The sequence below is a fragment of the Bacillus ectoiniformans genome (assembly GCF_016908875.1).
Classification (GTDB): domain Bacteria; phylum Bacillota; class Bacilli; order Bacillales; family Domibacillaceae; genus Bacillus_BX; species Bacillus_BX ectoiniformans.
On the sequence record NZ_JAFBES010000007.1, the window covers coordinates 1 to 57671 of the forward strand.

Annotated in this window: 46 protein-coding genes, 3 pseudogenes and 1 riboswitch (1 of these 50 running past the window's edge); of the genes and pseudogenes, 43 read left to right on the forward strand and 6 right to left on the reverse strand. The window is 41.9% G+C overall.

Annotation, left to right across the window (positions count from 1 at the left end):
* Positions 1–139: 139 nt before the first annotated feature.
* On the reverse strand, positions 140–349 hold the full coding sequence (locus JOC78_RS10790; protein ID WP_204555499.1) for a hypothetical protein: 210 nt from the start codon (positions 347–349) through the stop codon (positions 140–142).
* Positions 350–644: 295 nt separating this feature from the next.
* On the opposite strand from JOC78_RS10790, the gene JOC78_RS10795 reads away from it, so the two are divergent.
* The 5 genes and pseudogenes from JOC78_RS10795 to JOC78_RS10815 all read left to right on the forward strand — a co-directional run bounded on the left by JOC78_RS10795 (position 645) and on the right by JOC78_RS10815 (position 10568).
* On the forward strand, positions 645–3794 hold the full coding sequence (locus tag JOC78_RS10795; RefSeq protein WP_204555512.1) for an S-layer homology domain-containing protein: 3150 nt from the start codon (positions 645–647) through the stop codon (positions 3792–3794).
* A 795-nt stretch (positions 3795–4589) separates the two neighbouring features.
* A pseudogene (locus JOC78_RS10800) lies at positions 4590–5831 on the forward strand (Ig-like domain-containing protein); the annotation flags it as partial.
* A 192-nt stretch (positions 5832–6023) separates the two neighbouring features.
* Entirely contained in the window at positions 6024–7028 is a 1005-nt protein-coding gene (locus tag JOC78_RS10805) for a hypothetical protein (RefSeq protein ID WP_204555516.1), read from the forward strand.
* A gap of 217 nt (positions 7029–7245) precedes the next feature.
* Positions 7246–9159, forward strand: a complete 1914-nt coding sequence (locus tag JOC78_RS10810) for an S-layer homology domain-containing protein (RefSeq protein ID WP_204555523.1) — start codon at positions 7246–7248, stop codon at positions 9157–9159.
* Positions 9160–9239: 80 nt separating this feature from the next.
* Positions 9240–10568 (forward strand): PD-(D/E)XK nuclease family protein, encoded by a 1329-nt coding sequence (locus JOC78_RS10815; protein WP_204555525.1) that lies wholly within the window; start codon positions 9240–9242, stop codon positions 10566–10568.
* A gap of 168 nt (positions 10569–10736) precedes the next feature.
* On the opposite strand, the gene JOC78_RS10820 is transcribed toward JOC78_RS10815, so the two are convergent.
* The gene (locus JOC78_RS10820) at positions 10737–12269 is read right to left on the reverse strand and encodes a S8 family peptidase (RefSeq protein WP_204555528.1); all 1533 of its coding nucleotides are present in this window, start codon (positions 12267–12269) and stop codon (positions 10737–10739) included.
* Between the two features lie 413 nt (positions 12270–12682).
* On the opposite strand from JOC78_RS10820, the gene JOC78_RS10825 reads away from it, so the two are divergent.
* The 7 genes from JOC78_RS10825 to JOC78_RS10855 all read left to right on the forward strand — a co-directional run bounded on the left by JOC78_RS10825 (position 12683) and on the right by JOC78_RS10855 (position 20525).
* Positions 12683–13231, forward strand: a complete 549-nt coding sequence (locus JOC78_RS10825; RefSeq protein WP_204555531.1) for a glutathione peroxidase — start codon at positions 12683–12685, stop codon at positions 13229–13231.
* Positions 13232–13337: 106 nt separating this feature from the next.
* On the forward strand, positions 13338–13706 hold the full coding sequence (locus JOC78_RS10830; RefSeq protein WP_204555921.1) for a cytochrome-c oxidase: 369 nt from the start codon (positions 13338–13340) through the stop codon (positions 13704–13706).
* Positions 13707–13953: 247 nt separating this feature from the next.
* Positions 13954–15105, forward strand: coding sequence for a glycerate kinase (locus JOC78_RS10835; protein WP_204555533.1), 1152 nt, complete (start codon positions 13954–13956; stop codon positions 15103–15105).
* Between the two features lie 135 nt (positions 15106–15240).
* Entirely contained in the window at positions 15241–15729 is a 489-nt protein-coding gene (locus tag JOC78_RS10840) for a DUF4358 domain-containing protein (protein ID WP_204555536.1), read from the forward strand.
* Between the two features lie 66 nt (positions 15730–15795).
* Positions 15796–17202, forward strand: a complete 1407-nt coding sequence (locus JOC78_RS10845; RefSeq protein WP_204555538.1) for an MBOAT family O-acyltransferase — start codon at positions 15796–15798, stop codon at positions 17200–17202.
* 18 nt (positions 17203–17220) lie between these two features.
* Complete coding sequence (locus JOC78_RS10850; RefSeq protein WP_204555540.1) at positions 17221–19011, forward strand: DHHW family protein; 1791 nt, start codon at positions 17221–17223, stop codon at positions 19009–19011.
* Between the two features lie 242 nt (positions 19012–19253).
* Positions 19254–20525: a DUF2254 domain-containing protein gene (locus JOC78_RS10855; protein ID WP_204555542.1), complete on the forward strand. Its 1272-nt coding sequence runs from the start codon at positions 19254–19256 to the stop codon at positions 20523–20525.
* Positions 20526–20595: 70 nt separating this feature from the next.
* Here JOC78_RS10855 and JOC78_RS10860 read toward each other — a convergent pair whose 3' ends face one another.
* Positions 20596–20811, reverse strand: coding sequence for a hypothetical protein (locus JOC78_RS10860; protein ID WP_204555544.1), 216 nt, complete (start codon positions 20809–20811; stop codon positions 20596–20598).
* Positions 20812–20940: 129 nt separating this feature from the next.
* Here JOC78_RS10860 and JOC78_RS10865 point away from each other — a divergent pair, with 129 nt between their 5' ends.
* The 8 genes from JOC78_RS10865 to thiT all read left to right on the forward strand — a co-directional run bounded on the left by JOC78_RS10865 (position 20941) and on the right by thiT (position 30395).
* Entirely contained in the window at positions 20941–21378 is a 438-nt protein-coding gene (locus JOC78_RS10865; RefSeq protein ID WP_239587120.1) for a nucleotidyltransferase substrate binding protein, read from the forward strand.
* A gap of 2 nt (positions 21379–21380) precedes the next feature.
* A complete protein-coding gene (locus JOC78_RS10870) occupies positions 21381–21686 on the forward strand; it encodes a nucleotidyltransferase domain-containing protein (RefSeq protein ID WP_204555546.1) in 306 nt (101 codons plus the stop codon).
* Positions 21687–21818: 132 nt separating this feature from the next.
* Positions 21819–23957: an SEC-C metal-binding domain-containing protein gene (locus JOC78_RS10875; protein ID WP_204555548.1), complete on the forward strand. Its 2139-nt coding sequence runs from the start codon at positions 21819–21821 to the stop codon at positions 23955–23957.
* Between the two features lie 333 nt (positions 23958–24290).
* A complete protein-coding gene (locus tag JOC78_RS10880; RefSeq protein ID WP_204555563.1) occupies positions 24291–26702 on the forward strand; it encodes a diguanylate cyclase domain-containing protein in 2412 nt (803 codons plus the stop codon).
* A 155-nt stretch (positions 26703–26857) separates the two neighbouring features.
* A complete protein-coding gene (locus JOC78_RS10885; RefSeq protein ID WP_204555565.1) occupies positions 26858–27358 on the forward strand; it encodes a VanZ family protein in 501 nt (166 codons plus the stop codon).
* A 438-nt stretch (positions 27359–27796) separates the two neighbouring features.
* A complete protein-coding gene (locus tag JOC78_RS10890) occupies positions 27797–28657 on the forward strand; it encodes an S-layer homology domain-containing protein (protein ID WP_204555567.1) in 861 nt (286 codons plus the stop codon).
* 128 nt (positions 28658–28785) lie between these two features.
* Positions 28786–29604 (forward strand): YihY/virulence factor BrkB family protein, encoded by an 819-nt coding sequence (locus tag JOC78_RS10895; RefSeq protein ID WP_204555569.1) that lies wholly within the window; start codon positions 28786–28788, stop codon positions 29602–29604.
* 59 nt (positions 29605–29663) lie between these two features.
* Positions 29664–29766: riboswitch (TPP riboswitch) on the forward strand.
* Between the two features lie 77 nt (positions 29767–29843).
* Positions 29844–30395, forward strand: coding sequence for an energy-coupled thiamine transporter ThiT (gene thiT, locus JOC78_RS10900; RefSeq protein WP_204555572.1), 552 nt, complete (start codon positions 29844–29846; stop codon positions 30393–30395).
* Positions 30396–30642: 247 nt separating this feature from the next.
* Here thiT and JOC78_RS10905 read toward each other — a convergent pair whose 3' ends face one another.
* Positions 30643–31920: an AAA family ATPase gene (locus JOC78_RS10905; RefSeq protein ID WP_239587121.1), complete on the reverse strand. Its 1278-nt coding sequence runs from the start codon at positions 31918–31920 to the stop codon at positions 30643–30645.
* Positions 31921–32305: 385 nt separating this feature from the next.
* Here JOC78_RS10905 and JOC78_RS10910 point away from each other — a divergent pair, with 385 nt between their 5' ends.
* The 21 genes and pseudogenes from JOC78_RS10910 to JOC78_RS11010 all read left to right on the forward strand — a co-directional run bounded on the left by JOC78_RS10910 (position 32306) and on the right by JOC78_RS11010 (position 55190).
* A complete protein-coding gene (locus JOC78_RS10910; protein ID WP_204555576.1) occupies positions 32306–33736 on the forward strand; it encodes a sensor histidine kinase in 1431 nt (476 codons plus the stop codon).
* 4 nt (positions 33737–33740) lie between these two features.
* Positions 33741–34316 carry an ANTAR domain-containing response regulator gene (locus tag JOC78_RS10915; protein ID WP_204555579.1) on the forward strand — a complete coding sequence of 192 codons (576 nt, stop codon included), beginning with the start codon at positions 33741–33743 and terminating at the stop codon, positions 34314–34316.
* A 110-nt stretch (positions 34317–34426) separates the two neighbouring features.
* Positions 34427–35710: an ethanolamine utilization protein EutH gene (eutH, locus tag JOC78_RS10920; RefSeq protein WP_204555582.1), complete on the forward strand. Its 1284-nt coding sequence runs from the start codon at positions 34427–34429 to the stop codon at positions 35708–35710.
* 12 nt (positions 35711–35722) lie between these two features.
* Entirely contained in the window at positions 35723–36064 is a 342-nt protein-coding gene (gene eutS / locus JOC78_RS10925; RefSeq protein ID WP_204555585.1) for an ethanolamine utilization microcompartment protein EutS, read from the forward strand.
* 17 nt (positions 36065–36081) lie between these two features.
* Entirely contained in the window at positions 36082–36573 is a 492-nt protein-coding gene (locus JOC78_RS10930) for a EutP/PduV family microcompartment system protein (RefSeq protein WP_204555601.1), read from the forward strand.
* 148 nt (positions 36574–36721) lie between these two features.
* Positions 36722–38167 (forward strand): ethanolamine ammonia-lyase reactivating factor EutA, encoded by a 1446-nt coding sequence (locus JOC78_RS10935; RefSeq protein WP_420829933.1) that lies wholly within the window; start codon positions 36722–36724, stop codon positions 38165–38167.
* 18 nt (positions 38168–38185) lie between these two features.
* Entirely contained in the window at positions 38186–39550 is a 1365-nt protein-coding gene (locus JOC78_RS10940; RefSeq protein ID WP_204555604.1) for an ethanolamine ammonia-lyase subunit EutB, read from the forward strand.
* A gap of 12 nt (positions 39551–39562) precedes the next feature.
* The gene (gene eutC, locus JOC78_RS10945; protein WP_204555927.1) at positions 39563–40528 is read left to right on the forward strand and encodes an ethanolamine ammonia-lyase subunit EutC; all 966 of its coding nucleotides are present in this window, start codon (positions 39563–39565) and stop codon (positions 40526–40528) included.
* Positions 40529–40544: 16 nt separating this feature from the next.
* Positions 40545–41198: an ethanolamine utilization microcompartment protein EutL gene (eutL, locus tag JOC78_RS10950; protein WP_204555618.1), complete on the forward strand. Its 654-nt coding sequence runs from the start codon at positions 40545–40547 to the stop codon at positions 41196–41198.
* A gap of 36 nt (positions 41199–41234) precedes the next feature.
* Entirely contained in the window at positions 41235–42776 is a 1542-nt protein-coding gene (locus JOC78_RS10955) for an aldehyde dehydrogenase family protein (protein WP_204555621.1), read from the forward strand.
* A gap of 29 nt (positions 42777–42805) precedes the next feature.
* Positions 42806–43102, forward strand: coding sequence for an ethanolamine utilization microcompartment protein EutM (eutM, locus tag JOC78_RS10960; protein ID WP_204555624.1), 297 nt, complete (start codon positions 42806–42808; stop codon positions 43100–43102).
* A 33-nt stretch (positions 43103–43135) separates the two neighbouring features.
* A pseudogene (gene pduL / locus JOC78_RS10965) lies at positions 43136–43771 on the forward strand (phosphate propanoyltransferase); the annotation flags it as partial.
* A 261-nt stretch (positions 43772–44032) separates the two neighbouring features.
* Complete coding sequence (locus tag JOC78_RS10970; RefSeq protein ID WP_204555643.1) at positions 44033–44308, forward strand: EutN/CcmL family microcompartment protein; 276 nt, start codon at positions 44033–44035, stop codon at positions 44306–44308.
* A gap of 25 nt (positions 44309–44333) precedes the next feature.
* Positions 44334–44717, forward strand: a complete 384-nt coding sequence (locus tag JOC78_RS10975) for a BMC domain-containing protein (protein WP_204555929.1) — start codon at positions 44334–44336, stop codon at positions 44715–44717.
* Positions 44718–44748: 31 nt separating this feature from the next.
* Positions 44749–45690 (forward strand): malate dehydrogenase, encoded by a 942-nt coding sequence (gene mdh / locus JOC78_RS10980; protein ID WP_204555646.1) that lies wholly within the window; start codon positions 44749–44751, stop codon positions 45688–45690.
* Positions 45691–45807: 117 nt separating this feature from the next.
* Positions 45808–47169 (forward strand): ethanolamine ammonia-lyase subunit EutB, encoded by a 1362-nt coding sequence (locus JOC78_RS10985; protein ID WP_204555650.1) that lies wholly within the window; start codon positions 45808–45810, stop codon positions 47167–47169.
* Positions 47170–47187: 18 nt separating this feature from the next.
* On the forward strand, positions 47188–48042 hold the full coding sequence (gene eutC, locus JOC78_RS10990; protein WP_239587122.1) for an ethanolamine ammonia-lyase subunit EutC: 855 nt from the start codon (positions 47188–47190) through the stop codon (positions 48040–48042).
* A 360-nt stretch (positions 48043–48402) separates the two neighbouring features.
* Complete coding sequence (locus JOC78_RS10995; RefSeq protein WP_204555653.1) at positions 48403–50595, forward strand: 5'-nucleotidase C-terminal domain-containing protein; 2193 nt, start codon at positions 48403–48405, stop codon at positions 50593–50595.
* Positions 50596–50860: 265 nt separating this feature from the next.
* Positions 50861–51166 carry a hypothetical protein gene (locus JOC78_RS11000; RefSeq protein ID WP_204555655.1) on the forward strand — a complete coding sequence of 102 codons (306 nt, stop codon included), beginning with the start codon at positions 50861–50863 and terminating at the stop codon, positions 51164–51166.
* Positions 51167–51953: 787 nt separating this feature from the next.
* Positions 51954–54482: an S-layer homology domain-containing protein gene (locus JOC78_RS11005; protein ID WP_204555658.1), complete on the forward strand. Its 2529-nt coding sequence runs from the start codon at positions 51954–51956 to the stop codon at positions 54480–54482.
* 237 nt (positions 54483–54719) lie between these two features.
* Positions 54720–55190: a hypothetical protein gene (locus JOC78_RS11010; protein WP_204555660.1), complete on the forward strand. Its 471-nt coding sequence runs from the start codon at positions 54720–54722 to the stop codon at positions 55188–55190.
* Positions 55191–55220: 30 nt separating this feature from the next.
* On the opposite strand, the gene JOC78_RS17630 is transcribed toward JOC78_RS11010, so the two are convergent.
* Positions 55221–55352 (reverse strand): hypothetical protein, encoded by a 132-nt coding sequence (locus tag JOC78_RS17630; RefSeq protein ID WP_275582027.1) that lies wholly within the window; start codon positions 55350–55352, stop codon positions 55221–55223.
* Between the two features lie 413 nt (positions 55353–55765).
* On the opposite strand from JOC78_RS17630, the pseudogene JOC78_RS17855 reads away from it, so the two are divergent.
* Both JOC78_RS17855 and JOC78_RS17860 read left to right on the forward strand, forming a co-directional pair.
* Positions 55766–56551 (forward strand): annotated as a pseudogene (locus JOC78_RS17855) (cache domain-containing protein); the annotation flags it as partial.
* 156 nt (positions 56552–56707) lie between these two features.
* Complete coding sequence (locus JOC78_RS17860) at positions 56708–57493, forward strand: methyl-accepting chemotaxis protein (RefSeq protein ID WP_420829935.1); 786 nt, start codon at positions 56708–56710, stop codon at positions 57491–57493.
* A gap of 66 nt (positions 57494–57559) precedes the next feature.
* Here JOC78_RS17860 and JOC78_RS11020 read toward each other — a convergent pair whose 3' ends face one another.
* Positions 57560–57671: the final stretch of a competence protein ComK gene (locus JOC78_RS11020; protein ID WP_204555664.1), read on the reverse strand. 350 nt of this gene lie beyond the right edge of the window; only the last 112 of its 462 coding nucleotides appear in the window; its start codon lies beyond the right edge, outside the window; the stop codon is at positions 57560–57562.

Here is a 57671-nt window from a genome sequence, read left to right on the forward strand (position 1 = left end):
GGCGAAAGCAAAAGCTGAAAAGCTTATTAGATCGATACAATGATTTACGTCATACTTAAATGAACCGCCGTATACCGATCGGTACGTACGGTGGTATGAGAGGTCGGGGGTTAGTCACCCCCTCCTACTCGATTTCAAATTACTTATTTTTTAGCGGCGGGTCTATTGTATCTTCTGGATCGTCGTTTCCTAAAAGGAAGTAGGAAATGACTCCCGAAACAATCGCTGCACCAGCTGAAATGAGCATTCTCGTTTGGCTGTCAATGACAGAGTAGTCTTTCTCGAGCTTATTCGTCGCGAGAATAAACACTAGAATCATGATGGGAATCACATATTTTAAACGTTTCATGCTAAACATCCTTTCATACCTGTACCTTACTTTCATCATATCAAATAATAGAGCCTGTCATGTGAACTTTTGATGAACATGACAGGCTACTTTTCATGAAAGTATGAATAGGCTTTTTAATAGCACCTGCATAAAAAATAATTGACTTTTTAAAAAAGGGAAATAATAATATTATAATACTAATAAATAGTATAATTGGATAAAGGTGTATGGAGGTGACCCAATAACAAGCAAATACGAGATCATCAATGTGAAAGAGTTGATGAAGGGTGAAAATTGAATAGGAGGGGCAGTAGTGAAAAAGAAAAGCCCAAAAAATCATCTTTTGTATTCTGCTGTTTCAGCTTCGATGGCGGCGAGTGCGATTTTCCCGATGGTTCCTCATGGAGTGAAGGCAGAGGCATCCAATGAATTCTTAGATATAAAGCCGACTGATCATTATTACGAAGCGGTAAAAAGTTTACACGCAAGGAAGATTATTAAAGGCTATGAAGACGGTACCTTTCGCCCACATGAAAAACTGACACGTGCTCAAGCCGCGAAAATCATCGCCTTAGCACTCAAGCTAGAGACAAATGTTAAGGATCCAGGGTTTAAGGATGTAACTAATAAGAGCTGGGAATATCCTTTCATCGCAGCTGTTAAACATGCTGGAATCATGGAGGGATACGGTGATCATTTTAAGCCGAACGCCCAGTTAAGCCGGGCACAGATGGCGAAAGTAATCTCACTTGCTTTTGGTTTTAAAGAAAAAACCCCAAGTGAGCTGCCGTTTACGGATGTAAAGAAAGAAGATTGGTATGCAAAATACGTCACCGCACTTATTGAAAAACAGGTAACTACGGGGACATCACCAACGACTTATTCTCCCAATCAGACGGTCAATCGCGGGCAGATGGCTTCCTTTATTTTTAGAAGTGAAGCAGCTCTAAACCCTGTGCAGGTGAAAGCAAAAATTATACAAATAAAAGAAAATGAAGTGGTCACTGATAAAGGGTCTTATGTAATTTCAGATGAATTAAAGGCCTGGCTGAATCCAAGGAATCAAGAGGCATTAAAAGGTGCAAGTATACATTTTTTAGTAAAAGATGAGATGGTCGAGAAAGTTCAATCCATTGAGTTAATAACTAATGGCGAGGCAGGAGCAGAAGTCGTATTTGATGGAAAGGGAGCAACCATTGACACAGATATAATCATAAATGGCGATTATCTTTCAATCAAAAATGCGATCATTCAAGGAGATTTGAAACTCGGGGAGGGAATCAAAAACTCTTTCTACACGGATGGGTTAAAAGTCGAAGGAAAAACAACTGTAGCCGATGAAGTGAAGACAGCAGAAAAACAAACGACACTTTATCAGCCTTTATCATATAAGCGGTTCGTTGAACAGTATCAAACGCTGAATACATCTCCAAGGCGGCTCAAGCTCGTATTTCATAATTCCTCTTTTCATTCTGTAAATATAAATAAACCAGATATGAGTATTGAACTGACAGGGGCTACAGTTATTCGCAGCGTTGATCTTTCCGATAAGGTGACTTTGAAAGCAGAAAGTGCAGCAAGGATTCTCCAAGCTATCATTGGGTCTGGTGTGGATCAGGTAGTTTTCGAATGTCATGTAAAAGAACTGATCATCCATAACAATCAAAATATTACGATGCTAGGAACAGGAAACATTGATACAGTCAAAGCCTCTGGTGGTTCAGTCGTTACATGGCAGATAAGTGGAAAAGTAGGATTATTAGAAGTGGTTGATTTAGTATCTAAGTTTACTCTAGGAAATCAATCAATAATCGTAAACTTAATTTTCCCCCCAGGTATGAAGCCATCGGATGTCATCAGCAATTATGACAAGGTAAAAGGAAATATTGATCAGGTGGGCGGTGTCAAAAATCCTGATGTGCCTCCACCACCTGCAAGCGGCGGCGGAGGGGGAGGAGGTGGTGGAGGCTCTCCTAGAGATACTCAAGCGCCAGTTCTCACATATACAGGTGAAAATAATTTTACGGTGGATTATGGGGAGACCTTTAGCATTCCGCAAATTTCTGCGACTGACAATAAAGATCCTGCCGTCGAAGTGAAAAAAGCCATTAAGAATGCAGCCGGAGAGAAATTGAATGAAATCAACACTTCAGTTTCTGGCACATACACAATCACCTACACCGCAAAAGACGCTGCTGGGAATGAAGCCACTCCAATTGTGATTACTGTCGTTGTAAAAGAAGCACCAGATACAGAAGCGCCAGTATTTTTTAATGACGGCCTTGCTAACTTTACAGTAAAAAATGGTGGAAATTTTAAGCTGCCGATTGTGGATGTATTAGACAATAAAGATCAAAACCTGAAAGCCACCATCGTTATTACAAATCAAGAAAATAAAGAAATAGATGAAATTGACACTACTGTGGCAGGTACGTACAAGATCACATATTCAGCGGAAGACTTAGCTGGTAATAAGGCGAGTCCATTAGTCATTACGGTGGTGGTTGAAGAAGCACCAGATACAGAGAGTCCAGTCCTCCAATATAATGGCGAAGTAAACCTGACGATAGAATATGACAGTAGTTTTACGGTTCCAGATGTGAGTGCGACTGACAACAAAGATCCATCTGTCACTGTAAAAGAAGTTATTAAGAATGACAAAGATGAAGCCATCGAACAAATAGACACTAAAACACCAGGCACATACACGATCACCTATACCGCAAAAGACGCATCCGGGAATGAAGCAACGCCGATTATCATTACCGTGGTAGTAGAAGAACCAGATACAGAAAAACCAATTCTCCAGTATTCTGGCCAAAAGAATCTGACAGTAGAATATGACGAAAGTTTTACCGTGCCGACCGTGACAGCGACTGATAATAAAGACAAAAATGTAGAAGTAAAATCAGTCATACATGATGCTGCCGGAACAGAGTTGACTGAGATTGACACGACAGTTCCAGGCACGTACACAATCACTTATACCGCAAAAGACGCAGCCGGAAATGCAGCGGATCAGCTAGTCATTACTGTGGTAGTCAATAAGGAAAAAGACCAAATAAATAACGCTTCATTTACAAGTGCAGCCTATGCCGAGAAGACGATTACAATCTCTGATCTAGCCGAAATTGAAGATGGCTCAACTTTTGATATCGCCCAACTCACTTATCATGATAAAGAATCTAGTCCTGCAACGCATCCGCTAACCGGTAATTACAATATAGTAAATACAGCGGCAGAATTAGATCAGCCCGGTGAATATTTTTACGATAAAGATCAAGATAAGTTAATCATTAAGCTAACAGCATCAGATGTTACAAGCATAGAAGGGTTACAAGGTTTTGGCATTAGAGGTACTGTTGCAGATGAAATAACAGCAGCTGAAGGTTGGAATATCGATCCTTCCTTGAATAAGGCGAGGCAGGTAGTCACGGCAATTGACACTCCTAAACAAAAATAAACGAAACGTTACTTTATAAGCTAGATATCTAGTGAAATAAGTGGGAAAGATCTCTCATCTTTTCTAACTGTCACATTCCAATTGATAGGTGAAATTCCTATTCATTGATAACAGCCTATTTATCAATGAGCCTAATCCTCCTGCATCCAATGAGGCGCTAACATGCCAAAGGGGTGAAGTCAGGTGAAGTCGTACTCTTAGTAAGAGGCGGGGTTCTTTAAAAGGTGGCTATGGCTAGGCAGACGAATCCATGCAGGCAGGCTGAGGTAGTGAATGCTGAGAATCGCTAGGAGTTCAGTATTCATCCCTGTATCTGAAATCATACAGTTGGCGATTGGAAGAATTGAGGCTGTTAAACCAATCGTTCTCACGCCTGAATAGTGGAAGCCTAAGGTCATCAAAACAAGGGATGGAAGTGACGGAACGTTTGAAGTCTTACCGGAAGAGGCGGGTTAGCGCCAATGACACCGGTAGGATGGCGGCGGGTTCGTAGTAGTGTGGATCATCTGCCGATTGCACCGTTATGGCAACATAGCGGGAGGAGAAAACAGATGGAAGCGAAGGAACCCAGTCAGTAGTAAACTCTTATTATCACGACTTATTTCCCCAAAATACAGTCGAACGTAAAGCAAAAAATGCAGTAAAAAAGTCAGATATATATGACGATCCAGCAGCCCTTTTACTAATCGTGAATAAAGAGGCTGACAGCTCGCCGTGTGCGATGAAAATCGCCCGCGCGGTGAAGACTCTGCCGAAAGCCAAATGGCATAAGGAGAGAATAGCAATTATGCGCCGGTTGTAGTAAAACCTATTGAGGATCGATCAAATGTTGAAATTAACACGGAAGTTTCCATTAATCTAAAAGAATTCTTTTCCCATCCAGGTGGAGAGGAATTGGTTTTCACATCAACTCAAGGCCAAATTCTGGGGGATGTATGGAGATTTACCCCAACAAATGTTGGAACAAATTCAGTCACCATTACAGCAACGGACACAGATGGTGAAACAGCTTCAGCTACGTTTAACGTGACGAGCAGAGATACATCTCCACCGAATTATGCAACGGGTTACCCGAAAGCGCTGAATGTGGATGCTACGACTTTGAAGATAGCCTTGAAAACGAATGAGACTGGAAAAGGTTATTATGCAGTCATAGCGGATGGCTCAGAAGCACCTACTGCAGATCAATTAAAAGCAGGGCAAGATGGATCTGGCAGGACATTTTCTATAAAAGGAAATCAAGCGGTCACTGCAAATGTAGAATCGGTTGCTTCAATTGCAGGGTTAAATGACAACACGAATTATGATATATACGTTGCCATTGAAGATCAATATGGAAATCTGCAGCAAACCGTATCAAAGCTTGATGTAAAAACGCTGCAGCTTCCATCTATCACCAGCAAATCTATTGGCAACTTTGATTATTCAACGATCTATGCGGGTCAGGCAAGGCTGACTAGTAAAGTGGTTAATTCATCGAATTTTTCAGGCAATGAGAAAAGGTTTACAGTCAGTGACGGAAAAATCACTGTAAATGTTCATCTGTGGTGGAATATTCCATTAAATCAATACGTAACCACACCAGCCCAGGCTGTCGGATCCGCCATCGAAAGTGAAATTCAACAGTATTATAACGATCGTAATATTAGTTTGTATGAACGTACGATGTCAGCCTTCGGTTATGGAGACACCCTAACAATCTCCACATTTAAAACGGGTGCAAGCAATATGGTCACAGTCGGCGGTCAGGATTGGAGCTATTTCTTTAATCAAAACACGGCTTATGGAGCAGATGAAAATCGCAGCGCTAATAAGTCATTTACGGTCAGTGACGGGGTGAATACAGCGGAGATCACCCTAGATTGGAATTACAGTAATATGGATGGTTTAATTGGAAGGATCAATCACCAACTCAGCAGTCAGAATGTAAATGCCACGGCAGTTAAGGTCAGCGAGTCTCAATTTAAAATTGTTGGGAAATCGGCTTCTGTTTCATTAACTATAAACGGAACGAATAAAGGTGATTTTTTTAACTAAAGGGATACCTGTTTTCCCTCGGTGTCTGGCTGGTTAGGTCAGGCACCGCAAACAGGCTGGGGAAATAAGCAAAAGAGTAATAACTGACGGCTCGCCGTGTGCGATGAAAGTCGCCCGCACGGTGAAGGCTCAACCGAAAGCCGGACGGTATAAGGTGAGAATAGCAATAATGAAGCGCCTGTCTTACGAGTCATGATTCCAGAGCAAGTCGTAGCAACCGGAAAATCGGTCGATCAACTACCATTCGACTATGCATTTAGTGATGCGGACGGGGATCCATTAACCTACACAGTTGAATCAAGCGACACTCGTGTTGTTCAAGCAAGCATTCAAAACAATAAGCTGAACATTTCATCAGGCAGTGAAATAGGGCTTGCTACAGTGACAATTACTGCTAGTGATCGAAAAGGCGGAACAGCCGCTATGCAAGTACCTGTTCGAAGCGTTCAATTGGTTCATTCAGAAAAAATCACGACTAAATGGGGTGTGTGGCAGCTGTCTTATGATCTATCTAAATATATGCCTAACCAGCTGTCGTTTACTGTATTTAAACAGTCACCAGGGCAGGAGGGGTCTGTTCGCGCAGATCCGCTCTATGGGAATAAATTTACGATTTATGACCCGGGCAGCAAGAATTATTGGATTGTAGGAGAAGATCATAAAGCGGTCTATTTAGAACTTACTAGAATAGATCAGCAGAGAATGGCACCATTTATTTCTGAGGTTCTGCATGGCAGCGAAGATCGAATGGCGGTTGAAATTTATCATCCAATAGATGGAACAACTGGTTATGCAGAGGGGTATGAATTAGAAATACATCGATGGTTCTCGGCTTCAGGCAGAAAAGAGATAGCTACTCTTTCGATTTTAAATTTAGAAAAAGGCGCCACGTATCACTTGATTAGCTCTACTTTTTATGACTTTTTTAATATAACTGGCGCGTCCTATATCAATAAAGAATTTTATTTAACTGGAGACGGAATCACTACAACAGCACTTGTTCTCAAAAAGAATGGGCAAGTCATTGATGTAGTCGGCAATCCAGATAGCAGCCACCAGCAGGGTATTCTTTTGAATGGAGGAACCATTGTAAGAAAGTACGGCATTCTTTCTGGTTCGGACTCTTTTCAGCTCATTGGAGAGTGGGATCAGTATCCAAGAGACACCTATCAATTTTTTGGCGAGCATCAGCCGTAACATTCTTTCGTCTCATTCTACGGAATGGGGCTTTTTTTGTGTCTTAGAAGAAGCGGAGAAAACTTTGAACTTGCCGATCGAATTAAAAAGTTGCTGAGAAGCTACCAAAAGGCGTTGAGAAAAAATAACACGAGATATGTCCGAAAATAATCTCTCTTTTCTGTTAAATATAGTAAAATGGTAAAATAAAAAGATATGGATCATAGGGGGAGAGGTTATGAATATATTAACTAGGAAAAATTGTATGCATGTATCTGTTATTTTCAGTTTGATTCTCATTTTTTCGCTGGTTACAAATATCCAGCAGGCACAGGCTGCAACGCAGTCAGCCGAAAAGCCGCTTGTCGGCATTGTAGTGTCTAAGTTGAGTGAGGATTATGCAAGCATTACAAGGCCGGCTGGTACGTGGAATGGGAAGACAATTGCCGCGAAGAATGCCTACTCTTCTACCAAAAACAAACGCTTAAAGGCTGAGCTGATGTACAAGCAGCTAGGTTACCAAGTGGAATATGTCAACGATGCACAGCTGCAAAATGCAACGTATTTAAAAAAGTTCGATACGATTGTGTTTCCTTTTACGGTAATGATGAATTGGCAGCAGAGGGAAGCAGTCAAAACCTATATCAAAGACGGTGGGGGAGCGATTTTTGCATTTGGAACGGCTCGAAATGATAGCGCCAGCTACCCTTACAAGTCTACGGATCTGGATTTATCACCTCTCATCTATAAAACAGGCACATGGATTTATGAATGGGATAACTTGAGTGAAGCGATGCAAATGCCGTTTATTAATGACGTGGAGTTAAGGCAGTACACGATTCGGTCATCAGGTACGCATCCGATTGTTCAAAACACGCTGAAACGGACGGGAAAATCAATGATTCAATTGAAAAATGATCGTCCAAATCTAGGGGAGTGGATTGAAGTCAACGGCACGTATCCTTCTAGTAAAGTGACTCCGATCTTAACGTATGGCAACTACGGCTATTCATCGAGCCCGAAAGATGTGACATCCAAAACTGCAGGAGCGTACGCCACTGAATTTGGAAAAGGGAAAGCGATTTGGCTTGGGTTCCAGCCGTTTAACTTTATCAGTGTCCAAAACGATTCATCTGTCAGCTGGGACTATGGCGATGGGCCAAGCGCTTATCAGTATTATTCTGGCGGCGAAGATTTGAAAGTCATGATGGATGAAATGGTCAAGTGGACCTCTCAGCCCACAGCGGTTTCGCATAAGCTTGATCGCAAGACGGATATGACTCTAAGCGGTGTATCTGCTTATCCGCGGGCAAGCGATTACGTTGTCTATGCTACAATGCAGGCGAAGAATAATGGGAACGTGATTTCCCGGGGAATCATGCGCACGAACATTTTGTCCCCTAACGGAACAGTATTAAAAACTTATGAAAAAACGGTACTAGGATTGGTGCCAGGCGGAGTCAGCTATCCAGAAAAAATGCAATTTTCATTACCAAAAAATTTAGCTGCGGGGGATTATCGCCTGCAGACAAAGTTTCTTTTAGGTTCAAAAGAAGATCCTAACTTTGCAGCGGCGGGGCAAGAAGTGATTTTACGAGTGGCGAAAGCAGGACAAAAAGCAACGATCATTACTCCAGCCTTTAAGGATGTGCCGAACAGTCATTGGGCCAAAGCGGATATTATGAACTTATCGGCTGCTGGCATTATTAACGGCTATCAAGGGCAAATATTTAAGCCGGATCAAAACTTAACACGTCTGCAAGCAGCGACACTCCTTGTCAGAGCGTTAAATCTAAACACACAAAACCGGCCAGATCCGAAACTGGCTGATGTGAAAAAAGGGCAATATGGCTATGATATCATTGCTACGGTTGTCGATGAAAAAATATTCTCTGGTTCCAATGGATATTTTAAAGCCAACAATCCTATTACACGGGAGCAAATGGCAAAAGTAATCGTTGGATCATTCCATTTAACTGGAAATGAAACAAAACCATTTAAGGATGTTCAAAATGACAGATGGTCAAAGCTTTACATCTCCACATTAGTGGCGAATGATGTAACAAATGTAGATACTCATTTTAGACCAACCGCCTACACATCACGCGCTCAATTTGCAGCCTTTATCCGCCGAGCAATGTTTGCTTTGTAATAAAAGAGGAAGCTGGCAGAGATTTGTCAGCTTTTTTCATCACGCTGAAACGTTTATAGCAGCAAGGGAGAGTGAAGAAAATGATGAATCAAGTTTGTCCGGAATGCGGTGGAGAACTGATAGAAGATGCTTGGGAGAATATTATTGAACATGAGGATAGCTCCATGACAGTGGATGCTTTTTCTGCATATGTCTGCGAACGGAAATGCGGGTATTATGAGCGCGCTGATCAGGAAGAAGGATGGCCGCGAGTGATAGCAGAGCAAGGGCCTGATCGGTTGCTTTTGCTATATCCAGGTGAGCAGGGGCGTATCTATGAGTTGAAGGATCAGGTGTTGTTTCCGCTCATGAATGTGCATTCGCTGCTTGCTCGGGGTTATTGGGAAGAATACACGGGCAACCATAATATTCAAGCTTTGCTTCAAGAAGCGCGTAATTACGAAGATGCTTTTCGTGAGCCGCCTAATCTATTTCGGTTTGCGACTAGTGAACTGTCACAGGATGCTTTTTTGTGCTGGCTAATGTCTTGGGCTGAACCTGCATTTCGTTCCGTTGATCTGCCACTGCATGATACTGCTCAGGCATTTATTCGTGCTATTTTTACTGCGCATAACCAAACGATGCCCGACATTAAATCAATCACCATTACACGCCAATTCAAATCATTAGATATATTAACGGTTATAAATGAAAAGTTTGCGATTTTAATAGAAGACAAAACATATACCAAAGATCACTCCGATCAGTTAATGCGGTATCGAAAGGCTGTGACGGAGTGGAATTCTAAATTAGTTCAGCTGCCGATATATTATAAGATTGCAGATCAAAGTCATTACCGGTCTTGTGATATTGCAGGGTACTTTCCATTGACACGCAGGGAAATGCTGGCCCTATTAGAAAACGGCGTAAAGTCCGGTGTGAAAAACTCGATTCTTTTAGACTATTATCAGCATCTGCAAAATTTGCAAAACAAAGTGGATGCATATCTAACACAGCGTGTCGAGAAATGGGATGCGTTTGCGTGGCAGGGATTTTACCAAGAGCTTCAGCGTGAAATCAATGGGAATTGGGACTATGTCAATAATCGTTCCGGGGGTTTTTGGGGCTTTTGGTGGGGAGGCAACACCAATCATCCCTATCATTTTCAATTAGAAGAACAGCGGTTATGTGTAAAATTGAATGTGATGCCAGGTCAGGATCGGCGAGCGATGCGCAAGGATTGGCTCAATCGTGTACTAAGTACGGCTAAAGAAAAAGGCTTGCCTTTACAAAGACCAGCTAAGCTAGGCAACGGTGATACTATGACAATTGCTGTGATGACTGATTATTTAGAAATGAATCAACATGGCCTCGTCGATGTTGGACGGACAATAGATAAGTTACAAGCGATAACAGTTGCTTTCGATTAGAGATGTTTAGAGAGGGGCATTTGCCAGTAATAAAAGCAACCGCCGATAGAATCGAAGAATGCGACTGGTGATTATTCAAAAGTGCCGATAGAATACCAGCCACCGCTGATAGACTTAATCAATAACTAAAACAAGAGCCCAAACCGCTTTTCAGGTTTGGGCTCTTGTTTATTTAACAGCTGTAGTTACTTTATTAACGACGTTCACTGGCATTGTCTTCGAAACAACTTGCTTGCCGTCACTCATACGGAAGACGACCGTATATTTGCCAGACGGTGCGTATGTTTTATTATCTAGCAGCAAGCCGTTCCATTGAGCGGTAAATCGGCCAGCGCTTGGCAATTGATCACGGACAAGTGAAGCTGCTACTTTGCCTTTTGAATCAACCACATAAACAGACCCCTTCATTGACCCATTCACTCGGCAAGATGCAATTAGCTTGTTAGTTCCAGTCATATGGAAGTTAGATGCATTCATAGACATAGCCACAATCGGTTCCGATGTCCAATTCAGTGCTCGGTTCGCATCAACACGGCCATACCCGTAAAAATAATCCCAGCCTCTGTCTCCAAGATCTACAGCGGATCCCAGAAGTGAATATTTGATTTGATCTGCAGTTAATAACGGATTCTTCGTCATCATTAAAGCTGCGACGCCGCTGACGACAGGTGCGGCCATTGATGTACCATCCATACTGCCATAGTTACTGCGTGGCAGTGTTGAGTAAATATTTGAGCCTGGTGCAGAGATCGAGATGTAATCACCATAATTTGAAAAATCGGTAATAACATCTCGCTGATCTGTGGCACTTACACCAATAACCCCGTCATAAGCAGCAGGGTAAGTATAGCTGCTTGTATCTTCATTTCCAGCAGCGGCAATTACTAAAACACCACGGCTTTCTGCATATCGAATCGCATCGGCTGCTGAATAACTGTAAGAGTCTCCTCCAAGACTCATATTAATAATATCTGCACCGTTATCCACCGCATAGTAAATTCCGCGTACTACATCATACATATCTGCACCTTCGCCGACAAAAGCATCGATTGGCATGACTTTTACATTCGGGGCAATACCCGCTACTCCAGATTTATTCATCGTAGCAGCAATGATTCCGCCAACATGAGTTCCATGAGGGTCACTAGTAATAGCCGTGCCGCCTGTCACTGCATTATAAGGCTTATAAATCTTCCCTTTTAAATCACTATGATAAATGTCCATGCCTCCATCAATCACGGCCACTGTAATCTGTGTAGATCCGCGTGTTGTGTTCCATGCCTTAGGAGTATTAATTTTTGGTAAATACCATTGTTTTTTATAGAAAGTATCTACCGGAATATATTGAGCAGTTGATTGATAATTTGGTTCAGCATAGCTGATATTTTCATTGCTTAATAGATTTTGAATGAGTTCGACTTTTTGTTTTTCATTAGGATAAGAAACCAATACTAATTGTCCATCCTGTTGAATCGAACGCTCTGTTAATCCGTATTTCAGATACAGTTCTTCTTTCTGTTTGGCAGTAGGAGTGGTTTTGAATTTGATTAAAAGCTCGCCTTTCGAGTAATCCCCTTCAAACATTTTGGTAATTTCTTTCTTTGTAATTACCGGATCATCATTTGCACTTACTTCAGGAAGGTAAAGCTGGGAACCGCTTAATAATACGATTAAGGCCAAAAACCACTTCCAACTTCTCATTTCTTTATCCCCTTTTTCTATGTGATGAACCTATTCTACTATGATTGCAGCTAAATAACATTAGCTTTTATTGTCGGTATGAAAAAAAGAAAACGTCTGTAATAGAGAATCCTCGACATGAAAATGTTTGGGTGAAACATGATTGTGGGCTGACGTAAAAATTATGCTCTATATATTGAAAAGCAGGTTAAAGATCTTGTCGAGGGGTTGATAAATAAGCGAAAATTGTTAATGTTTTTTCCGATTTTTTCAGACTGCTGTTGATTTGACTGTATCGACTTAAAAGATAGGCGAGCAACAAGAAAATAATAATTCTCAAATTAAAGAGTTCTTCCTGTCTTTTATTCTACCTTTATGAGACTATAGAAATAGTTAATTAGAATGATTATTAAAAAGAGAATGGAGAATCAGTTATGTCCATCTATGAATTTGAAGCGGTAAGAGCAAACGGAGAAAAAATCTCGTTATCTCAATATAAAGGCAAGACTCTGCTGATTGTGAACACTGCCAGTAAGTGTGCATACACCCCGCAGTTTGAAGATTTGCAAAAGCTCTATCTTCAATTGAAAGATCAAAATTTTGAAATGATCGGTTTTCCATGCAATCAATTTGGAGCGCAGGAACCAGGAGACAGCCAAGGTGCAGAAGAATTTTGCAAATTGAATTATGGTGTCACGTTTCCCATTTTTGCTAAAGTAGAAGTCAATGGAAAAGACGCTCACCCTTTGTTTCAATATTTAAAAGAAGAAATGCCGTTCCGGGGATTCGATGAAAGCAATGGCAGTGAAAAGTTTTTAAAAATGATGATCAGCCAAAAGAATCCGGAGTGGCTGACTGGAGACGAGATTAAATGGAATTTCACGAAGTTTCTTGTTGATCCAAGCGGAACGGTTTTGCGTCGCTATGAGCCGTCCGAAGAACCCCGTGATTTTGAACAAGAGATTGCTGAATTAATTAAATAGGAAGAAAATCTGCGGATAGCTTTCGCAGATTTTTTTATGAGCATGAATAGACTTTCGGAACATACGCTTTTATAGAAGGATCATTTTTATGAAAGCGAGGGATCTCATGGCGATTAAATTAATTAAAATTTCGAGCGTGTATTTTGCCATTGGCACATTGCTTGGCTATTATATGTCGGTGGTTCATTCCTATGAACTGACCGGCGTGCACGTTCACATCAACTTGCTTGGATGGACCGCCTTAACGCTTGCTGGTATCTTATATCATTTGTTTCCGTCTCTTACTTTTGGAAAATTGGCTGGCGTTCACTTCTGGCTTCATAATATCGGACTGCCGGTTATGATGGTCTGCTTAACGATGTTACTCACCACAAAAAATGAAGCGTGGACGGCGGAGGTAGCAGCCGGTGCTACGTTAACTGTTATTGGCATTCTCGTATTTACAGTGAATGTGTTGAAAAATTTGCGAGCGTGAGTGACGCTGCCTGGTCTCTATTTGAGGTCGGGCAGTTTTTTGTTGGTGCCGGATGCTAGGTTTATGGAAAAAAAGGCAAAGCGCTGATAGAATGGCCGAAGCCGCCGTTAGAATAGCCAAAGCCGCCGATAGCACAAAAAACACAAAACAACCAAGCTGATCGTTGGCTCACTTTCTCTAAGAATAGTTGATTTTCAGCAGTTTTCAGTAGAAAATGAACCTATCTTAATTGAAATGGGGAACTAGCATGCGAGTCATAGCAGCATTTGATTCATTTAAAGGATCGATGTCGAGCCAAAGGGCGAACGAGGCGGCAGAACGGGCGTTGCGCGAGGCGGGAATCAATAAAATTGAGTGCATTCCGATCGCGGATGGCGGCGAAGGGCTGACGGATGCGCTTTTAGCTAGTGTGGGCGGAGAAAAAATCACCGTTCGAGCTCAAGATCCTCTCGGCCGCAGGATCGATGCTTTTTACGGGTGGGTCGAAGAGGAGAAACTCGCGATCATTGAAATGGCTGCGGCATCCGGACTGCCGCACTTAAGAGCGGATGAACTAAATCCATATGAAGCCTCCACATTCGGTACCGGTCAGCTGGTACAAGCTGCTTTAGATCGCGGCGCTCGTAAAATCATTATTGGCCTCGGCGGCAGCGCAACGGTGGATGGCGGCACCGGCTGCTTGGAAGCTCTCGGCATTCGTTTTCTGGACGAGCAGAATAAGGAACTCCGCGGCACTGGAGGCAGCTTACACAAAATTAAAGCGATTGATCGCACTGTCTTAGACCCGCGCCTCGCCGAAACAGAAGTCGTGATCGCTTCTGATGTGACGAATCCTTTGACAGGTCGTGAGGGAGCAGTTCATATATTTGGTCCGCAAAAAGGGATCAAACCGGACGAACTACATACATTTGACGAAGCGATGCAGCAATATCAACGTGTGGCAGAAGCTGCTATGGGCATGAGTACAGGTAATGAGCCAGGCACAGGAGCCGCTGGAGGACTAGGCTTTGCGCTGCGTACATTTCTTAACGGTACATTCATTTCTGGAGCAGAATTGATTATCCAATTAGCTAATATCGAAGAAAAAGTCCAGCAGGCTGATCTCATTTTGACGGGAGAAGGCAAGTTTGACACTCAATCTTTATTTGGGAAAGCTCCGATAGGCATCTGTCAGCTAGCAAAGAAGCACTGCGTCCCAGCCATTGTGTTTGCTGGGAAAGTAGAATTCGAAGAGATGAGCATTCCGTCGCATGGCGTGTCCTTGCTTGTTCCGATGGTTGATTCGGTAATTTCATTAGACGAAGCGATGGAGAATGGAGCTGAGCTTTTAAGTCGGGCAGTGAAGCGGACGGTTACAGCTATACAAATAGGAGAAGGCTTGAAAAAATCTAAATGTTAATTCTAGAACGCGAAGATAGAAAAAGGGAAAGGTGATCTATGAATCTTATCCTTTTATTTGAAAAACATAAAGAAATTTGCAACTTTTTGTAGTATAATGGACTAGGTTTTATTACATAAAAAGGCGGATTTTTTTATGAAAATATCAATAAAAAATCTATTGAAAGTAGTTTTAGTTGTTTATTTAATGGGTATATTATCAGGTTGCGGATTAATTGTCAGCACTGCCTCGTTAGATGTACCAATGGAGCAGATTGATAAACATATTACGCAGTCTGCGGATCTATCAGACTTAAAAACAGGAAATTTCCTTAAATTAAAACAATTTTACGGGGTCACGAGAGAAGAGGTTGACGAATTTACATTGTATCGGGCACCTTCCAACATTCGTGCAGACGAAACAGTTGTCATTAAAGTAAAAGACCCTGCACAAGTGGAGATCGTTAAAGAAAAGCTGATCAAAAGGGTCGATCAAAAAGCAGTCAGCTTCAAAGACTATCTGCCAGAAGAATATTATTTAATTGAGAATTATCAAATGAATGTCCAAGGTACGTATATTCTACTAACGATATCTAAGGATGCCGATTCAATCGTACAGGCATTTCAGCAATCTTTTAAACAATAAGCGTTATTCGGCTTGTCAGCGAAGCCGAATTTTTTTGTGATTTTCTATAGATAAGGTGGGAAAGAAGTGGTTTTCAGCAGCCTGCTGTTTATTTTTGTGTTTTTACCAACGATATTAACTGTATATTATTTATCACCAAGGTTTCTGAAAAACTTTGTGATATTTATAGGAAGCTTGGTTTTTTACGCATGGGGCGAGCCGGTGTATATTGTTCTGATGCTGTTTATTTCTGTGTTCGATTACATAAATGGCCGTCTCATTGAAAAGAATCGGGACAATAAAAAGACAGCCCGCTTCATCTTGATCATGTCGATTACGGTTGACCTCTTGATCCTTGGCTTTTTTAAATATTTTGGTTTTGCCGTGGCCAACATCAGCGCACTGTTCGACCTCAACGTTATGGCCAAAGAACTTCCGCTTCCCATTGGGATCTCCTTTTACACATTTCAGTCGATTTCGTATGTAGTGGACGTGTATCGCGGCAACGTGAAAGCGCAAAAGAATTATATTTCTTATGGAACCTACGTGACGATGTTTCCTCAATTGGTTGCGGGACCGATCATCAAATATATTGATGTTTCTAAAGAGATTAACAACCGGAAAGAAAGTGTCGTCCTGTTCGGGGAAGGGGTTATGCTTTTCATTATCGGTCTTTCTAAAAAAGTGCTTCTAGCCAATAATATTGGGCTAGTGTGGACAAGTGTGAAGTCAACTCCGATGGATGAGGTGTCTGTATTAACCGCTTGGATTGGTATTTTAGCGTTTACATTCCAGATCTACTTTGATTTCAGCGGCTATTCTGATATGGCTAGAGGGCTTGGGAAAATGTTCGGATTTAACTTTATGCTGAACTTTAATTATCCATATATCTCAAGAAGTGTCACAGAATTTTGGAGAAGGTGGCATATTTCTTTAGGTACGTGGTTTAGGGAGTATGTATATATTCCGCTTGGTGGAAACCGCCGCGGGGCGCTGAATCAATACCGAAACTTATTCGTTGTTTGGTTTTTGACCGGGTTTTGGCACGGGGCCAGCTGGAATTTCGTTGTGTGGGGGTTGTATTTCGGCTTGTTCGTGACCATTGAAAAGATCTTTCTATTAAAATGGTTTGAAAAACTGCCGGCGTTTGCTGGGAGAATGTATACGATGCTGATTGTCATTATTGGCTGGGTGTTTTTTGAATACGATGTGCTGTCGGATGGGCTGAACTATATTGCTCTTATGTTCGGTTTAGCCGGAAATCCGTTCGTCGATTCTCACGCCATCTACTATTTATATACAAATGCTCTTTTATTTATTGCTTTAATTGTGTGTTCGACGCCCTTTCTTAGAAATATCGCGTGGAAGTTTCAAGAGAAGGCTAAATTCACGAGCGGATTCGCGACTCCTGTGGTCTTTACGGTGCTGCTGTTCTTATGTGTCGCATTTCTCGTTACCTTAAGCTACAATCCGTTTTTGTATTTTAGATTCTAGCTTGAATGAGGTGTTCAATTGAGTAGATTAAAATGGTTTCAACGATATATGGTAAGCTTATGCATGCTTTTATTTATTTTAGGGGTCGTTTTATTAAATGTGTCGACGCCTGACCGGGCTTTTTCTGATTCGGAAAATCGGGTGCTGGCGCAAAAGCCAGAGTTCACATTTGCTGGACTTTTTTCTGGAACGTACACGGAGGATTACGAGAAGTATTTATCAGATCAGTTCTCCATGAAAGATTTCTGGATGGGAGTCAAGACCGGTCTGGAAGAAAGAATTGGCAAGCAAGAATATAATGGCGTTTACCTCGGCGGAGACGGTTATTTGCTGCAAGGTTATCAGCATCCTGATGAAGAAAGTTTGCAGGACAAAATTAAGGCATACAATTCTTTTCAAAAGCTGACGCCGGAAGTAAATAAATATTTTATGCTTGTTCCGACTGCAACAGAAGTGTACAAGGATCATTTGCCTCCTTATGCCCCTGTGGATAGCCAAATGGAACTCATTAATCGTGTGACACAAGCATTAGATGAAAAAATTAAAGTTGTCGACGTGTCAGATACACTTTTATCTCATAAAAATGAAGAGCTTTTTTATAAGACGGATCATCATTGGCGAACAATTGGCGCTTATTATGCCTATCGAAAATTTATGAAACAAACGGGAGAGGAGCCGCTTGCAGAACGAGATTTTATGGCAGAAAGCGCTGCGGCAGATTTTTATGGATCGCTGTATTCGAAAAGTGGAATTAAGAATATAAGTCCAGACAGCATTCATCTGTATCACCCGAAACAACCGAAGGAAAGCAGGATGGAATATACGGATGCAGAAGGCAAAGTCCAGACGCACCACTCGCTTTATTTCCCGGAAAATTTAAAGAAAAAAGACAAATATACGGTGTTTCTAAATGGAAATCATCCGCTTGTCAAAATCAGTACAGACGGCGTGCCGAAGAAAAAGCTATTAATAATTAAGGATTCTTACGCGAATACGCTGATTCCTTTTTTAACCAATCATTACAGTGAGATTTTCGTTGTCGATCTTCGGTTTTATGGGGATAACTTAACGGAACTGATGCAAAAAAATCAGTTGAACGAGATGTTGTTTCTTTATAACGTTAACACATTTACCGAGGATGCCTCGGTTCAAAGTCTAGTTGATTATATAGATATGGATTTCATCGAAGCAGAGCAAGAACGAAAGAAAGAAGAAGCTAGACTGGCTGCGCAAAAAGCGGCACTGAAAGAAAGTATGACGCCTAGATATAACTTTAAAGAGTATTTTGCCCAAGATGTATTTATGGGAGACTCAATTACTGAAGCGGTTTCTCATTATGAAATATTGAATATGCCAAACGTCAACGCCAAAATGGGAATTAATATTAATGAAGCGGCGCGTGAGATTCCGAAGATAAAAGTCAAAAATCCTCGAAATATTTATTTACTGTACGGGGTGAATGACATGGATGATCGGATGCCGATCGATTGGTTCACTGGCCAATACCGGACTCTTGTGAGGATGACGAAAGCCCGTTATCCTAATGCTAGAATCTATGTGCAATCGGTTCTTCCAGTGGAACCAGCGGTGGAAAAAAGGACACCGCATACAAACAATGCGTTTATTAATCAATGCAATGCGGCACTTGAAAAGATGGCGGCTGAAGAGAAAGTGAACTATGTAAATATCAATCAATTAGTCACATTCGAACTAGAAGGAATCTATGAAGGCGACGGTAAACATTTCAAACGGCCGTTTTATAATATGTGGTTCAACTTCATGGTTGAACATACTGGCGGCGGGGAATAGGAAAAACGCAACATTATAGTAGACGGACACCATTCATGATGAGTGGTGTTTTTTTCTATGATGGAGATTTTCTATTAGAGAAGTGAGCTGGTAGATGGCGGAAATTGGCTGATAAATGGCAAAGCGCCGATGGAACTCCGGAAACCGCCGATAGAAGGCCAAAACCCGCCGTTAGACCCACTCTGAGTAGTTTGCTTATCAAGAAATATGGTATGCTTTTTAAAAAAGAGCGAGGTTTGCGGATGTTTAAGCAATGGATGGTGCAAATGAGAGAAAAAATTTGGCTCACTCCGGCCATATACAGTTTGTTGGCAACGCTTTTAGCTACAGTGGTCGCACTCGTCGACTTCTTCTGGACGTTAAAGCTGGATCGGGTGCTGCCGTCCATATTTGTGACGGAGATTGAACTCGCTCAAACGATTTTAAGTGGATTGGCTGCATCGTTGCTAACGATGACCACCTTTACTTTTTCTACTATTATGATCGTCTTGACAACGTATGCGTCTCAATTTTCTCCAAGAACAATTAAGAATTTTATGAATGACCGCATGACACTGCGCGTGCTTGGAATCTTTATCGGTGGGTTTATTTATCCAACGTTATCACTGTTATTCATGAGAAATTCCCTTGAGGGGCAGTCTGTCATTGCCGGAGTAGTTGGGGTGATTGTGGCCATTGTTTGTCTGTTCTTCTTCGCGATTTTCATCCATCATGTCGCGACGAATATTCAGGTTAGTAATTTAGTCAATCGGCTGGCGGAGGATGCTGATGAAGTAATTGAGCATTATAGAAAGCAATTGAATGAACAACAAACTGTACCTTTCCATAAAGAAGATTGGCAGGTGCCTGATTCTTCCTTTCGAGTGCTGGCGCAATCGTATGGGTATATTCAATCGGTGGATTTACAGAGTCTGTTAACGTTAGCTGCTAAACACGAGCTCTATATTGAAGTCAATGAAACGATCGGCTGTTATGTTCACGAAATGACGCCGTTTTTAACTGTTTATGCAGAGAATGAACGTCTATTGTCAGCAAAAGAAATCGACTTTTGTTCCTGTTTTCTCATTGGCAAAGAGAGAGATGTTCATCAAGATCCAGTCTTTGCCCTGCAAAAGATAGTTGAAGTCGCATTGAGAGCAATCTCTCCAGGCATTAATGATCCGAACACGGCGAATGACTGTATTCGTCATTTAGGCAGATTAATTGGTGATATCAGTTACCTGCCGGATGATGGGTGGGTGTGCCTCGACCATGAAAATAGAGCACGCATTCGCTGGAAGATTCCCGCATTTAAAGAAGTCATTTATAAAACCTACTATCAGCTACGGTATTATGGGAAAGAAGACATTTCAGTTATTCTCGCTTTGCTGGATTCACTGGACTATGCGAAGGAGCGGGCGCCTGAATCAAGAAAGTCCATCATTACTAATACTAGAACAAATGTGATTAAACAAATTGACTTCGATCAGCTAGGAGCAGCCGACCGTGATTATTTAGTGAGAAAGCTGGAGTGAAAGGTGCCAGACCCCCTGTGCGTTGACGCATTAACGCACCGGGGGTCTGGCACCTTTTTTGACTTTACAATTAGTCCTCCACCAATTCATGACATTTTGGGCATGAAATAAATGAATCCTCTGTGTGAAAGCCGACAAATCCATGTGTAAGTTCTTGCAGCTCCCAAATCGTCTCCCATTCCACTTCAAATTCATATTGGCAAGGCTTGCAGTAAAAGCTGCACGTGCCAAAGTCTTCTTTCTTCTGTTTCTTTTTTCTTTGTTTACGCTGGTTTTTAACGATCATTGCTCTCTCCTTTTTTCATTGCTTTATCTAGTTCATTTATTAAAGGGGAACTTACAGCAGATCTAATTAAGTTTAAACGTTCTTAAAAAATTTTTCATCCTTTGGAGGCTATATAGCTGAGGTGGTATAATGACTGAAAAGAAATCCAAGGAGCGGGTAGTGTTTATGGATGAAATGAAAGAAATACGCTGGAAGCAACGATTTGAAAATTTTGAAAAATCTTATATGCTGCTGGAAAAGTACGCTGAATTAGAAGTGAAAAATGAACTAGAGAGAGCGGGTATTATTCAATTTTTTGAAATGACGATTGAATTAAGCTGGAAAGTTTTAAAAGATTATCTGGAAGCCCAAGGGTACGTGATTAAAACTCCGAGAGAAAGTATTAAGCAAGCTTTTCAAATTGAACTGATCGTAGATGGACACGGGTGGTTAGAAGCATTGTCTAAACGAAATTTAACTTCACATACCTATGATGATGAACTTGCAGAAAAGCTAGTAAAAGAAATTAAGCGACATTACCTGCCTCTGTTAAAACATTTGTACAACAAATTAAAAGAGGAGTTATAATAATGTTTGGTTTATTAGAGCGAGACATTCGATATATCAAACAGGCATTAGGCTCTTTTGATGAAATTGAGCGTGCCGTTATTTTTGGCAGCCGAGCAATGGGAAATTATAAGAAAGGCTCAGATGTGGATCTGGCGATTATAGGGACTCGAATCACACCAGAAGTACTGTATGGTTTAACGGAACTTTTAAATGAGGAATATCCATTGCCGTATTTCTTTGATATTCTCGACTATCATACAATTTCAAACCAAAAGTTAATTGAACATATTGACCAAGAAGGAAAAGAAATCTATATAAAGAGTTAAAGTGCTTTTTACAAGTGCCTGCTTCACTGTTGCAGTAAATTATGACTGCAGCAGTGGGCAGGCATTTTGTATGCTTACTGATTTCTTTTATACATGATACAATTTTAAAAAAGAGAATCGGAGGAATAAAGCGTGGCAATCGGACGGAATGAACCATGCCCATGTGGCAGTGGCAAGAAATATAAGCAGTGCTGTTTGAAAAAGGAAAAGGTAGTGGAACTTGGGCAAGTGAAGCGCGATCATTTTTTTCAGATGAAGCAAAAGCTGAGTGAACGATTAGCTGAGAAAGTGATTGGTTATTATTCTTTTCAGGAGTATCAGTCGCTCATGAACAATTTTAAGAAACGGACAGGCGTCCGTGACATCCCAGATGGTTATGCGCATCACTGGCTGATGTTTTTTTACCGGCATCCTGCGTTTAATGGTTTGCGAGGGATTGAGTGGTTTAACAAAAATTGGGGCCAAAGAGACGAACCGGCGCTAAGAAGAATGGCACAAACGTGGGAATCACTCGTGCCGCGCTTGATTCAGCATGTGGATTATGATCAAAATGGTGTGGTGGTAGAGGATCTGTTTACGAATGACCGTTTCCATATGCCTTACTGTGAAACATTGTTTGAATATCAGCCTTGGGCCGGCACATTTTGCTTATTAGAGGAATTGGATGGCAGCTATTATATGAACGGTGTAACCGCGATCGTAGGACCAGACCATTTGCACAGGGCTGAAGATCACCTGAAGAGTCATCTACAGGAAACTGGTGAGTCTTATGAAAGTGCAGCAATTGATCTCTTTCCAGAACTGACTGGCGAACTATTAAGGAAGCGGGTGTTGAAAGAGGGAGAAGCACATGAAGTAGTAAGTTCTACGCTCTATTATTCTATGGATGATGTCGATGCAGTCATGAGTGAAGTTCACCGCACAGGCCGTTTGGAAATGAATGAGTGGGATGGCCACAGCGGCAAAGGCGGTCTTGTGTCACAACGCTATCGATATGAAGATAATTTGGCTAAGGGTTCCGTGTATTTGGATGAAGTGGATGGGATCATTGAGATAGAGGAAAGTCAGCTGACATTTCAATCGTTTCACTCTAAGGCAATAGCCGACTTTGAACATTTATTAAGCAATATTCCGCAAGCACATCATGTGAAAACGGAGGAAGAGCGTAAAATGCTGCCGGTCAAAGTTCAAGCGAGCTCCTACAGCATCGCAATGGATGAGGGGGTTCCACCGGTTTTTACCCAATTTGCTCATAAAATGCTTCTATTGAAAGAACTCGATCTGCCGCTTCCCCAGTTTAAAGGAAAATCACCGGCAGAGATGGCTGCTTTAAAGAAATATTTCGAACTTGAGCGCTGGGTGCAATCACATGAATATGCGAGCTTCCATGCAACTAAACGGGAAACACCACAAAAGTGGACAGCCGATTTTAATCAATTAAGAAAGGCGTTAAACTTGCCGCTTTCACCGTTTACGACCCTTCGTGAGCAAAGAGAGTCCAGGCTGATTCAGCTCACTGAGGACATTCATTGGTCGCAGGATGAGATTCTGATGTGGGAAGAATTGGGTCTCCCTGCTCATGAAAGGCAAAGCCCTTATGCTCGCGATTTATTAACATTTTTCCAAGAAAAAGGGGCGGGGAGATCCCCGAATACGTTTTATAAATACCGTCTTGGCGTCGAGGTGCTTTCTTTCTTTTTCGTAGAAGAAGAGATTGGTCAGCCGCAACACTTAACGGCTGATCAATGGGCAGCCCTGATTTCTTATTACTATTTAGAATTTAATTCAGATGCGACGCATAATCAGGCAAAGGGCTTCTTCACGGCAGTGAAAAGCTTTGCGGCGTGGCTTGACCGCACATATGGAACGAAGCATGGACCGGTGGTGAAGCAGCTTGTGAAAGAAATGGAACCAGATATTTTAGGGGCGATTACCATTCTTGAAACATACACTCCGTATCGTGAGCGAAGGTACGACTTTGGTCCAAGTATGGGCGAGTTTCGCCGGGTGTTTGAATCAGGAGAGATTCCGGCTGTTACTGAGAAAGGCTATTTCCGAGTGCAATCAGTGACTTCAACTTATATGAATCTAGTGAAAATAGGTGAAGCTGGCCGTAAATATAAAACAACAATAAAAAAAGAAGTTCGGTCTCTCATGCAGCCTGGGATGACTATAGCAGGAAAACTGTCTCAAAAAACGAATTGGAAGGTCTACAGTATCGAGACCGTCTACCCGAAACAAGCCGCTCCTTATATAGATTTTCTTGAATAAAATAATTGCACCCATGCCTTAATAGTTAAAACTCTTAAGGGGTGGGTGTTTTTTTAATGATAATGTTAGTGATGTGTACAAAGAATAATTTGTTGAGTTGAAAAGGTAAATTGTTGATAGATGGCGAATAGTCACTAGAAGTTCAGGACTCGCTGATAGAACCTTTCCGGCTAGTCAATAGACTGTTTCTCTTTTAAACTAAACAACAAACCCGTTCATCATCCATCACCGTCTGAGCAATATACGAATATTGTCGGAAATTGTTGCAATTTTCACTAAATTGTAGGTTAATAGAACTATATAGATCATTTTTAATTAGAAGGGGGAGAGTGTATGAATCCTACTAAGTGGCGACGTCTCCTAAGATTAACGACATTGAAAAGGCAATTATCCTTTTGGATGGTTTCCCTGTTTTTAGCTACAGGGGCGGTCATTATCACGGCATTAATTATTGTCTCCGATTACGGGCGCCGCGAAGAAGTGGTTCAGCAGCTCTCAGAAACGATGAAAACCCAGCAGTATTTTATAGATAATTGGCTTGAGAAACGGATGGAGGCTGTGGAGTATTTAGCTGCCCTTCCAGCGGTGAGGCTAAAGGATTACAACCAGCTAGAAGATGCGATGCAGACCTTTGCGAATAGCCAAAGTGAGTTTGATGCGATTGTTTTTATGAACGATCAAGGTGTGACAGAAATTGACACAAAGAGGCTTCCGGGAATTGACTTATCGGATCGCGATTATTTTAAAGCCGCGAAACAAGGTGAGAGCATGATCACAGATATATTTGTTGCGCGTGCCACCAATGCCCCCCTATTTATCTTATCTGTACCGGCCTATGATCTCCAAGGCAAGTTTTATGGTGTCCTATTCGGCGCTATTACGCTTGAAACGATTAATGGATTAGTGAATGGGCTTAGTTTCGGAAAGACAGGCGAGACCTATCTCATTAATAAAGATGGAACCATGCTTACTAGACCCACTCATTACGAAGCAGCCACACCAGAAGAATTCTATCGAAACCCGCCCCATTTAACCACTCATATATATGATCGAATCATTAAAAAGGAAGACCCCATCTATAGACGAGCCTATACGAATTACCAAAGTGAAACAGTTCTTGGTTCCTATCATAAAATTATTCAAAAAGATTGGTACATTATTGGCGAAATAAAAAAAGAAGAAGTCCTGCTTCCTTTCTGGAGAATGGTGTCAGCTGTAGTTGGTGCATTGATTGTCGCATTATTGATTTTTTACGGCATCTTGATGTTAATGTTCCGAGAAATATATTTGCCTCTCGCTCATTTATTAAATGGCACGAAACGGATGGCAGATGGACAATTTAATTACCGCGTGGAAGACGCCATTATTGAAGGATCTGCTTCGGAATTTCAGGAATTATGCCATTCGTACAACCAAATGGCGACCACCATTGAGCAGTACACGAATAAAATAGAAGAAAGCGAAAACCGCTATAAAGTTTTAGTAGAGTCTGCGCCAGAAGCGATCGGTGTTCATAAAAATGACCGAGTGATCTTTATTAATGAGCAGACTATACAAATGCTAGGAGCAGAGACGTCAGCAGATATCGTTGGGCGTTATATTCAAGAATTTATCCATCCCGAATCGGTGGAAAAATTCAAGGAGACAAGAGCGCAATATCAGAATTATAAACTGGATGTTAAGCTTTGCAGAGTGGATGATACTGTAATTGAAGCAGAGGTCTCTGTTGCGCAAATTATTTATGAAGGAGAAGCGGCTACCCAATTTATTATTCGTAACGTTACAGAACAAAGACGGATGCAGGAAGAGCTTCGTCAAAGCCGTGAACGATATTTAGCCGTCATCAACCAGACGAAGGAAGTGATTTTCCAATTAGATTTAACGGGAAAATTTATGTTTATGAACTATTACTGGAGTGATCTGACAGGTTATAAGGTGGAGGAAAGTTTAGGTTGCAGCGTGTTCGATTATTTAGCAAAAGAAAGTCAAGCAAAGGCTAAGCAAACGTTTCACCAGCTTGTTTCTCATAAGAAAGATGAATGCCGGGAAGAGTTTCAAATTGTAACAGAATCAGGCGAAGTGAAATGGATAGAAGTCACAGCCTCCCTTCGCTTTAATTCAGAAGGAGAAGTTGAAGGTGTAGCTGGAGTCATGTACGATATGACCGTTCGAAAAGAAGCGGAACAACAATTAAAGAAAGCCAATGAGATTTTAAGTAACTTATCTATGATCGATGGACTGACAGAAATTCCAAACCGCCGCACGTTTGACCTGCGATTGAAAGAAGAATGGAGCCGTTCCGCACGTACATCGCAGCCGGTTTCGTTAATTATGCTTGATATTGATCATTTTAAAATCTATAACGATACGTACGGCCACCAAGGTGGAGATCAGTGTTTAAAGCAAATTGCGAAGGAAATTCAGTCCACATTAAAGCGGCCTGGTGATATAGCTGCAAGGTATGGAGGAGAAGAGTTTGCGGTCATACTACCGAATACTGCTGAGGAAGGCGCGTGTCTTGTAGCAGAAGCGATTCGGACGAATATAGTGAAATTGGCCATCCCGCATATTCATTCGAAAGTCAAACCGTATGTGACGATCAGTGCTGGTGTAACAACTCTCATGCCCACTCCCTATTTGTCAGTGAACGACCTAGTGAGGCTCGCAGATAAAGCTTTATACCACTCCAAAGAATCCGGCAGAAATCAATGGCATTTTAAAGGCAGAGAGAATGAGAGAGAATAAGAAGGTGCCAGACCCCCGGCGCGTTAATGCGTCACAGCGCCGGGGGTCTGGCACCTTGTTTAATTTTGTCGAGGGCTTTTCATTGTATGGTGAACGGACAGGTACTACAATAATGAAATGAAGATGAAAGGGATATTGGGTTTAAAGGAGTTTATATGTTGAAGCATTTGTTTAGTTTATTGTTGCTTTTAGGTGTAGCGGGAGTGATTTTTATGTTCTCTTCACAAACCTATGAGGAGCAGTCACTCGTTCCGCTTTTGCAAAAGCTGTTACCTGGGGAACCGCTTGCTGGTGTATTATCACAAGTGGAAGTATCCTATTGGGGCAAGCTGATTTCAGTTGAAACAAAAGGATATTACTATTTTATAGAATTTTTTATCCGCAAGTTTGCCCATGTGTTCCTGTTCGGCTGTCTGGCAGTCGCTTTATTTCGAGTAGTTGTCTATTGGCGCCCGAGGCGAATCACGTTAGCTATAGGAATCGCTTTAATAGGAACAGGTCTCTATGCGGCCTTTGATGAATTCCATCAATTACTGACCGGCGGCCGGACTCCACTCGTCAATGACGTCTTTCTCGACTTCATCGGAGCAGCGCTGGCATTGGTGCTTTATGTGCCGGTTTACTTAATAAGAAGAAAAAGAAAAAAACGGAATTAATATGTTAGCTCAGAGCGATAAGGCTCTGAGCTTTTTTGCATGACAAGCTTGGCTTACATGTTTAAAGTTTTTGAAAGCAAATAATACAGCCGCGTGAGTGGAAAAAAGTGTCCTGAAAAACAATAACCGTGTGCTGGAGGCGAAGAAACGTAGCGAAAGCGAAAAAAACGATTGCGGGAGCGAAAAAGAGTATCTCGAAAGCGAAAAAACTAGCCGCAAGAGCGAACAACCGTCCACCGAAAGACTAAGTCTTGAAAGCTACTAATCCACGTATATAATACAACTAGTCCATTGGAATCATTTCTATATTTACCACTATTTTCTTGTATTAGAAAAATAGATTTATATGATAATATAATGTCAGAAAATGAATAAAATTGGCTAATAACTAGCCCTTTAATAATATTTTCCTAAAAGAAACTAGAGAGGAAGAATACAATGAACAAACATTTCTCAAAATTTTTAGCGGCTTCTGTCACAGCGGCGGTAGTAGCTACTGCGGCATTGCCTGCATCTGCTGCATCAATTACGTTTAAGGATGAAAACCTTTTCGGAAGTCATTCGGAAAATATTTATATTGCGGCGGAGCGAGGGTTAGTTAAAGGAGTCAATGGCTACTTTAACCCTAACAATAATATTACTCGCGGCCAAGTGGTGAAAACATTAGCTCGCTATATTGAAGAAACGTATGGCGAAATTGATACATCTGCTACCGCTCCATTTAAAGATGTTACTAGTGCGCATCCGGACCAAGAATTATACAAGGCTTCTCTTGTGGTAAAAGAATTTGAAGTGTTTAATGGAGTCAATAACAGCTTACTGCCTAATAACCAAATTTCACGACAAGCCATGGCGAAGGTGCTCGTTGAAGCATTCGGACTTTATGAGTACATCAATGAAGACAGCCAAGTAGTCATTACAGATTTAGAACAAGCGGATGAGTGGGCAAGAGAGTATATCGAAAAGCTTGCTGAGCTTGAAATTACAACGGTTTCTGCCTTTAAGCCAAAAGCCAATGTCAGCCGCGCGCAATATGCTTCATTCCTCGTTCGTACAATTGAAGGAGTAGAGTGGGCGGAAGAGTTTGAAGTGATCGGAGTAGATAGTGTGACGGTTAACCAAGGTGAGGCACCCGTGCTTCCTGAAACCGTTACTTTCCGCTACAATGATGGCTATGAAGTTGAATTGCCAGTGTCTTGGGATAAAGTTGATACGTCACAACCAGGTGTTTACGAAGTCAAGGGTTCAGTGGACGAAACAGGACATGAAGTAGCTATTCAAGTCACAGTTACTCAATAAATAGCGAAAGGAGAATCTAATCAAATGGATTCTCCTTTTTTGTGTTTGAAAGCGGCAGTTTGGAAAGAATGGTATTCATAATGGTAAAATTAAACTTCATTTATCCATCAAAGAAATAGGAGGTGTCTATGAGAGTCTTAACCATTATCAAAAAAGTGCTGGGCCGCTTTTTTGCGGAGCGTTTTTATGATCAGGCTGCTCAGACCGCCTATTATTTGTTATTGTCAATTATGCCATTTTTTATATTCGTGCTGTCTTTAATCAGTTATTTTCCTCTCCATGAAGAGGATGTGCTCGTATTTATTGAACCGTATGCACCGGCAGAGACGTATTCATTGATACATGAAAATGTGCAGGAAGTGTTGGAAAAAGGTAAAGGGCAAGTATTGTCTGTCAGTTTAATTTCGGCGTTTTGGCTGTCTTCAATGGCGATTCAATCCCTCGTTCGTTCGCTGAATGACGCCTATGGAATTAAACGGTCGCTGCCTTTTTTTAAAGGATTGCTCCGTGACTTGCTTGTTACCATGATCTTCATGTTTCTTGTTCCCTTATCGCTGATTATCCCGTTAGTGGAGCGTTTTTTGGCTGAAGTGTTTTCTTCGGATGTAAGATCATTTTGGGAGATTGCCGCTCCTGTATTATCAGATTGGCCAATTGCGAAATGGATGCTTGGCACCTTGTTTTTATTAGGATTCTTCATTCTTTTTTATCAAATCCTTCCCCATAAAAGGTCGCGTATTCTATCTGTGCTGCCAGGTGCAATGTTTGCTACAGTTTGCTGGCAGGGTGTTTCTATTCTTTTTAGTGAATATACAGGAGTCGTTAGTTATACACGCATATACGGTCAACTGGCCGGGATCATTATCTTAATGCTCTGGTTTTATTTAACTGCAGTCGTGCTGTTGGTAGGCGGCTTAATGAATGCGGAAAATATCCAGCGGGAATAGTTGAAAATTACGAATTGCGGCATTTTCCTGCTTCCTTTATAATAGAGGGGACATAACAGCGGAACCACGAGGGGAGCTTCTAGCTGAGAGTGAACGTGCGAACGTTCAGACCCTTTGAACCTGTTAGATAATGCTAACGCAGGGATGTGGAAAGAAATGAATAGAAGAAAGATACTAAGGGACAGATATGCCTCCTTGTCGTTTCGTCTGTTAATGACGAATAGAAGGAGGACTTATATATGAGAAATAAACTGCCATTACAAGCCTTGATGGAAGCGGCGATCTTTGCCTCTTTGGCCTTTTTGCTGGATTTGCTGCCGTCCATTAAACTATCGCCGGTGATTTCGATTTCATTTGCGATGGTGCCGATTTTTTATGTCGCACTGCGCTGGGGAGTGAAAGCAGGGATGGCGTCAGGATTCCTGTGGGGGCTCTTGCAGGTTATACTTGGAGACGCGTATATCCTGACACCGGTGCAAGCTTTTATTGAATACTTTGTGGCTTTTGCTTTTATAGGGATGGCAGGAGTATTCGCTGGGAAACTGGCAAAGGCTGAAAAGAAAGCGCCGGTCATATTGGCAGCTGTCTTCATCGGGAGTGCCGCTCGCTACGTTTGGCATTTTCTTGCCGGTTGGATCTATTTTGGAGAATATGCACCTGAAGGCACACCGGCTGCGCTGTATTCTTTGTTCGTGAATGGTATCACAATGCTCGGTGCGTTTGCTCTATGCTCGATCGTGATGATGTTTTTGTGGAAAGCGGCGCCGCGTCTGTTAACTGTACGCGCATAAATGAAAAGAGGGTGTTCCAAAAGCTTCGGCTTTTGAGGGCACCCTCTTTGTTTTTTCTTTAAGAAGCGAAAGTCTTCTCATTCATGGTGAGTTTCTATACCTTCACTCATCGGTTCTTTACACTCAGAAAAATTTCTTTTCACAAATTAGGATTTCGTTACATACAGGAGTTTTGTTTACATTCACGCCGAGCTTCAATACACTCACCAATCAGTTCTTTACACTTATGAAATAACCCTGCTAATTGTCAGCTGTTAAATCCCATGGAAGGCTTATGCTCTGTTCCCCAGTCTTGCCGCCAAGTCTTTTGGTTATTTGTTTGCAGATCCTTAATGATTTTCTCAATCTGAACTTTTTCTTCATAATGCCACTGCAGAGCGATCGACATATACAGTTCATTCAATTGAGCGATGGACAGACCATCCGTTTCTTTCGCTAATTGGTTAAGGTCTTCCTCTGACATAAATTGAGTCACGTTTCTTTTTCTCAAATAGTTCATTCTTGTCTCGGTAGTTGGAAGTTTAATTTCATAGGCGCGGTCAAAGCGTCCAGCTCGGTTAATTAGTGCAGGATCGATTTTTTCCGGATAGTTGGTCGTGCCGATTAAGAAGATGCCTTCTTTAGAAGCGGCGCCGTCCAGTGTATTTAAAAAGACAGAACGAGATTCTTCTGGCATGGAATCGATATCTTCAATGACTAAGATCATCGGCGCTAATTTGGTCACAGTTGTAAATACTTCTTTGATAGAATAGCTTGTTGTATATTCGGTAATTTGCCAGTAGACAACGGGAGCAGCTGTACTGCCTGCTATAGACTTAACGAGCGTCGTTTTCCCATTTCCCGGTGAACCGTATAGCAGGATCCCTCGTTTGTAAGGAATATCGTATTTTTTAAAGAAGCTTCCGCTATGCAGAAAGAACTCGTCGATGGAGCGGAATATTTCTGTTTTCATCTCTTCTTCCAAAAGCACATCTTCGCGTGTGACTTGGTGCGTGATTTTCTCCTGAACTCTTTCTACCCCATCATCCGTGTCCGTGAAAATATTAATAAACCCTTTCATGAATTCCTTTTGCTGGGCATAAATAAAGTCAATAAATTGAAGCAGTCCTTCGTCGTTTTGGGCGAAGATAAAGTCTTCTTCGTAATCTTCATGGCTTTGATAAATAGGAAGCTTAGCGAGAGCGACCTCATACTCAGGGAAATAATAGACAGAATTATTTACTGAGGGCTTAACTACAAATTTATTCTCTCCGGTGATTTGTGAATAGCTGATGGTGCCTGTTTCCATGCAGTCAAAAACATTAGCTAAGATCCTTGTTAGTTCAGGCTGCTGCACCGCTAATTGTTCTACGGTCTCCCAAATTTCTTCTATATTTTCTTTCATAAAGTACATATAAAAAGGGCTGTCTGTTTCGTTTTTTAGCAAATTTTTGATGGTGTGAATGGGCAGAGCAAAGTCATAATAGTGAGGCATGTTTTCTTTAGAAGCTTGTTCAAAGTGTATCAGTGCAGGAATGTTTTTCATCATTTCTTCCTTTCTGTAAATGTGAATTCTGGTTACTGAACGAACCTTCATTATAACATAACAGCTCTTACACAATGAATTTGCCATATTAAAAAAGTGAGCATTTTTAAAAGCATTTTGGCACAAAATAATTATGTTGGCTTTGTTAGTAAATCCCAATAATAGGTATTAGATCCTATTGTTTTATGTGCAAAATTTATTTTACATAATCATGCGCCCGGTAGAAATTTCTTCTATTTAAAGCTTGATTTATAAAGGTTTTTCATTAAAATAATGACCTATTTTTCTATAATAATGTTTATTGACACATGTTTATATTTAAAATATAATGTGTTTAAATTATTAGAAAATTAGTACAATAGGTCGTGGTGAGGTTGTGCAACAGATGATAAATTGCCAGTTGGCTGGACTATTATGCCGTCAACATACTTCTTTAACAGAAACAGACATCGAAAAGATTGAGCAAGTCGCCGCACAGCTGGAATTGATCGCGGACTTATCGGAGGCCAATGTATTTATTGATTGCCAGGTAAAAGGGACAAATAACGCAATTGTTGTAGCAGAAGCTGCTCCTACGTCAGGTAAGACACTTTATCATGATCCTTATGTAGGTACCATCGTTTATGAAGTATTCGAACCCAGTGTCTTTTTTTCATACCGGACAGGCAAGAATATTCTCTTTAATCGTGCAGTTACACAGCGGGGAAAACTCGTTAAGCAAAGTGTGGCTCCTATTAAAAACGATGAAGGGCAAGTCATCGGAATGCTGATAAAAGAAGAAGATATGCCAGAGATGAAGGCTTCAGAGAAAATGAGACCGCTTTCATCAGCACCTGAAATGCTTTGGGAATTGTTCTTTGGTTTATCACAAGACAGGCCATCTGTGTCAGACATTATGAGAGAGTATTTTATCCTAATCGATGCTTCTCATCAAGTGGTGTATGTCAATTCTTCCGCCAGAAGCTTTGTGTCTGAGGTATATCATATCTTAGAACCTGAGGGGAAGATGGTTACTGATGTCTTGCCGTTTATCGCTCCGATCATGGAATTGAACCAAGATTTAGTCATTCAAGAAATGAAAATACCTTCACACTTTCTAGAAGTGAAAAAAGTCAATATTTATCAGGATGATGAAATTACAGGCATGCTGATTTTACTTCGTGACATTACTGATTTACGTATGAAAGAAAGAGAACTAGTCGTCAAATCGGTGGCGATTCGTGAAATTCATCACCGCGTAAAAAACAATTTGCAAACAGTGGCCAGCTTACTTCGTCTTCAAATCAGAAATGGAGTGGCCGAAGAGAGCAGAGGTCATTTAACCGACAGCTTAAACCGTGTACTCAGTATTGCTTCTGTGTATGAAATTATTTTAGCAAATGAACAAGGTGATGATGATGAAGTAGATATTGTCAGTTTGTCTAAGAAAGTAGGCAATATGCTGCTTCAGCACAGCGAGCATTCAGATGTATCCATACAGATGAATTATATAGGTGACACCATTCTTCTCGATTCTAAAAAAGCAGTATCTATTGCTTTAGTCGTCAATGAACTCATTCAAAACTCGATTAAGCATGCATTTATTAACCGGCCATCCGGAGAAATTACGGTGGGATTTGAAAAGAGACAGGATGACATTTTATTATCAGTTACTGATAATGGCGTAGGAATAAAAAAGGAAATGAATCATTCGCTTGGACTAGATATTGTCAAAATGCTAATTGAACACGATTTAGCAGGAGAGTATGATATTCAGTCATCACAGCTTGGAACAAAAAATATCATCACATTTCCCATTGACCAAGGAGTGGTGTGAACATATGAGCAAAAGGATTTTGTTAGTTGAAGATGAATCAATCATCCGTTTAGACATTTCGTCTATATTAAAAGATAACGGATATGAAGTTGTGGGAGAAGCCGGAGATGGAGAGAAAGCCGTAGAACTGGCCTTATCTATTAAGCCGGATTTAATTATTATGGATATTAAAATGCCGAAGCTGAATGGCTTAAAGGCAAGTGAGATCATTTCGGGTAAGCTGGATATCCCTATTGTCCTTGTTACCGCCTACAGCCAAAAGGAGTTTGTGGAACGTTCCAAACAGTCTAATGTGGTGGGGTACTTGGTTAAACCGGTATCGGAAGCCAATATGATCCCAGCTATTGAAGTGGCCCTGCATCAGGCAGAGAAAATGAAAGATATGAAACAGGCAGTGGATTCCGCTCATGAAAAAGTGGAAAAACGAAAGCTTGTAGAAAAAGCAAAAGGGCTTTTAATGAATCACTTTAATATTTCTGAAGAAAAAGCCTACCAAAGGATTAGAAAAGTCAGCATGAAACATCAGCTTGCAATGGAGCAAGTGGCTGAGAAAATCATTTTAAAGTATCAAACTCTTTAAATCTTTTACAAGTGAATAGGAAATAAGCACAGGCGCTTAACGATTAGCTTTTCAGCTGACGGGAGGGGTCTGTTTTTTATTTGAAATTTAATGAAAAAGGGGAGAATGAAATGGCATCTATAGGAAATATTGTGGTGTATATTATTATGATTTGTGCCGTGTTAGGAGCATTTGCAGCAATTAAAAATCCGGAAGATGGTCTTGGGAAAGAATTTATGAGTGGTCTTCATGCCATTGGGTATATCTTTATTCCAGCTGCCGGGATTATGGCGTCCATTCCTTACTTATCTTGGTTTATTGATACTGTTGTTGGGCCTTTATTCAATTTTTTAGGAGCCGATCCTGCGATTGCGGCGACTGCAATTCTAGCAACAGACATGGGCGGCTATCAGCTGGCTAATGTGTTGAAAGAATCGTATGAAGGCTGGATTATGGCGATGATTGTTGGTTACATGGCGGGAGCAACGATCGTGTTCTCTATTCCGGTAGGACTTGCGATGCTGGATCGAAGAGATCATAAGTATATGGCGCTTGGAGTTATGTCTGGTGTATTAACAATTCCAATCGGTGCCTTTATTGCCAGTGTGCTTACCCTGTTATTTAATACAGAAGTACGTGAAGTCATTGATACAACAAGTGATTCAACGTATGAATTCGTCTTATCCTATGGGAAAATCATGTTGAATTTACTGCCGCTGTTAGGTTTTGTTGTTGTCATTGCCGCCGGTTTGAAATTCTTCCCAAAAATGATGATTAGCGGGTTTATGTTATTTGGACGAATCATGGATGCAGCTATTAAACTAGTACTCGTCTTTTCTATTGTTGAAATTTTTACTGGTGCCTTTTCAAGTCTTTTCGGTGCATGGGGCTTCGATCCGATTATGGCGGATGAGAAAGACCAATTCCGTGCATTAGAAACAGCGGGCTACATTGGTGTCATGCTTGCAGGAGCGTTTCCAATGGTGTACTTGCTTCGTAAATATGCTTCGAAGCCGCTTGAAGCAGGCGGAAGAAAGCTAGGACTAAGTCCTACAGGAAGTGCAGGACTGCTTGCGACGATTGCCAACATTTTAGCGATGTTCCAATTAGTGCGCTATATGCCGCCTAAAGATAAAGTCATTAATATTTCATTCGCTGTCTGTGCGGCTTTCTTGCTGGGAGATCACTTATCATTTACGGCTAACTTCCAGCCGAATTTGATTCTGCCGGTGATTATTGGTAAGTTTTCTGCCGGGGTTATTGCCATTGCGCTAGCTTATTGGCTATCTGTTCCGACTGCGCTTCGCTTAGAAGAGGAAGACCGGGCAAACGGCGTGATTAAGCCAGGTGAATATTTAGATGAAGAACAACAAGAAGAAGTAAATGAAGAAATCGTGGTTAAAAGCCAAGCTTAGGAGGAATCAGTTGTGAGCGAAGAGAAAAAGCGATTTATTCAAGAATTTGTACCGGGTAAGCAAGTGACGCTCAGCCATCTGATTGCCAATCCAGATGCAGATATGTTTGATAAGTTAGGGATTCAGCAAGCTGGGGCGCTAGGGATCTTAACGTTGACCCCAAGTGAAACAGTCATTATTGCCGCAGATTTAGCAACGAAAGCGGCCAATGTGACCATCGGATTTTTAGACCGGTTTACTGGCAGCTTGGTGGTTGTTGGCAGTGTGTCGGAAGTGGATATGGCGATGGAGGAAATCAATCGCTTCTTGTCTGATCAGCTTGGCTACACGCCTTCTCGGATTACAAAGTCATAGAGAGGAGAGTGGATTAGATGAATCGAGCGATGCTGATTGGTTCCATTGGTGCGGGCAAGTCGACACTGACAAACGCCTTATTGGAAAATGAAAAAGAAGCGGTTAAAACGCAGTCACTGGTGTATCGCGATTGGATTGTGGATACACCAGGTGAATATACGGAAAATCCGTTTTTCTATAAAAATATTATGGCGACCGCTTTAGAAGTGACCCATGTCTTTTATATTCAAGATGCGACAGGAGATAAAATGATTTTTCCGCCAGGATTCAGTTCGGGGATATCCAAGCTCCCGGTAGGCGTGGTGACAAAAGCGGATGCACCTGATGCGAATATAGAAGAAGCGGTGCGAAAGCTGAGACAAGCGATTCATAAAGGGCCGATTGTTGTCACATCATCCATTACAGGAAAAGGGCTGCAAGTTCTGCGTGAACTAGTAAAATGCCGTAATTTGCATGAGATGGAAGAGTATATTCGCAGTTTAGATGAAAGTGAATTAATTTACTTGTAAGCCTTTACAAATAGCTGTATTTTATATATATTTAGAATATTAAATCAGCAAAACAGAATAGTAATCAGGCAATGGCGCCTCTGACGAATTCTATGAATATAGAAATCGCAGGGGCGTTTTTTGTTTTCTAAAGGGTGGTGCAAATTGCGTGAAGAGTTCAGCTTCTCGAATCGAGACATTAATGAGTGCTGGAATTGATATCGGTACGAGCACAACGAAGCTTGTTATCAGCCGCTTTTCTTTAATGAATATGGCTGGCGGTACGCATGTGCCAAGAATTGAAATCATTGATAAAGAAATTCTATATAGAAGTCCAATATTCAGAACTCCGCTCCGATCGCCAACCGTGATTGACATTGAAAAGGTGGAGCAGCTCGTGTTAGAAGAATACGAGAAAGCGGGCGTTCATTCTCAGCAGATTCAAACAGGCGCCGTCATTATCACCGGGGAGACAGCAACGAAACAGAATGCGGAAGAGATGGTTCACCATTTATCTGATGCAGCTGGGGAGTTTCTCGTGGCCACGGCTGGTCCTGATCTAGAGGGAATCATTGCCGCAAAAGGCTCTGGGGCTTATGAATATGCCAAGAAAACGGGGAAATCGGTTGCGAATATTGATATCGGCGGAGGCACAGCGAACATAGCCGTGTACTATGCAGACAAACTGGCAGGTACATGTACACTTCATATCGGCGGCAGGCTGATTGAGTTTGAAGGGCAGCGGGTGAAAAGCATCTCCCCGCCGATTCAAAAGCTTCTAAAGCAAGAAGGCTGGACGCTCGAAATTGGTGACAGCAAAGACCATCCGACGGTGGAAAAAGTGACTATCTGGATGGCTCAGATGATGGCCAGGGTGTTATCGAAGTCCACCACATCTCAGGATGATGTGCTTATTCTTGGGCATCACCCCGAGTGGAAGGACAGCATTGACACCATCATGATATCGGGCGGCATATCAGAATGCATGTACAAACATGAAGATCCAGATTACTCGAAAGCCGTCTATGATGATATCGGCATGCAGCTGGCGGACGCTCTCCAGCAGGAAGTGTCTCTTCAAGAGTGGGAGTGGATCATACCGGAAGAAACGGTACGTGCGACGGTTCTTGGGGCCGGCACGCAGACAACGAATATTAGCGGAGCAACGATTCAAGTGGAAAGCAGCCAGCTTCCGCAAAAGAATCTGCCCGTATTTGAAGTATCATTTGAGAATCAAATCGACATTGGGATAGAGAAGCTGCAAAGCAGCATGAAGCAAGCGATTGCTATGTATGATCCTGGCCGGGAAGGTCAAAACTTTGTCCTTTATTTTACGGACTTGCCATATCTAAGCTTTAAAGATGTCCAGGCCGTAGCGAAAGAATTACTAGAAAGCAGATATGTAAAACCGAAGCCAGAGCAGCCACTAATTATCGTGCTGCAAAGTGATCATGCGAAAGTGCTTGGGCAGACATTACAAGCACAGGAACCGAATCAAAGTATTTTATGTGTGGATCAAGTCGATGTAGAGCATGGCGATTATATGGATATTGGCCAGACTCTGCAGTCAGGCGTTGTGCCTGTAGTGATTAAAACATTAACGTTCCATTCGTAAGGAAGGAGGCAAGCGGCGTTGAATCTTAAATCAACTTTTGGAGGAAAGACGTATCAGTTTAACGATTTAAAGGACCTCTTCGCAAAAGCAAACGAAGAAAAATCAGGAGACCGGCTGGCTGGAGTCGCAGCGGAAACCGTACAAGAGCGAATCGCAGCCAAAGCAGTATTGAGTGAGGTTACGCTCGCGGACATTCGCAACCATCCGCTAATCGATGCAGAAGGAGACGAAGTGTCTGCCATCATTGAAAATGATATTAATGAACCCATTTTTAAAGAGATCAAGAACTGGTCGGTTGCAGAACTCCGTGAATATATCTTAGATAATCGAACAGGTGACAGGGAACTGAAGCGGATCAGCAACGGGTTAACCAGTGAAATGATCGCGGCTGTTGCCAAGCTGATGTCTAACTTGGATCTCGTGCACGCAGCGAATAAAATCGAAATTTTAACGACATGCAATATTACGATTGGTCATCGAGGAACCCTTGCTTCACGACTGCAGCCGAATCATCCGACTGACAATGTGGACGGCATGCTGGCTTCGCTGAAAGATGGTTTGTCCTACGGCATTGGTGATGCATTGATCGGGATTAATCCGGTTGATGATTCAGTTGAAAGTGTGAAGCGGCTTCTTGAAGCAACTCATGAATTTATTCAAGAATGGGAAGTGCCAACACAGAACTGTGTACTCGCACATGTGACGACGCAAATGAAAGCGATTGAAAGAGGCGCACCTGCTGATATGATTTTCCAAAGTATCGCAGGAACCGAAAAAGCGAATCGTTCCTTTGGCATCACGGCTTCTCTTTTACAAGAAGCAGCAGATATGGCGAAGAAATTCGGAACAAGCTCAGGCCCAGAACGTCTCTACTTTGAAACAGGGCAAGGGTCGGAGCTGTCGGCAGAAGCACACTACGGCATCGATCAAATGACGCTCGAATCGAGAAATTATGGGTTTGCGAGACACTATAACCCTTACATCGTGAATACCGTTGTCGGCTTTATCGGACCAGAGTATTTATACAACAGCAAGCAGGTGATCAGAGCCGGGCTTGAAGATCATTTTATGGGTAAAATGCATGGTCTGCCAATGGGCGTAGATATTTGTTATACGAATCATATTAAAGCGGATCAAAATGATATTGAAGATTTAGGTGTTTTGCTGACAGCAGCAGGAGTCAACTTCATTATCGCTACCCCAATGGGTGACGATTGTATGCTTAATTACCAATCCATGAGCTATCACGATATCGCAACCCTTCGCCAAACTCTTGGCAAGACGCCTTCTCCACAATTTGCCGCATGGCTTGAACGGGTCGGCATTTATGAAGACGGCCGATTGACGAAGCGAGCGGGAGATCCCACTATTTTTACAAAGTAGGAGGCGAGAATGTTGAAGGAAGAATTAATTGCTTCGATTACGAAGCTAGTCATAGAAAGGCTGAGTGAAGAAAAGTCACAAAGCGCTCCAACGGTCGACTTGTGGCATAAGAAACCGAAAGATCGCCCGCTTATCGAATCAGTGGAGACGCAGGATAGCAGCCGTGTGACATTTAAACCGCTGGCTGTAAAAAAAGGCAAGGCTTCTGCAGATCAGCGAATAGCACCTGCGCCTCGCAAACAAAAACTCGAGACATTGAGTGATCAAGGGGACGAAGAAAAGCTTTCAGAACTGCGGAAGAAAACCCCTTCTAGAATTGCAGTTGGACGAGCAGGCAGCCGGCCGAAAACCGACACATGGCTGCAATTCCGTTTTGACCATGCGGCTGCTGTCGACGCGGTTTATGGGGAAGTGCCTTCTGATGTGTTAGACCGATTAGGCGTGTTTTCCGTCCAAACGAGAGTGAAGGATAAGGAAGAGTATATTCGCCGGCCAGATTTGGGCCGCAAGCTGTCAGACGAAGCGAAAGAAAAGATTAAGCAATCATGCAAAAGCTCTCCAACGGTTCAAATTGTCATCTCTAATGGACTTAGTGCAAAAGCGATTGAAACGAATATAGAAGATGTCTATCTATCATTGCAGCAATCTCTAAATAATCTTGGCATTGAAACAGGCACCACTTTTTACGTAGACAAAGGAAGAGTAGCTTTAATGGATGAAATCGGCGATGTGCTTGAGCCGGAAGTTGTCATCATGCTGATTGGCGAAAGGCCAGGTCTCGTCAGCGCTGAATCACTAAGTGCGTACCTTTGCTATAAACCGAGAAAAGGTGTGATCGAAGCGGATCGTATGGTGGTCTCCAATATTCACAAAGGAGGCATTCCGCCGGTAGAAGCAGGTGCTTACCTTGGCACATTGATTCAGAAAATATTGTCCTATCAAGCGAGCGGTGTGTCTCTCGTGAAAAAAGAAACATAAGGAGTGGATCCGAGTCATGCAATTACCTCGTGTGAAGGCGGAGTTATTGGCCATGCGAGTCATCCCCAATGTAGATCAGGGGCTGGCGGAAAAGTTTAATTTGACCAGCGATCAGCGCAGTCTTGGATTTTTCACGCTGACGATTGATGATGTAGGCTATACAGCTCTTGATGAAGCCACGAAATATGCAGATGTAGATGTGGTGTATGCGAAATCATTTTATGCGGGTGCGGGGCATGCATCAGGTCCGTTATCCGGTGAGTTTATCGGCGTTCTGGCTGGTCCAACGCCGGAACAAGTAAGAAGCGGACTCGAAGCGGTTCAGACGACGATTGAATCAGAAGCTTATTTTGAAGCGCTAAATGAAGATCACAGTCACGTGTTATATGCGCACGTTGTGTCGAGAACAGGAAGCTACCTTTCAAACCTTGCTGGCATTAATGAAGGTGATTCTTTAGCTTATTTAATCGCTCCTCCGCTTGAAGCCATCTATGGATTAGATGCCGCATTAAAAGCGGCAGACGTTGATATTTGCGTCCTGTACGAACCGCCATCGGAAACGAACTTTGGCGGCGGACTTCTGACAGGAAGTCAGTCGGCCTGTCAGGCGGCAGCGGATGCCTTTCGTGAGACGATTGTAGAACTCACGAAAAACCCATTGCGCTATTAAAGCAGAAGATAATTTGACCTCAAGGAGTGTGATGATATGTCCACTGTGCTAGATCGTGATTTACTCGCCATTCAAGAAATGCGCGATGCAGTAGCGAAAGCCAAGGAAGCTCAAGCGAAATACATGTCCTATTCACAGGAGCAAGTCGATAAGATTGTGAAAGCGGTCGCGGATGCGGCTTATGCCAAGTCTTATGAGCTTGCGGTGATGGCTGTTGAAGAAACAGGCATGGGTGTCGTTGAGCATAAGAAAATAAAAAACGAAGTCGGCTCCAGAGACGTCTATGAATGGATTAAAGATGAAAAAACAGTCGGGATTGTCGGCGAGAATAAAGAGAAAAAAGTATTGGAAATTGCCGCGCCATTTGGTGTGGTAGCAGCGATCATTCCAACGACGAATCCAACATCAACCGCTTTTTTTAAAACATTAATCGCATTAAAAACTAGAAATGCCATTGTCGTCAGCCCCCATCCCTACGCGGTGAAATGTACGATTGAAGCGTTAAAGGTATGTGAGAAGGCAGCGGTTGAAGCAGGAGCGCCAGAAGGTTTAGTTGGATGGCTCAGTCATGCTTCAATGGAAGCAACACAGGCATTGATGAAATATAAAGATGTTCACCTGATTTTAGCGACAGGCGGCGGTGGGCTAGTGAAAGCAGCCTATAGCTCTGGTAAGCCAGCCTATGGTGTAGGACCCGGGAATGTTCCTTGCTATATCGAAAAAACAGCGAAGATTGAGAAATCCATTTCGATGATTGTCGACAGTAAATCATTTGATTACGGTACGATTTGTGCTACCGAACAAGCGATGGTCGTCGATAAAAACGTCTATACAATGGCCGTTCGCGAATTGAAAAAGAATGGTGCGTATATTCTAAATGCAGAAGAAAAAGCGCGCATGGAAAAAGTCATTTCACCGGTTCCGGGAAAAGTGAATCCGAAAATCGTCGGTCGAAGCCCAGCGGTGATCGCGAAGCTTGCGGGAATTGATATCGATGATTCCGTCCGATTATTTGTTGGTGAAGAGACAGAGGTAGGAAGAGATATTCCATTTTCACTGGAAAAGCTATCGCCTGTGTTTGCTTTATACAAAGCGGAGAGCCAAGATCATGCGAAAGAGCTTTGTGGAAAACTGCTTGATTTAGGTGGCCGCGGCCACAGTCTTTCCATTCATACGGAAGATGATCAAGTCGCAAGAGAATTTGCCCTTGAGATGCCGGTATCACGGATTTTAGTGAACACTTTATCCTCTGTCGGCGCCGTTGGAGGAACCACCGGATTAGCCCCGTCCATGACACTTGGTTGCGGAACATTCGGCGGCAATATCACGTCGGATAATATTACAGCCAAGCACTTATTAAATATTAAACGCATGGCTTATGGAATTAAAGACGTCACGATTCCTAAAAAAGGATCTATACAAGCACCGCCAGCTGCATCGTCTTATTCACAAAGTAAAGAGGATGAAACGAGCAAAATTGTCAAAGGTGTCTTGTCTTCTATGGGAAAAACCGACCAAATTGATGTCAAAGAAGTATCAGAGCTTGTTAGTAAAATTATTGAACAATATAACAAATAAAAAACAACAACTATTAGGAGGAATTTACAATGGCGAGAGAAAACACTGCATTAGGAATGATCGAAACAAAAGGATTAGTAGCATCAATTGAGGCAGCAGACGCAATGGTTAAGGCAGCAAGCGTTCATTTAGTAGGTAAAGTACATGTTGGCGGCGGAATTGTGACTGTATTAGTTCGTGGAGATGTAGGAGCGGTTAAAGCAGCAACGGACGCAGGAGCAGCAGCAGCACAGCGCGTAGGTGAATTGCAATCTGTACACGTAATCCCACGCCCTCACAACGAATTGGAATCAATTCTTCCAAAAATGCCAGAAATCATGGAGTAATCGTTTGATTAGCAGAAAGCGAGGTGGGCATGAATGGATCCGCAGTGGATACAATCCATTGTTGAACAGGTGATTCAGCAATTAGAGCAAAAAGATCCAGCGCCTAAGCCTAAAGGAATTCCCATTGCCGTCTCGGCCCGCCACGTTCACTTATCTGAACAGCATGTGGCAGCCTTGTTCGGCCCTTCCTACAAGCTGACAAAAAGAAGTGATTTATCGCAGCCTAATCAGTTTGCGGCAGAGGAAACGGTCACTTTAGCTGGTCCAAAAGGGACGATTGAGAGAGTTCGAATCCTTGGTCCTTCGAGAAAGCTGACTCAAGTCGAAATCAGCCAAACGGATGCATTTAAACTTGGTGTAAAGCCGCCGATCAGGCAATCCGGTGACATAAAAGGTTCTGCTCCAATCACGATTATCGGTCCAAAAGGAAGCATTTATTTGCCGGAAGGATTAATTATCGCTCAGGCGCATATCCATATGGCTCCTAGTGATGCGGAACACTTTAATGTACAAGACGGACAGATAGTTCAAGTAGCTGCAGACACAGAGCGCCCCATGACATTTGGACGTGTGCTAGTGAGGGTATCTCCTTCTTATCGTTTAGAAATGCATATCGATACGGATGAAGGAAATGCCGCCTTTATTCAAAAGGGACAGATCGGAGAATTGATCGTAGATGGGAAGCCGGTTGGTTGCTCCTCATCTGCGACCTCCTCCTCTCCTGTTCCAATGAACTCGTCTGAACCAGCGCAGCCATTGAAGCAAGCCGCGGTGTTTGAAGGAAAGCTGCTGTCGCAGCATGACATAAAGAATTCGTCTGAACCGATTATTCGGATTCATAGAAAAACAATTGTGACTCCTTTAGCGAAAGACACGGCTAGGGATCTTGGTAAGAAAATTGAGGTAATCGAAGCGTAGGGTGGTGATGGAATGAAATTAGGTACAGTCATTGGGAACGTATGGGCAACTAGAAAAGAAGATGGACTGACAGGGCTGAAGCTTTTATTCGTCCAGCCCATTCATCCAAATGGAACGCCTATTCATTCTCCTATTATTGCAGCCGATCGTATAGGAGCGGGTATGGGTGACCAAGTCATCATCACTGAAGGGGGTTCCGCCCGCTTTATTACACCAGATACCCCTCTTCCGATCGATGCCGTCATTATAGGAATTGTTGATTCAACTGAAATAGAAAGAGGTGAATAAGGTGGCCAGAGCAAGAGCAATTGGAATGATAGAAACACGAGGGCTGATCGGATCAATTGAAGCAGCAGATGCGATGCTGAAAGCGGCTAACGTGGAATTAGTCAACCAGGAAAAGATTGACGGTGCACTTGTCACTGTATTGGTAGAAGGAGATGTGGGAGCCGTACAAGCAGCTGTAGATGCAGGGAAAGAAGCAGCAAAGCGCGTCGGTGAGCTAGTTTCTGCCCATGTTATTCCGCGAGTAGACAGTGATACGTACTCGTTAATGGAACGCCCTAAAAAACCAGCAGAGCCCGAGGTGAAAAAAGAACTGCCAGCGGCAAAACCTCAAGCGTCCGCGAATCGTTCGAGCCGTAAGAAGGCGGACAACCCGCCGGCGGAAGATGTAAATACAAAAGATCAAAGCTAAACAAGAACAGCAGTTGAAAGGATGAAGTCATATGGCATTTAAACGACCTAAAATCGCCGTGATTGGTGCCGGCTTTACAGGTGCGACGACTGCCTTAATGCTTGCCCAAAAAGATTTAGGCGATATTGTCCTCATTGATGTGCCTGAGCAAGACAACCCGACTAAGGGTAAGGCGCTCGACTTGCTGGAAACGGGACCGGTTCAGCGCTTTAATGCTCGCATTAAAGGGACATCTGACTACAATGATATTCAAGCGGCAGATATGGTCATCATTACTGCTGGTATGGCAAGAAAGCCGGGAATGAGCCGAGATGATCTTGTCGCGACGAATGGAAAGATCATGGAAGCCATCTCTAAAAAAGTCGCAGAACATGCCCCTGACAGCTATATCTTAGTGTTAAGCAATCCAGTCGATGCGATGACCTATGTTTGCTATAAAACAACCAACTTCCCTAAAAATCGCGTCATTGGCCAATCAGGCGTGCTGGATACGGCCAGATTTAACACATTTGTTGCTGAAGAATTAAATGTGTCGGTCGAAGATATTTCTGGCTTTGTATTAGGCGGTCATGGGGATGACATGGTTCCGCTCGTACGCTATTCATACGCTGGCGGAATTCCTTTGGAGAAGATTATTCCGAAAGAACGCCTTGAAGCCATTGTAAACCGGACAAGAAAAGGCGGAGGCGAGATTGTGGGTCTTCTAGGAAACGGCAGTGCGTATTATGCACCGGCTGCGTCACTTGTCGAAATGGCGGAAGCAATCATTCGGGATAAAAAAAGAATTTTGCCATCCATTGCTTACCTTGAAGGGGAGTACGGTTATCAGGATTTATATTTAGGTGTGCCAACCATATTGGGCGGAGACGGTATTGAAAGTATTATCGAATTGCCGTTAACTGCTGATGAAAAAACGGCACTGGATCGATCCGTTGATTCTGTTAAGCAAGTGATGGCAATATTAGATAAATAATTCTATAAGGCTCATAGATTCGTTGTCCTTTTAAGGACAGTGAGAATGTATGAGCCATTTTTATACCTTTTTATGGGATAAATGGGTCGAAAAGACTAATGTAAAGGAGTGAATATCATGAAATTAAGCGGACGTATTAAAGACCAGCATTTTCAATTCTCCTCAATTACTGAGGTGCTGGCAAAAGCAAGTGAAGAGAAGTCAGGGGACCGCATGTCAAAGGTGGCAGCGGAATCTTCCCTCGAGCGAGTAGCAGCTAAATGGATTTTGAGCGAACTGACACTGAAGGATATTTATGAAAATCCGGTCATTCCTTATGAAAAAGATGAAGTCACTCGAGTAATTTATGATCAGATCAATGAACCGATCTATAAGGAAATTTCTCATTGGACGGTCGGCTATTTAAGAGAATATATACTAGCTCATAGCACTTCTTCATCGGCTTTAAAGAGAATTAGCCGCGGGTTAACGAGTGAAATGATTGCTGGTGTGGCGAAGTTAATGTCGAGCATCGATTTAGTGATGGCTTCTCAAAAAATCCGTTACCAGGCACACTGTAATACAACGATTGGCGAGCCGGGGAGACTTGCGTTCAGATGCCAGCCGAACCACCCGACAGATCAGCCGGAAGGAATTATGGCTTCCTTAAAAGAAGGGCTTTCTTACGGATCTGGCGATGCAGTAATCGGCATTAACCCAAATAATGATTCCGTCGAATCAGTGACTCGTCTGTTAACGATCTCCCACGAGTTCATGCAAAAATGGGAAATCCCGACACAAAATTGTGTGCTTGCGCATATTACTACCCAGCTGCAGGCTCTAAAAAAGGGTGCACCGGTTGCTCTTATGTTTCAAAGTTTGGCAGGTACAGAGAAAGCGAACCGTGATTTCGGAGTCAGTAAAGAATTATTAGATGAAGCTTCTTACTACATGATGAAAATGGGGACGTCTGCTGGACCCAATGTGATGTATTTCGAAACCGGACAAGGATCAGAAGTGTCGCTTGATGCCGATCATGGCGTGGATATGCAAACACTTGAATCCCGTACATACGGCTATGCGCGCAAGTGGAATCCGTTTATGGTGAATAATGTATCCGGTTTCATAGGTCCAGAAACTTTATTTGATGGGCGCCAAATGATCCGTGCGGACTTAGAAGATCTATTCATGGGGAAATTAAATGGCTTGCCAATGGGAATCGCTCCAACTTACACCAACCATATGCACTCCGATCAAAATGACCAGGAGATTGCGGGTATGCTGACAGCTCTTGCTGGAGCGAACTTCTATATGGGCGTACCAGGCGGGGACGATGTCATGCTTAGCTATCAAGATACAAGTTTTCATGACGATGCCAGCTTGCGGGAAATGCTTGGATTCAGACCGCTGCGTGAATTCGAAGCATGGCTTGAAAAGATGGGCATTATGGAAAACGGAAAGTTAACCTCTCGAGCAGGAGACTTATCTATTTTTGATTAATAGGAAGGAGGGATCGCTTTGGATATTGAACAAATTGTCAGAGAAGTCGTCGAACAAGCGCTGAAGCAAAAAGGGATGGCACCAAAGACTTCTGCCTCAGAGCCTTTAAGCGGAGAAGAGCTCGTTTATACGAGAGACAAAGTTGTTGGCGTAGATGAGCCTGTGGATCATGAAACGGTCGCCAAGGCTCAGCAAATCACACCGGCACGTATTGGCATTGGACGAGCGGGGACGCGGATGAAAACGAAGAGCTATTTAGATTTCCGTCTAGACCACGCTGCTGCGCAAGACGCTGTCAAAAAAGGAGTGTCGGATGCCTTCTTAGAGAAGCTAGGTCTTCCGGTGTTGAAAACAAAAGCCGCATCCTTAGATGAATATTTAATGAACCTGGATGCAGGCCGCGTCCTTTGTGACGAGTCGGCCAAGTGGCTGAAAGAGAACGGAGACAAAGGCAGACAGGTGCAGATCATTGTGTCCGACGGCCTAAGTACAACGGGTATTGAAGAGAATATCCCAAATCTATTGCCGTCTCTTGAACAAGGGTTGAAAATGAAAAATATCTCGATGGGCAAGCCAGTATTTATTAAACGGAGCCGGGTGTGGGTGCAGGATCATGTCGCTTCCCTCGTTGACTGTGATCTTGTTATTTCACTGATCGGTGAACGTCCTGGATTAGCGACGTCCAAAAGCGTCAGTGCTTACTTAATTTACAAGCCAACAGAGGATTCTGTAGAAGCGGATCGGACGGTCATTTCTAACATTCACGATGGCGGAGTCCCTCCGGTAGAAGCCGGTGCCTATCTGTCAGATGTGATTGCTGAAATGCTGGATAAAAAGGCGAGCGGCGTGACATTTGCTCAGATGAAGGATTGATTGTAAAGGTGCGTGACCAGACAAGGTCAGGCGCCTTTTTTTGAGTTGGAAATGATAGGTTTTGTCGAAAATTTAATTCGTAGATAAAATGATAATTTTAGTAGATATATCGTATTTTCGGTAGAAATAATTCAAAGTTCGTAGATTATGCTGCTCTCGATTGAGATAAAATATATGCTCTACATCTCCCAAAGACTTTTAAAAGATCTACTTTGAAAGAGAAAACCCTTCCTGTTTACAAACTTTTCATTAAATTTATTCAAAAATAAAACAATTCTACCATTTTTCTAAAATAAAAAAATGGTAGGATAAAAGAGATGAGATTATTTTCATAATTTCGACAAAATTAGGAGGGATTTCATGTCCAATTATTCGAAGAAATTGTTTGTGACGGCTGTGGTTGCAGCTATGGCAACTGGATCAATCGCTAGTTTACCTGCTGAAGCAAAGAAGCCTGAGGTCAAAAATCCTAATAAACCTGTATTTAAAGATGTAAAAGAAGATGCCCATTATTATGAAGGGTTAAAGTCCTTGCATGAGAGAGGCGTAATTAAAGGATATGGCGATGAATTTCGCCCAAATCAAGAAGTCACACGTGCTCAAGCAGCCAAAATAATGGTGTTGGCTTTGGGACTTGATACCAAAAATGTCCCTGATCCTGGTTTTAAAGACGTAACGAAAGATCATTGGGCCTATAGTTATATCGCTGCATTAACTCAGGCTGGCATCGTGTCAGGAAACAACGGTCAGTTTAATCCGGATGCTCCACTAAGCCGGGCACAAATTGCGAAAATGATCACCCACGCTTTCTCTTTTGAAAAAGGTGAGCTAACCGATGTTCGTTTCACGGACGTAGATAAAGATGCCTGGTATGCAGAATTCTTGAAACCATTAATGGAGATGGGCATAACAACAGGTACGACTCCCACTACTTTTTCTCCGAACAAAAAAGTAACACGCGGCCAGATCATTTCCTTCATTGTCCGCAGTGAAAAAGCCAAACAAAAGCCGGACATAGAAGAGTCTTTTGAATTGTCTGTTTTGCATACAAACGATACCCATGCACATATTGATAATGCGGCTAGAAAAGTTACAGCAATCAAAGAAGCGCGCGCAGAAAAGCCGAATGCTTTGCTGCTTGACGCTGGCGATGTATTCTCAGGCACTCTCTACTTCAACGAATTTAAGGGTCAAGCTGATTTAGAGTTTATGAATCTAGTAAAATATGATGCGATGACGCTTGGGAATCATGAATTTGACATGGGGACAGAAACGCTTGCGGCCTTTATAAAGAACGCGAAATTCCCATTAGTCAGTGCCAATGTCGATGGATCACAGGATGCTTACTTAAAGGATTTGATAAGTCCAGAAATCTCTGCTGCTCCAGAAGACGGCAAGTTATATGACGGCATCATTAAAGAAGTGGATGGCGAGAAAATCGGCATTTTCGGGTTAACAACTGCGGAGACAAAGATTATTTCTTCACCAGGTGAAGACGTCGTATTTGAAGACTATTTAGCTGAATCTCAAAAAGCAGTAGCTGAGTTCGAAAAGCAAGGTGTAGACAAAATCATTGCCCTCACACATATCGGATTTAAAGATGGCGGCGGTGATAATGATGTAACTCTAGCCCAAAAAGTAGAAGGAATTGATGTCATCGTCGGCGGTCATTCTCATGATCAATTAGCGGAACCATTTGTTGAGACAACTGGAGAAGAGCCAACGATTATCGTGCAAGCCAATGAATATAATAAATATTTAGGTACACTTGATGTCGAGTTTGATAAAGATGGAAAAGTGGTAGGTCATGCTGGACAATTGATCGACATTGATGCCAAGAATGAAGATGGCACTTATAAGCTGAAAGAAGATGCAGAGGCCGCTAAGATCTTAAATGACAAATACAAGCCAAAAATCGATGAAGTGAAACAAACAGTGGTTGGACAAACGGATGTCGTTCTAGACGGAGAACGTGCAAATGTCCGTACGAAGGAAACGAATCTAGGAAATTTAATTACGGATGGTATGCTTGCCAAAGCGAAAACGATCGACAGTGATACGGTCATTGCCTTGCAAAATGGCGGCGGAATCCGCGCGTCAATCGATGAAGGCGAAGTAACAATGGATGAAGTGCTGACTGTGATGCCATTCGGTAATTCACTTGCGATCATGGATTTAACCGGAGCCGAAATTAAAGCAGCTCTTGAACACAGTGTGAGCCAAGCTCCTGAGCAGTCCGGTGCCTTCCTGCAAGTTGCAGGATTGAAATTCGCCTATGATGCGACTCAGTCAGCTGGGGAACGTGTAGTAACTGTCGAAGTAAAAGAAGATGGTGAGACGTTTACAGAGCTGGATCTGAATAAAACCTATGCTGTGGCTACTAATACCTTTACAGCTAAAGGCGGCGATGGCTATACAATGTTTAAGAACGCCTATGATAGCGGTCGTGTCAGCGAGCCGGGATTTGTTGACTGGGAAATCTTCAGTGACTATTTGAAAGCTAACCCTGGTGCCATTCCGTCTGTAGAAGGCAGAATTTTAGACGGAAGATAAAAGAATAAGAACGAATTAAACAAGCGGAAGGATGAAGGGACGATTCCACCGCTTGTTTTTTTGTGTAGTATTAAAATTGAAACCAATTAATTTTAAAAATTCTAATTATTCCCTTGTATTAAGTGGATATTTAGAGGAAAATAGCACTAAGGGATGATAGGAAGAACGAGTCATGTGGGGATATGACGACTGTTTTCTTTAAGTTTTCGAATTGGGAGAAATTTTTCAGCTCTTTTAACGCTGGAGAAAAAAATGGGGGAGTCAAGTGAATGAGATAACTCTGCAAATGAGAGAACTCATAAGATGTATGTATCGAATCTATACAAATCATAAGCTGCAAAGAAAGACATATGTGGGATTTTATGAGTTAGTCAGTTGTTTAAATGAGAATGGATATATGACCAATGAAATGACCGTCAAGCTTTTAAATTTTTATTATGTGTATGAGATTTATCTGTATGAACGAGAAGAATCTATTCCGTATTTCAAAGAATATAAGAAGCAGGCAGATCTGCTTTTTAAGGACATCATGCATTGTCTGACATCAGATAAGGAACAGTTTACTCATTAGAGAACTGCTCCTTTTTTTGTATTGTTTGAAATATTCTTTATTATTACAAGCGTTTGACCGATAACTGTGCAAACTTGAATATATTTTGATCGCTCTATCAGACATGAGGACGAAAGCCATATTAACCAAAAACAATTGATGATTATAGAAATTTTTCCCTTGTTTTTTAAAGAGTGGTTAAAAAAATGGTAAATAATAAAATATATTTGTGTATATTTTCTAAATATATTAAATGAATTAACTATATTTCATTCTAAATTACTAATTCTACAGTAATTAAATCTACTAATTAATAGGGTAAATTCGATTAAATTCATGAAACTTATGAGAAGAAGTGAAAGGTATAGGTAAAAAGAATTATTTTTAGTTAAATGTGAAAGACTGGTGAAAAAATAGAGGAGTATCTAAAATACCTCTATGATTCCATAAAAAGTATAAAAATCTAAGTATTGAAAAGTGTAAGAAACGTTGATATATATGCAATTAAATTGTTTTATTTGTAACAATCCATTAATTCCAGTAACTAGTTACAAATTCCATATTAAAGAATTTTTTATAGTAATTAATAACTTGAAATACTAAAAAAGTAATTTTTATAGGTAAATAATAATGGTTAAATAGACATTTTAATGTTTTAATATAGATATTATACCAATTTTATCCTCTTTTAACATAATAGTTATACATGGTAAGATTACTCCAGACAAAGGTTCGAGAGTGCTAGTTACATATTCTCACCGTTGTCACTACCTAAATAAATTACCCCTACATATAGGAGGAGAAAATAATGTCTAACACTAATTTAAGAAAATTTCTTGCTACTTCTGTAACAGCAGCGGTAGTTGCTACAGCTGTATCTCCAGCTAGCGCAGCAGAAACAGTAACATTCGAAGACGAAAAAGACTTCGGTTCTCATAAAGAAAACATCTACAAAGCAGCAGATCGCGGCTTGATCAAAGGAAACAACGGCGTATTTAGCCCGAATGCCAACATCACTAGAGGACAAGTTGTGAAAACACTTGCTCGTTACCTTGTAAGTGAAAACGGCGATGTGGATACATCTGATGTAAAAGCATTCAATGACGTACCATCTACTTATGCGGACCAAGAGCTTTACGAAGCTTCATTGATCGTTAAAAAGTTTGGTGTGTTTGAGGGATCAAACGGCAACCTTCTTCCTAACAACCAAATTACTCGTCAAGCAATGGCAAAAGTATTAGTAGAAGCTTTCAACCTTGATGAGTTCGAAGCAGACGAGTCACAAGTTCAAGATTTAGAAAAAGCAGACGAGTGGGCTCGCGGCTACATCGAAACACTTTCTGGACTTGGCATTACAGTAGTAACTGAATTCAACCCGAAATCAAACGTAAGCCGTGCACAATACGCTTCTTTCTTAGTGCGTACAGTTGAAGGCGTGGAGAGCGTTGAGGAAGAGGCTCCAGAAGTAACTGAAGTAAGTGCATTAAACTCAAAGCAAATGGTTGTTCAATTTAACAAAAACCTATTAGCTGAAGACGCTGATGTGGATAACGATGCAACTGACACAGCAAACTATCAGTTAGGAAGCACTGAAGCTAGTTCAGCGGTACTTTCTGAAGATAAAAAGTCTGTGACACTTACTTTTGATGGCGGTGTTGAAGGAGAAGATCAAGTATTAGTGGTCAATCCTGTCGCTACAGAAGATAAAGATGAAGAAGGCAATTACATTGTAACTGAAAAGTTCAGCAAAGTATTCAGCTTCACAGATACAGATCACCCAGGTGTTATTTCAACATCTTATGAAAATGGCAAGATTGTTCTTCAATTCTCTGAAGCAATCGGCACTGCGCCAACAGTTGTACGTGTAAATGGCACTCCAATTGCTGCAGATAAAGTGGCTATCAGCTCAGCAGATGCGTCAAAAGTAGAGATTGACTATACTTTATCAGCTGCAGCGACAGCGGATTTATATGTAGCGGGTGCGAAAGATACAGCAGCTGCTGAAAATGAAATGTTCTTATTTAACGGTACAGTGATTGCGCCGGCTGCTGATACTGGCAAACCGCATGTAACAAACGTTCAAATGACAGGACAAAACACAGCGAAGGTGACACTAAGCGAAGCAATCAGCGCAGATACAGTAGCTGCTAAACTTCAAAAAGGTGCGGTTATCACTGATGTTCAATTAGTGAAAGATACGGCAGACACAACTGGAAAAACGTATACTCTTACAGCTGATTTGAACGGTGCAACTGCTGGCGATGGCATTTTCACTGGTGACTCTACTAGCGAAACATTCAGCCTATTAATTGCTGCTGACGCTATGACAGATTTAGCTGGAAACAAAAGTGAAGAATTCATTACAAGCATCACATTTGTTAAAGATACAGCGGCACCTGCACTTGAGAAAGCAGCTGTAACGACTGGCAATAAACAGTTTGGCTTTACTTTCGATGAAAACTTAACTGTTGCTGGAAATGACGCGAACATTGTTGTTAAAAATGCAGAAGGCGTTAAATTTAACGTAGTTGATGCGGAGTCTGACGTAAATAGCAGCAACGCCAAAGAATACCTTGTAGACATTCAAACTGGTGATGTTGCAGTGGCAGCTGGAACATATACAGTAACAATTCCAGCCGGTTTCTTTAAAGATGCAAATGGAAATGCTACTTCCGCTATTACTCAAACATTCACAGTCGGTGAAACATCTGCAACTGATACAACAAAGCCAGTAGCGGCTGTAACAAATGTATCTGGTGCAAAAAATACATTTGAAGTTAGCTTTAAAAACGGTTCTGCTGGCAGCTTAGAAGAGGTAACTGCTTCTGCCTTAAATTTATCTAACTACAAGGTAGATGGAAAAGCGTTGCCGGCAGGTACGGAAATTTACTTTACAAGCGCTGCAAAAAATACAGTAAGAATCGTTCTTCCAGAAGGTTCTATCAATATTGGAGATCAATCTACTGGAACGCCAGCCCTTCTATCTGTTTCTAACGTAGCAGATAAAGCAGGCAACACAATGAATGCAGCTAACTTTACAGTAACTGTAAATGACAACACGGCTGCAACAATCACGGGCAAGCAAGTGATCGGTCAAGATGTGTATGTAACATTCAGTGAAGCAGTAACAGTTCCTGCGTCGTCTACTGATGCAAATGATGTTTTTGATATCACAGTTAATGACGCAGAAGTAGCAGCGGGTGCTCTATCTACTGTAGCTGGAAGCAACACTCAAGTGAAGTTCACTTTAGAGGCTGCTCCTGCTCAAGCCCCGGTAGTAGAAGTAAAAGAATCTCAATCATTATTAACAGATGCTAACGGTGTAGCTGTTAAGTAATATAGATTAAGAGGGACACAGGGACAGGTTCCTTGTCCCACCAAATAAACCCAAATGCCTTGCGGAGATTCCGGTCTCCGCAAGGTTTCTTTATATATAATCATAAGAAGCAAACCTCTCTCCAATAACTAGTGACGAGCTCACTACCTCTTTTCTCTCTGACCTCACAGATATATTAATATTCCCCCGCCCACCCGAATACAATGAACCATACCTTTGTCTTAAAAGGAGATCCGTATGTTTAAAAAACGAAGGAATAAGCCTCGTCTGCTGATGATTTTGCTGCTGGCTGCCGGCGGGATATTGCTGTTTTTCAGTATCTTTGGTTCTTCGTCCGGCCAAGAAGCAAAAGAGGCAGTGAATGCCTTTTACCAATATGAACAGGCTGGCGATTTCTCGAAATCCTGGGAGCTGTTTCATTCTGATATGAAGAAGCAGTTTCCGAAAGGCTCCTATATTCAAGATCGCGCTAATGTATTTATGAATCATTTCGGTGTGGAGACGTTTGCGTATACATTAAATGATGCGGAGGAAATAAAGAATTGGCGAATGTCAAAGGAATCGGCAGCTTACAGTTCGGTTTATAAAGTGACTGTCACTCAAACGTATATTGGGAAATATGGTAGGTTTCGTATCGGTCAAGATGTATTTGCGGTGAAAGAGCAGAAGGAATGGAAGTTGTTGTGGGATTATAATGAAACAAAATAAAACGAAGCGGGTTCATCTCCCCGCTTCGTTTTATTTGTTCTTCTTATTGCTAGAACCTAATGATTGAAATTGCTTCATCAATTTGTCTCGTGATTTTCCGTTTCTTAATAAAAAGGCGGCGCCAAGTGCTGCAGTGGTCAGTAATGTTTTATTTCCTCTCATAGTAACACTCTCCTTCGTTAATCATATAATTCCCGATCGTTGGAAAAATAAACAATGTCAATTTCTGTCGAAAACAGAAAACACTTAATATATAGTAATCTTCTTAATCTATTGTAAATAGAGAGAATTTTAGGTAAAATCTATCAGTTCATACATAAAGAGGAGGGTAAAAAAGTCTTATGTCACGATTAACGATTAGGCAAAAACTACTTTTGTTTACAGCCTTTATTTTATTTGTTCCAAGCATTTCGATTGGTGTATTTTCTTATCGGGCGTCTCATGAAAAAATTACGGAGAAAATGACGCAGCAAGCAGAGTCGGATGTGCATTTGAGCAATCAATTAATTACACAGACGCTGCTGCCGGAGAAAGGCCGAGCCGAATATTTAAGTATGCAGATTAACGGCAGCATGATGACGAAAGAGAACGCGGCTCAAGCTTATACTGTATTAAAAAGCTTCCAAACATCAAACGATAAAATCGTCGGTGTTTTTGCTGGTTTTGAAACAGGCGTTTTTTTTAACGAGCCGAACACTCCTGTACCAGCTGGCTATAATCCAACAGAGCGTGAGTGGTATAAATTAGCTATGGAACATTCCGGCGAGTCAATTATTACAAAGCCTTACATCGATGCGCTGACGGGCACCACGGTAGTCACTGTGGCTCATAGAATGCAAGATGGAAGCGGAGTTGTCGGCTATGATTTAGATGTGGGCGAGTTAAAGTCAGGAATATTAAGCAATAAAATTGGTGAAAAAGGCTATTTATTTATTGCTGATGATGAGAATAACATTTTAATCCATCCTTCTTATAGCAAGGATTTAAAAGTAAATGCTGAAGTGAACAAGGGAATGTCTGCTGGTGATAAAGGCAGCTTTGATGCAGTGTCTCAAGGTGAGGCGAAGCACTTTATATATGAAACGAACGAGTTAACTGGCTGGAAGATTGCCGGAATTATGATGCTGGATGAAATAGATCAAGAAGCACAACCAATATTTAATATAACAATAGTGATTATGTTAGCTTCCGTCATAATAGGTGGGTTAGCAGCTTGGTTTATTGTTAGAAATATTGTTCTTCCGCTTAGAAATCTTGTGGCGATAGCGGAAAAAGTAAGTGATGGAGATTTAAGAGAAAAGGCGGAAGCGGGTCGAGAGGATGAGATTGGGCAGCTCTCTCAAAGCTTCAATCGCATGGTTGACTCGTTAAAGAGTATCTTGGTTAGCATTAATAATAGTTCAGATCATTTAGAGGAAGCGACTGGCCAATTGGCGACGAGATCAAGGGAAACAGGGAATGCGGCTCAGGATGTAGCAGAAAACATTGCTTATGTAGCGGATGGCTCTGAAAAACAAATGAATAGTTCTGATGAGTCAGTACGGGCGATGGAGGAAATATCAATTGGTGTCCAGCGTATTGCTGAAAGCTCTAGTGAAGTCTCCGAATCGGCTATTCACACAACTAAAGAAGCACAGCAAGGAAAAAGCAAAATTGAGAATGTCGTTAAACAAATGGATTCGATCCGATCTTCTGTGCATGAAGGGATGGAGCAAATTAAAGATTTAAATGCACACTCGGATGAAATTGGACAAATTATTTCCGTGATCACGCAGATATCGGATCAAACGAATTTACTCGCTTTAAACGCGGCCATTGAAGCAGCTAGAGCAGGAGAGCATGGCAAAGGATTTGCGGTAGTGGCAGAAGAAGTGAGAAAGCTTGCTGAGGAATCTAAGAAATCGGCGGATCAAATTTCTACTCTTATCACGACCTTGCAGCAAGCGACGAATCAATCAGTTTCTGTGATTAGAAAAAGTGAAAGTGAAGTAGAACGTGGGATGGAAGAGGTAGCATCTGCAGGTGAAGCTTTCACTCACATTCTGCAATCGATTGAAAACGTGGCAGAGCAGATACAGGAAGTCTCAGCAACTTCTGAAGAAATTTCAGCTAGTTCTGAAGAGGTGACGGCATCGGTCGCGGAGATGTCAACAATTGCGCAGAAGACGACAACAAGTACAAAAGACGTAGTAGAATTATCTAAGTCACAATTAAGTCAAATTGGTGAGAATATTGAAGCCATTGAGCAGCTGCGGCAATTAGCTGCAGAACTGCAAGAGAATGTGCATCGATTCAAATTATAAGATGGTTAACGCAAGAGAACCGCATAGGTTCTCTTGTGTCACACCTATTTCCATTAGGTGCAGGCGCTATCGATTATGGATTGAATGGAAGCAATGAGAAAGTCGGTATTGCTGTTTTTTAAATACGGCTAGAGAACAGTTAGAATTAATTTCTTCGCCATTAAAAAAACGGATGTGG

Bases quoted from the DNA above. Each gene is read 5' to 3' on its own strand.
- JOC78_RS10815 (WP_204555525.1), top strand. From the start codon at position 9,240: ATGATGAATCAAGTTTGTCCGGAATGCGGTGGAGAACTGATAGAAGAT.
- JOC78_RS11010 (WP_204555660.1), top strand. From the start codon at position 54,720: ATGTTTAAAAAACGAAGGAATAAGCCTCGTCTGCTGATGATTTTGCTG.
- JOC78_RS10910 (WP_204555576.1), top strand. From the start codon at position 32,306: ATGATAAATTGCCAGTTGGCTGGACTATTATGCCGTCAACATACTTCT.
- JOC78_RS10905 (WP_239587121.1), bottom strand. From the start codon at position 31,920: ATGAAAAACATTCCTGCACTGATACACTTTGAACAAGCTTCTAAAGAA.
- JOC78_RS10790 (WP_204555499.1), bottom strand. From the start codon at position 349: ATGAAACGTTTAAAATATGTGATTCCCATCATGATTCTAGTGTTTATT.
- JOC78_RS10805 (WP_204555516.1), top strand. From the start codon at position 6,024: ATGATTCCAGAGCAAGTCGTAGCAACCGGAAAATCGGTCGATCAACTA.
- eutM (WP_204555624.1), top strand. From the start codon at position 42,806: ATGGCGAGAGAAAACACTGCATTAGGAATGATCGAAACAAAAGGATTA.
- JOC78_RS10995 (WP_204555653.1), top strand. From the start codon at position 48,403: ATGTCCAATTATTCGAAGAAATTGTTTGTGACGGCTGTGGTTGCAGCT.
- thiT (WP_204555572.1), top strand. From the start codon at position 29,844: ATGAGAAATAAACTGCCATTACAAGCCTTGATGGAAGCGGCGATCTTT.
- JOC78_RS17630 (WP_275582027.1), bottom strand. From the start codon at position 55,352: ATGAGAGGAAATAAAACATTACTGACCACTGCAGCACTTGGCGCCGCC.
- JOC78_RS10860 (WP_204555544.1), bottom strand. From the start codon at position 20,811: ATGATCGTTAAAAACCAGCGTAAACAAAGAAAAAAGAAACAGAAGAAA.
- JOC78_RS10840 (WP_204555536.1), top strand. From the start codon at position 15,241: ATGAAAATATCAATAAAAAATCTATTGAAAGTAGTTTTAGTTGTTTAT.
- eutL (WP_204555618.1), top strand. From the start codon at position 40,545: ATGCAATTACCTCGTGTGAAGGCGGAGTTATTGGCCATGCGAGTCATC.
- JOC78_RS10885 (WP_204555565.1), top strand. From the start codon at position 26,858: ATGTTGAAGCATTTGTTTAGTTTATTGTTGCTTTTAGGTGTAGCGGGA.
- JOC78_RS10915 (WP_204555579.1), top strand. From the start codon at position 33,741: ATGAGCAAAAGGATTTTGTTAGTTGAAGATGAATCAATCATCCGTTTA.
- JOC78_RS17860 (WP_420829935.1), top strand. From the start codon at position 56,708: ATGAATAGTTCTGATGAGTCAGTACGGGCGATGGAGGAAATATCAATT.
- JOC78_RS10855 (WP_204555542.1), top strand. From the start codon at position 19,254: ATGTTTAAGCAATGGATGGTGCAAATGAGAGAAAAAATTTGGCTCACT.
- JOC78_RS10880 (WP_204555563.1), top strand. From the start codon at position 24,291: ATGAATCCTACTAAGTGGCGACGTCTCCTAAGATTAACGACATTGAAA.
- JOC78_RS10830 (WP_204555921.1), top strand. From the start codon at position 13,338: ATGGCGATTAAATTAATTAAAATTTCGAGCGTGTATTTTGCCATTGGC.
- JOC78_RS10870 (WP_204555546.1), top strand. From the start codon at position 21,381: ATGTTTGGTTTATTAGAGCGAGACATTCGATATATCAAACAGGCATTA.
- JOC78_RS11005 (WP_204555658.1), top strand. From the start codon at position 51,954: ATGTCTAACACTAATTTAAGAAAATTTCTTGCTACTTCTGTAACAGCA.
- JOC78_RS10810 (WP_204555523.1), top strand. From the start codon at position 7,246: ATGAATATATTAACTAGGAAAAATTGTATGCATGTATCTGTTATTTTC.
- JOC78_RS10825 (WP_204555531.1), top strand. From the start codon at position 12,683: ATGTCCATCTATGAATTTGAAGCGGTAAGAGCAAACGGAGAAAAAATC.
- mdh (WP_204555646.1), top strand. From the start codon at position 44,749: ATGGCATTTAAACGACCTAAAATCGCCGTGATTGGTGCCGGCTTTACA.
- JOC78_RS10835 (WP_204555533.1), top strand. From the start codon at position 13,954: ATGCGAGTCATAGCAGCATTTGATTCATTTAAAGGATCGATGTCGAGC.
- JOC78_RS10865 (WP_239587120.1), top strand. From the start codon at position 20,941: ATGACTGAAAAGAAATCCAAGGAGCGGGTAGTGTTTATGGATGAAATG.
- JOC78_RS10890 (WP_204555567.1), top strand. From the start codon at position 27,797: ATGAACAAACATTTCTCAAAATTTTTAGCGGCTTCTGTCACAGCGGCG.
- JOC78_RS10930 (WP_204555601.1), top strand. From the start codon at position 36,082: ATGAATCGAGCGATGCTGATTGGTTCCATTGGTGCGGGCAAGTCGACA.
- eutH (WP_204555582.1), top strand. From the start codon at position 34,427: ATGGCATCTATAGGAAATATTGTGGTGTATATTATTATGATTTGTGCC.
- JOC78_RS10955 (WP_204555621.1), top strand. From the start codon at position 41,235: ATGTCCACTGTGCTAGATCGTGATTTACTCGCCATTCAAGAAATGCGC.
- JOC78_RS10895 (WP_204555569.1), top strand. From the start codon at position 28,786: ATGAGAGTCTTAACCATTATCAAAAAAGTGCTGGGCCGCTTTTTTGCG.
- JOC78_RS10820 (WP_204555528.1), bottom strand. From the start codon at position 12,269: ATGAGAAGTTGGAAGTGGTTTTTGGCCTTAATCGTATTATTAAGCGGT.
- JOC78_RS10975 (WP_204555929.1), top strand. From the start codon at position 44,334: ATGATAGAAACACGAGGGCTGATCGGATCAATTGAAGCAGCAGATGCG.
- JOC78_RS10970 (WP_204555643.1), top strand. From the start codon at position 44,033: ATGAAATTAGGTACAGTCATTGGGAACGTATGGGCAACTAGAAAAGAA.
- JOC78_RS10985 (WP_204555650.1), top strand. From the start codon at position 45,808: ATGAAATTAAGCGGACGTATTAAAGACCAGCATTTTCAATTCTCCTCA.